54 protein-coding genes and 1 tRNA gene (2 of these 55 only partly in view) are annotated in these 57671 nt (G+C 47.2%); 33 read left to right on the top strand and 22 right to left on the bottom strand.

Going from position 1 to position 57671, the window contains the following annotated elements; all coding sequences use genetic code 11:
• On the top strand, positions 1-239 hold the 3' portion of the coding sequence (locus BM257_RS04955; protein ID WP_092069080.1) for a gliding motility lipoprotein GldH. It extends 229 nt beyond the left edge of the window; 239 of the gene's 468 nt are visible here — the last part of the coding sequence; the start codon falls outside the window, past its left edge; its stop codon occupies positions 237-239.
• Between the two features lie 6 nt (positions 240-245).
• Here the strand turns inward: BM257_RS04955 and rodA are convergent, their stop codons facing one another.
• The 6 genes from rodA to BM257_RS04925 are packed head-to-tail and all read right to left on the bottom strand — an operon-like array spanning position 246 to position 6572.
• Complete coding sequence (rodA, locus tag BM257_RS04950; protein ID WP_092069371.1) at positions 246-1709, bottom strand: rod shape-determining protein RodA; 1464 nt, start codon at positions 1707-1709, stop codon at positions 246-248.
• Positions 1690-3546 carry a penicillin-binding protein 2 gene (gene mrdA, locus BM257_RS04945; protein ID WP_092069077.1) on the bottom strand — a complete coding sequence of 619 codons (1857 nt, stop codon included), beginning with the start codon at positions 3544-3546 and terminating at the stop codon, positions 1690-1692. Before mrdA ends, rodA begins: the two co-directional genes overlap by 20 nt.
• Complete coding sequence (gene mreD, locus BM257_RS04940; protein WP_092069074.1) at positions 3543-4049, bottom strand: rod shape-determining protein MreD; 507 nt, start codon at positions 4047-4049, stop codon at positions 3543-3545. The genes mrdA and mreD overlap by 4 nt, the downstream gene beginning before the upstream one ends.
• Before the next feature lie 3 nt (positions 4050-4052).
• The gene (gene mreC / locus BM257_RS04935; protein WP_092069071.1) at positions 4053-4919 is read right to left on the bottom strand and encodes a rod shape-determining protein MreC; all 867 of its coding nucleotides are present in this window, start codon (positions 4917-4919) and stop codon (positions 4053-4055) included.
• A 7-nt stretch (positions 4920-4926) separates the two neighbouring features.
• Entirely contained in the window at positions 4927-5949 is a 1023-nt protein-coding gene (locus BM257_RS04930; RefSeq protein WP_092069068.1) for a rod shape-determining protein, read from the bottom strand.
• A 29-nt stretch (positions 5950-5978) separates the two neighbouring features.
• A complete protein-coding gene (locus BM257_RS04925; RefSeq protein WP_092069065.1) occupies positions 5979-6572 on the bottom strand; it encodes an IMP cyclohydrolase in 594 nt (197 codons plus the stop codon).
• Positions 6573-6753: 181 nt separating this feature from the next.
• Here BM257_RS04925 and BM257_RS04920 point away from each other — a divergent pair, with 181 nt between their 5' ends.
• Positions 6754-7212: a hypothetical protein gene (locus BM257_RS04920; protein WP_092069062.1), complete on the top strand. Its 459-nt coding sequence runs from the start codon at positions 6754-6756 to the stop codon at positions 7210-7212.
• Between the two features lie 358 nt (positions 7213-7570).
• Here the strand turns inward: BM257_RS04920 and BM257_RS04915 are convergent.
• Positions 7571-7644: transfer RNA gene (locus tag BM257_RS04915), tRNA-Met, on the bottom strand.
• A 136-nt stretch (positions 7645-7780) separates the two neighbouring features.
• Here BM257_RS04915 and BM257_RS04910 point away from each other — a divergent pair.
• The 11 genes from BM257_RS04910 (at position 7781) to BM257_RS04860 (ending at position 20533) form a co-directional block, all read left to right on the top strand.
• A complete protein-coding gene (locus BM257_RS04910; RefSeq protein WP_092069059.1) occupies positions 7781-8188 on the top strand; it encodes an START-like domain-containing protein in 408 nt (135 codons plus the stop codon).
• Between the two features lie 85 nt (positions 8189-8273).
• On the top strand, positions 8274-10241 hold the full coding sequence (locus tag BM257_RS04905) for an LptF/LptG family permease (protein WP_092069369.1): 1968 nt from the start codon (positions 8274-8276) through the stop codon (positions 10239-10241).
• 24 nt (positions 10242-10265) lie between these two features.
• Positions 10266-11477 carry a bifunctional 3,4-dihydroxy-2-butanone-4-phosphate synthase/GTP cyclohydrolase II gene (locus BM257_RS04900; protein ID WP_092069056.1) on the top strand — a complete coding sequence of 404 codons (1212 nt, stop codon included), beginning with the start codon at positions 10266-10268 and terminating at the stop codon, positions 11475-11477.
• A 104-nt stretch (positions 11478-11581) separates the two neighbouring features.
• The gene (locus BM257_RS04895; RefSeq protein WP_092069053.1) at positions 11582-12775 is read left to right on the top strand and encodes a pyridoxal phosphate-dependent aminotransferase; all 1194 of its coding nucleotides are present in this window, start codon (positions 11582-11584) and stop codon (positions 12773-12775) included.
• A 189-nt stretch (positions 12776-12964) separates the two neighbouring features.
• Complete coding sequence (locus tag BM257_RS04890; RefSeq protein WP_092069050.1) at positions 12965-13792, top strand: MotA/TolQ/ExbB proton channel family protein; 828 nt, start codon at positions 12965-12967, stop codon at positions 13790-13792.
• A gap of 36 nt (positions 13793-13828) precedes the next feature.
• Positions 13829-14446 (top strand): ExbD/TolR family protein, encoded by a 618-nt coding sequence (locus BM257_RS04885; protein ID WP_092069047.1) that lies wholly within the window; start codon positions 13829-13831, stop codon positions 14444-14446.
• A 4-nt stretch (positions 14447-14450) separates the two neighbouring features.
• The gene (locus BM257_RS04880; RefSeq protein WP_092069044.1) at positions 14451-15116 is read left to right on the top strand and encodes an ExbD/TolR family protein; all 666 of its coding nucleotides are present in this window, start codon (positions 14451-14453) and stop codon (positions 15114-15116) included.
• 26 nt (positions 15117-15142) lie between these two features.
• The gene (locus BM257_RS04875; protein ID WP_092069041.1) at positions 15143-15976 is read left to right on the top strand and encodes an energy transducer TonB; all 834 of its coding nucleotides are present in this window, start codon (positions 15143-15145) and stop codon (positions 15974-15976) included.
• 3 nt (positions 15977-15979) lie between these two features.
• The gene (locus BM257_RS04870) at positions 15980-16936 is read left to right on the top strand and encodes a PstS family phosphate ABC transporter substrate-binding protein (protein ID WP_092069038.1); all 957 of its coding nucleotides are present in this window, start codon (positions 15980-15982) and stop codon (positions 16934-16936) included.
• 73 nt (positions 16937-17009) lie between these two features.
• Positions 17010-18437: a tetratricopeptide repeat protein gene (locus tag BM257_RS04865; RefSeq protein ID WP_143096752.1), complete on the top strand. Its 1428-nt coding sequence runs from the start codon at positions 17010-17012 to the stop codon at positions 18435-18437.
• Positions 18438-18544: 107 nt separating this feature from the next.
• Entirely contained in the window at positions 18545-20533 is a 1989-nt protein-coding gene (locus BM257_RS04860) for an ATP-binding protein (protein ID WP_177216017.1), read from the top strand.
• Positions 20534-20585: 52 nt separating this feature from the next.
• On the opposite strand, the gene BM257_RS04855 is transcribed toward BM257_RS04860, so the two are convergent.
• On the bottom strand, positions 20586-20756 hold the full coding sequence (locus BM257_RS04855; RefSeq protein WP_092069029.1) for a DUF362 domain-containing protein: 171 nt from the start codon (positions 20754-20756) through the stop codon (positions 20586-20588).
• A gap of 156 nt (positions 20757-20912) precedes the next feature.
• Between BM257_RS04855 and BM257_RS04850 the strand changes: the two genes are divergently transcribed.
• Positions 20913-21662: a type IX secretion/gliding motility protein PorT/SprT gene (locus tag BM257_RS04850; protein ID WP_369821300.1), complete on the top strand. Its 750-nt coding sequence runs from the start codon at positions 20913-20915 to the stop codon at positions 21660-21662.
• Between the two features lie 12 nt (positions 21663-21674).
• Here BM257_RS04850 and BM257_RS04845 read toward each other — a convergent pair whose 3' ends face one another.
• Both BM257_RS04845 and BM257_RS04840 read right to left on the bottom strand, forming a co-directional pair.
• Positions 21675-22523 carry a bifunctional metallophosphatase/5'-nucleotidase gene (locus tag BM257_RS04845; RefSeq protein ID WP_092069023.1) on the bottom strand — a complete coding sequence of 283 codons (849 nt, stop codon included), beginning with the start codon at positions 22521-22523 and terminating at the stop codon, positions 21675-21677.
• A 19-nt stretch (positions 22524-22542) separates the two neighbouring features.
• Positions 22543-23301, bottom strand: a complete 759-nt coding sequence (locus BM257_RS04840; protein ID WP_092069021.1) for a 5'-nucleotidase C-terminal domain-containing protein — start codon at positions 23299-23301, stop codon at positions 22543-22545.
• A 264-nt stretch (positions 23302-23565) separates the two neighbouring features.
• Here BM257_RS04840 and rplS point away from each other — a divergent pair, with 264 nt between their 5' ends.
• Entirely contained in the window at positions 23566-23925 is a 360-nt protein-coding gene (gene rplS, locus BM257_RS04835) for a 50S ribosomal protein L19 (RefSeq protein WP_092069018.1), read from the top strand.
• Positions 23926-23977: 52 nt separating this feature from the next.
• Here rplS and BM257_RS04830 read toward each other — a convergent pair whose 3' ends face one another.
• Positions 23978-24175, bottom strand: a complete 198-nt coding sequence (locus BM257_RS04830; protein WP_143096751.1) for a hypothetical protein — start codon at positions 24173-24175, stop codon at positions 23978-23980.
• Between the two features lie 1039 nt (positions 24176-25214).
• Between BM257_RS04830 and BM257_RS04825 the strand changes: the two genes are divergently transcribed.
• The gene (locus BM257_RS04825) at positions 25215-26798 is read left to right on the top strand and encodes a hypothetical protein (protein WP_143096750.1); all 1584 of its coding nucleotides are present in this window, start codon (positions 25215-25217) and stop codon (positions 26796-26798) included.
• A gap of 29 nt (positions 26799-26827) precedes the next feature.
• Complete coding sequence (locus BM257_RS04820; RefSeq protein ID WP_143096749.1) at positions 26828-27607, top strand: hypothetical protein; 780 nt, start codon at positions 26828-26830, stop codon at positions 27605-27607.
• A gap of 15 nt (positions 27608-27622) precedes the next feature.
• Here the strand turns inward: BM257_RS04820 and BM257_RS04815 are convergent, their stop codons facing one another.
• Positions 27623-28135 (bottom strand): GNAT family acetyltransferase, encoded by a 513-nt coding sequence (locus BM257_RS04815; protein ID WP_092069007.1) that lies wholly within the window; start codon positions 28133-28135, stop codon positions 27623-27625.
• A gap of 184 nt (positions 28136-28319) precedes the next feature.
• Here BM257_RS04815 and BM257_RS04810 point away from each other — a divergent pair, with 184 nt between their 5' ends.
• The 3 genes from BM257_RS04810 to BM257_RS04800 are packed head-to-tail and all read left to right on the top strand — an operon-like array spanning position 28320 to position 31543.
• The gene (locus BM257_RS04810; RefSeq protein ID WP_092069004.1) at positions 28320-29507 is read left to right on the top strand and encodes a phosphoribosylaminoimidazolecarboxamide formyltransferase; all 1188 of its coding nucleotides are present in this window, start codon (positions 28320-28322) and stop codon (positions 29505-29507) included.
• 54 nt (positions 29508-29561) lie between these two features.
• The gene (locus tag BM257_RS04805) at positions 29562-29756 is read left to right on the top strand and encodes a hypothetical protein (protein ID WP_092069001.1); all 195 of its coding nucleotides are present in this window, start codon (positions 29562-29564) and stop codon (positions 29754-29756) included.
• Between the two features lie 29 nt (positions 29757-29785).
• On the top strand, positions 29786-31543 hold the full coding sequence (locus BM257_RS04800) for a glycosyl hydrolase 53 family protein (protein WP_092068998.1): 1758 nt from the start codon (positions 29786-29788) through the stop codon (positions 31541-31543).
• On the opposite strand, the gene BM257_RS04795 is transcribed toward BM257_RS04800, so the two are convergent.
• From BM257_RS04795 to BM257_RS04760, 8 genes are read right to left on the bottom strand one after another with little or no spacing between them, the layout of a single operon-like run.
• On the bottom strand, positions 31540-32877 hold the full coding sequence (locus BM257_RS04795; RefSeq protein WP_092068995.1) for a TolC family protein: 1338 nt from the start codon (positions 32875-32877) through the stop codon (positions 31540-31542). The genes BM257_RS04800 and BM257_RS04795 overlap by 4 nt on opposite strands.
• Before the next feature lie 3 nt (positions 32878-32880).
• On the bottom strand, positions 32881-33993 hold the full coding sequence (locus BM257_RS04790) for an efflux RND transporter periplasmic adaptor subunit (protein ID WP_092068992.1): 1113 nt from the start codon (positions 33991-33993) through the stop codon (positions 32881-32883).
• Positions 33994-34031: 38 nt separating this feature from the next.
• Positions 34032-35285 (bottom strand): ABC transporter permease, encoded by a 1254-nt coding sequence (locus tag BM257_RS04785; protein WP_092069367.1) that lies wholly within the window; start codon positions 35283-35285, stop codon positions 34032-34034.
• A 2-nt stretch (positions 35286-35287) separates the two neighbouring features.
• Positions 35288-36541, bottom strand: a complete 1254-nt coding sequence (locus BM257_RS04780; protein WP_092068989.1) for an ABC transporter permease — start codon at positions 36539-36541, stop codon at positions 35288-35290.
• A complete protein-coding gene (locus BM257_RS04775; protein WP_092068986.1) occupies positions 36498-37184 on the bottom strand; it encodes an ABC transporter ATP-binding protein in 687 nt (228 codons plus the stop codon). The genes BM257_RS04780 and BM257_RS04775 overlap by 44 nt, the downstream gene beginning before the upstream one ends.
• Positions 37185-37193: 9 nt before the next feature.
• Positions 37194-37553, bottom strand: coding sequence for a GntR family transcriptional regulator (locus BM257_RS04770; RefSeq protein WP_092068984.1), 360 nt, complete (start codon positions 37551-37553; stop codon positions 37194-37196).
• A complete protein-coding gene (locus BM257_RS04765) occupies positions 37550-38398 on the bottom strand; it encodes a hypothetical protein (RefSeq protein WP_092068981.1) in 849 nt (282 codons plus the stop codon). The genes BM257_RS04770 and BM257_RS04765 overlap by 4 nt, the downstream gene beginning before the upstream one ends.
• Positions 38395-39210: an ABC transporter ATP-binding protein gene (locus BM257_RS04760; protein WP_092068978.1), complete on the bottom strand. Its 816-nt coding sequence runs from the start codon at positions 39208-39210 to the stop codon at positions 38395-38397. The genes BM257_RS04765 and BM257_RS04760 overlap by 4 nt, the downstream gene beginning before the upstream one ends.
• A gap of 432 nt (positions 39211-39642) precedes the next feature.
• On the opposite strand from BM257_RS04760, the gene BM257_RS04755 reads away from it, so the two are divergent.
• Positions 39643-41451 (top strand): sensor histidine kinase, encoded by a 1809-nt coding sequence (locus BM257_RS04755; protein ID WP_092068975.1) that lies wholly within the window; start codon positions 39643-39645, stop codon positions 41449-41451.
• Positions 41452-41461: 10 nt separating this feature from the next.
• Here the strand turns inward: BM257_RS04755 and BM257_RS04750 are convergent, their stop codons facing one another.
• Positions 41462-42349, bottom strand: coding sequence for an NAD kinase (locus tag BM257_RS04750; protein WP_092068972.1), 888 nt, complete (start codon positions 42347-42349; stop codon positions 41462-41464).
• A gap of 124 nt (positions 42350-42473) precedes the next feature.
• On the opposite strand from BM257_RS04750, the gene BM257_RS04745 reads away from it, so the two are divergent.
• The 8 genes from BM257_RS04745 (at position 42474) to BM257_RS04710 (ending at position 51892) form a co-directional block, all read left to right on the top strand.
• The gene (locus BM257_RS04745; protein WP_092068969.1) at positions 42474-43187 is read left to right on the top strand and encodes a pyridoxine 5'-phosphate synthase; all 714 of its coding nucleotides are present in this window, start codon (positions 42474-42476) and stop codon (positions 43185-43187) included.
• Positions 43188-43190: 3 nt separating this feature from the next.
• On the top strand, positions 43191-43760 hold the full coding sequence (locus tag BM257_RS04740; RefSeq protein WP_092068966.1) for a DJ-1 family glyoxalase III: 570 nt from the start codon (positions 43191-43193) through the stop codon (positions 43758-43760).
• A gap of 5 nt (positions 43761-43765) precedes the next feature.
• Entirely contained in the window at positions 43766-44491 is a 726-nt protein-coding gene (locus BM257_RS04735; protein WP_092068963.1) for a 2-C-methyl-D-erythritol 4-phosphate cytidylyltransferase, read from the top strand.
• Positions 44492-44503: 12 nt separating this feature from the next.
• Positions 44504-46609 (top strand): ATP-dependent DNA helicase RecG, encoded by a 2106-nt coding sequence (gene recG, locus BM257_RS04730; RefSeq protein ID WP_369821304.1) that lies wholly within the window; start codon positions 44504-44506, stop codon positions 46607-46609.
• A 129-nt stretch (positions 46610-46738) separates the two neighbouring features.
• Positions 46739-47695 (top strand): peptidoglycan DD-metalloendopeptidase family protein, encoded by a 957-nt coding sequence (locus BM257_RS04725; protein WP_092068957.1) that lies wholly within the window; start codon positions 46739-46741, stop codon positions 47693-47695.
• Between the two features lie 45 nt (positions 47696-47740).
• Complete coding sequence (locus tag BM257_RS04720; protein ID WP_092068954.1) at positions 47741-48310, top strand: C40 family peptidase; 570 nt, start codon at positions 47741-47743, stop codon at positions 48308-48310.
• A gap of 6 nt (positions 48311-48316) precedes the next feature.
• Positions 48317-49345, top strand: a complete 1029-nt coding sequence (locus BM257_RS04715) for a CapA family protein (RefSeq protein WP_092068951.1) — start codon at positions 48317-48319, stop codon at positions 49343-49345.
• Positions 49346-49429: 84 nt separating this feature from the next.
• Positions 49430-51892 (top strand): glycoside hydrolase family 94 protein, encoded by a 2463-nt coding sequence (locus BM257_RS04710; protein ID WP_092068948.1) that lies wholly within the window; start codon positions 49430-49432, stop codon positions 51890-51892.
• Positions 51893-51957: 65 nt separating this feature from the next.
• Here the strand turns inward: BM257_RS04710 and BM257_RS04705 are convergent, their stop codons facing one another.
• On the bottom strand, positions 51958-52437 hold the full coding sequence (locus BM257_RS04705; RefSeq protein ID WP_092068945.1) for a nucleoside deaminase: 480 nt from the start codon (positions 52435-52437) through the stop codon (positions 51958-51960).
• A gap of 548 nt (positions 52438-52985) precedes the next feature.
• Here BM257_RS04705 and BM257_RS04700 point away from each other — a divergent pair.
• The 4 genes in view from BM257_RS04700 to BM257_RS04685 are tightly spaced (at most 5 nt apart) and all read left to right on the top strand, a layout consistent with a single transcriptional unit that may run on beyond the window.
• On the top strand, positions 52986-55091 hold the full coding sequence (locus tag BM257_RS04700; protein WP_092068942.1) for a M3 family metallopeptidase: 2106 nt from the start codon (positions 52986-52988) through the stop codon (positions 55089-55091).
• A 5-nt stretch (positions 55092-55096) separates the two neighbouring features.
• Positions 55097-55543 carry a dCMP deaminase family protein gene (locus BM257_RS04695; protein WP_092068939.1) on the top strand — a complete coding sequence of 149 codons (447 nt, stop codon included), beginning with the start codon at positions 55097-55099 and terminating at the stop codon, positions 55541-55543.
• Positions 55524-57173, top strand: coding sequence for a S41 family peptidase (locus tag BM257_RS04690; protein ID WP_092068937.1), 1650 nt, complete (start codon positions 55524-55526; stop codon positions 57171-57173). Before BM257_RS04695 ends, BM257_RS04690 begins: the two co-directional genes overlap by 20 nt.
• Positions 57170-57671, top strand: the 5' portion of a protein-coding gene (locus tag BM257_RS04685; RefSeq protein WP_092068934.1) for a 5-formyltetrahydrofolate cyclo-ligase. Its footprint extends 35 nt past the window's final position; the window shows 502 of its 537 coding nt (coding positions 1-502); its start codon is at positions 57170-57172; the stop codon falls past the right edge of the window. The genes BM257_RS04690 and BM257_RS04685 overlap by 4 nt, the downstream gene beginning before the upstream one ends.

The following is a 57671-nucleotide window of genomic DNA, read 5'->3' as shown; positions in this document are numbered from 1 at the left end:
TTGTCGAACAGACTGTCTTTCCCTCGTTAGATACCTATACAGACACACTGAGTTGCAATGTAATTGACAACGACGGAAACGCGGTTGGACAAGGTATCAGCCATTACCAGTATAATTACCCCCTGAACACAGTTACACTACATAAAGGAGACTCACTGAGTATCCATATCCGTCATGACATGAAAAGGGAGATACTCCCTGGGGTGGCGAACATCGGGATGATACTCACCAAGCAATAGTCTTTACTAAGACCTGAGGAAATTACGACTGGCATCAATCCGCAAGAAGATAAACAACAGAATGGTAAAGCCCCACAGTGACGAGCCACCATAACTGAAGAAAGGCAGCGGAATACCTATCACGGGAGTGAGTCCCAACACCATTCCGACATTGATAAAGACATGGAAAAGGAAGATACTCAGTACGCTATAGCCATAGACACGACCAAAGCGGAACGGTTGACGCTCCGACAAGTGAATCAATCGGAGAATTAAGGCAAGGAACAGCAGCAACACGCCAGCAGAGCCTAAGAATCCCTCTTCCTCACCTACCGTACAGAAAATAAAATCGGTATCCTGCTCCGGTACAAACTTCAACTTAGTCTGTGTACCATTCAGGAATCCCTTTCCCTCAAGACCACCGGAGCCGATGGCTATCTCACTCTGATGGACGTTATAGCCGGCACCTCTCAAGTCTTCCTCCAATCCCAGCAACACATTGATACGAGTACGCTGATGGGGTTCCATCATATTGTTCAGGATGAAATCAGCACCATAAGAGAATCCCACGGAACCTAAAGTAAAAAGAGCAATATAGAAATAGTTGTGGATTCGCGAGCTCAGTCCTTCCCAAATCATAAAACCTACCAGCACAACAATCGTAGCAAGTTGTACATAACAGATGTCAAAAGACAGTTTCAACATCAGAAGAGAGACGAAAGTTATACCCAAACAATAAAAACCTATACGCCATGCCAGTCGCTTGTTCGTGCCATACACCCATACCAGTCCTGCCGTGAACAACTGTATCAACAACAGGACAGAGAATTTTCCTATGGAAGTAGGAGTGTCAGCCAGATACACTTCCGCATAACGAATACCTACCACGAAATAGACAACGGCAGCAATTCCCGTGAACAACACGGAACCTGGCATACCCTCCCGATAGAACATCAGGAAGAAGGCTAAATACACCAGTGCTGATCCTGTCTCACGTTGCAGGATGATGAATACCATAGGCAGGAAGATAATCGCCAAAGTCGCCCCAAAATGTTTCCACTGATGAATATTGTACCCATAGGTTGACATGAATTTCGCCAAGGCGAGAGAAGTCGCGAACTTAGCGAATTCCGCCGGTTGGATGCGCAGAGGACCTAATACCAGCCATGACCGGGACCCTTTGATAGTATGCGTGTTGAAAATGGTGAGGAACAACAGGATCAGCAAGAGTCCATAGATGATATAGGCAAAAGTATCGTAAAAGCGGTCGTCAGACATCAAGATGACAAATCCCAGGACGATAGACGTGCCAATCCATACAATCTGCATGCCAGAGCGGGTGTCGAGACTGAAGATATCCGTATTGCCGTATGAGTAACTGGCACCACACACACTGATCCAGCCAAAAGACAACAGGGCGATATAGATAAGTATCGTCCACCAGTCAATAGAACGGAAGATGCTGGTCTGCTTACCTGATTGTGTTACCATACGAGATATGTCTGTTTTGAAACTCCGTCGCCTTTCTCTCCGAGGCTTCTGAGAGTTTTCCGTGAATATACTGTTCCATGATCAAGCCACCAATGGGTACACCATACGTGGCACCCCATCCGCCATTCTCCACATAGACAGCGACGGCGATCTTCGGTTTGTCCATCGGAGCGAATCCCATAAACACCGAGTGGTCATGACCACGGTTCTGTGCCGTACCAGTCTTACCACATGCCATGAAGTCATAACTTGCCAAAGCATGACACGTACCTCCTGTCGCTGAAGCTCTCATTCCAGCCACCACATAATCATAAGCTTCCCTCTTCGCCAAGGTATAGTGTTTTTTGGTAAAGGTCGTGTCAAGTGGCTCTCCTTGTACTTTCTTCACCACATGAGGAGTATAGAAAAAGCCGCGATTGGCTATCGTCGCACCAAGATTAGCAATTTGCAGAGGAGTGGCATTTACCTCACCCTGTCCGATGGAAATGGAGATTACTGTCAATCCGTTCCACGACCCTTTATAGGCACGGTCGTAATAGTCGGCATTAGGTATCAGACCCCGTTTCTCGCCAGGCAAGTCGACTCCAAGTTTATAGCCGAAACCCATACTCACCATATAGTCACGCCATTTATTCATAGCATTCTGGACACTACCATACTTGGAGATATTCTGGTTGATCATATAGTACAATCCCCAACAGAAATAGCCGTTACAGGAAGTAGAGAGTGCTGGTACGAGTGATAAGGGAGAGGCATGACCATGACATCCGACATGCAAACCTCTGAAGTTAAAGCCATGTCCACAAGGATAGGCTGTCTGAGTAGGATGAAGGATACCCTCGCTCATAAAGGTAAGACCCTGTGTGGTCTTGAAGGTAGAGCCTGGAGGGTACTGTCCCATGATACTGCGGTTAAGCAGAGGCTTCCATACGTTCTGACTCAACAGGCGATGATTCTTTGAGCGGGCACGTCCCACCATCATACGAGGGTCGTAAGAGGGAGACGATACCATACAGAGAATTTCCCCTGTAGAGGGCTCTATCGCCACGATACTGCCTATCTTTCCCTCCATCAGCCGTTCACCCAATGCCTGCAGGTCAGCATCCAAGCTAAGTGTCAGATTCTTTCCCGGGACGGGTTTACGGTCGAAGATTCCATTCTGATAGCGTCCCTGTATCCTGCCATGAGCATCACGCAACAATATCTGCATACCTTTCTCGCCACGCAGTTGTTTCTCGTAGCTACGCTCCACTCCTAATTTCCCGATATAGTCGCCAGGGATATAATAGTCATCTGCCTCAATATCAGCAGGAGAGACTTCTGCCACATCACCCAAGACATGGGCGGCAAAGGGGTATTGATATTGTCGGATACTACGACGTTGTATATAGAAACCAGGGAAACGGAACATCTTCTCCTGAAAGACAGAGAAGTCTTTGTCGGATAACTGACTCATGAATATCTGCTGAGTAAAACGGCTGTAACCAGGATTCTTGACGCGGTCTTTGATTTCCGCCATACGCTTGTCAAACTCAGCCTTCGTGATGTTCAGTGCCTCACAGAACTCAAGGGTATCAAGATGATCCTTTGCCTCGTTTATGATTACCATGATATCGTATGACGGCTGGTTATAGACAAGTAGTTTCCCGTTTCTGTCAGTGATGATTCCCCGGGAGGGATACTCAATCTTCTTCAAAAAGGCGTTAGAGTCAGCGTTCTTCTTGTAGTCATCACTCATGATCTGCAAGGTAAACAGGCGAATAATATAAATCACGACAATAGCAACAGCTATCCCGCTAATCACATAACGCCGGTAGTCTATCTCATAGTCCTTCATTCCTGTCTGCCACGAACAGTCTCAAACGTCAATATCATCAACAAAGTAATAGCAGAGCTTCCCACCACACACTTAATCCATTCCAACCAGTTGTAGAAGGTAAAGACATCAAGTGTGAAGAACACCAGACAATAGATGATCACCAACACCAACGAGTAGTAGAAATACTTCACCCATCCGATATTATCCATAGAAGGCTGCAGGTTCTCTGCAGCATCACGGGATATAAACATCTCGAAATAATAGGGTTGGATGGCACCAATCAATGTCATCGAGGCTGCTGCCATTCCTGGAGTATTGTAGAACATATCAACTATGAGTCCCAGTGCGAAACTCCATAACAACACACCCCATTTGGGATAGTTTCGTGGAAAGAGGAGGACGAAATAGACATAGAACAACGGAGTGGCGCATCCAAACAGATGGATACGTCCCAACACCAACGCCTGTGCCAACGCAAAGGCGATGAACAGACCTGCCCGTTTGAAAATATCTGATGACATCCCTTATTCTTTCACATTTAGTTTCAATGAGTCACGTGCAGATTGTAATAATCGGGTACGCTCAACTATCGTGGGGTCGTTGACAACAACAACATCACGCAAATGACCGAAATCCGTCGACAAGCGTACTTTCACGCGGTAAGACAATCCATCGTCAGAGTTATACACCGTCTCTATCTTACCAACTAGCACACCAGGAGGGAAAATCGAGGAGTATCCGTTAGTCTCCACCCAGTCACCCCGTTTGAAACGAGCATGACGGGGGATATCCTCCAGATAAGCGACACCAGCGTCCTTACCATTCCACCGTAGCACGCCGAAATAGTTATGACCACGGATAGCACAACTGATACGTGAGGCTGTGTTCAGCACAGGCATCACCACCGCATAATGATCAGACACCAGATAGGTCACTCCCACCACTCCTTGTCCACAAGCAACACCCATACCCACTTCGACACCATCTTTGGTACCACGGTCAATTGTGAGCAGGTTGTCCTGACGGTTCAACTCATTAGTGACAACCTTCGCAGGAATCATACGGTATTGCTTGAGGAAAGACATCTCTTTCGCCCATAACCCTGCTGTGTCCTCCGTCGCCTCACTATACAGACGGCGCAACTGACTGAGCTGTCGCTCCATATAGAAATTACGCAACGTCAGACCTTCGTTCATCTGCCTCAAGGAGAAGAACGACTCCACTTCTGCCCTCCCCTCGTTCACCTTGCCGGACACCGCATTGGCGGAGGACAGCCACACACTGCCTTGGTAGCTGTTGTACTGGAACAACAGCACCAGACTGATGACTTCCAACAAGACGAAAAGAAACCAGTGATGGTATTTCTGTAGGAACTCCAGCAGGTTCTGCATCGTTCACTTATCGCATCAGGAAATTGAAACGATCCACATTCTTCAAGGCAATACCCGCACCTTTTGCCACAGAGCGCAACGGATCTTCCGCAATATGGAACTGGATATTGATTTTGTCTGTCAGACGCTTGTCAAGACCACGCAGCAAAGCTCCACCACCAGAGAGCCAGATACCGTTCTTCACGATGTCGGCATACAACTCGGGAGGGGTGTTCTCCAATGCGGAGAGAACAGCATTCTCAATCTTTGCCACAGTCTTATCGATACAATGTGCGATCTCCTGGTAGCATACCGGTACCTCCATTGGTAGTGCTGTGATACGGTTAGGTCCATGTACAATGAAATCGTCGGGAGCCTCGTCGCCAAGGTCTGTCAATGCCGAGCCCACATTAATCTTGATACGCTCAGCCATACGCTCACTGACCTTTACGTTATGCTGGCGTGCCATATACTCCTGGATGTCTGCCGTAAGGTCGTCACCAGCCGTACGGATGGAATTGTTGCAGACGATACCACCCAATGAGATGACAGCAATCTCCGTAGAGCCACCACCGATATCGACAATCATATTACCTTCTGGAGCCTCTACATCGATACCTATACCAATAGCTGCTGCCATCGGCTCGAAAATCAGATACACATCACGTCCGTCAGCGTGCTCTGCTGAGTCACGAACGGCACGAAGCTCCACCTCCGTAGAACCAGAGGGCACTCCAATCACCATACGAAGGGATGGTGAAAACAGACGACTACCTGTATGCACCATCTTAATCAATCCACGCATCATCTGCTCACAAGCAGAGAAGTCGGCAATCACACCATCACGCAATGGACGGATTGTACGGATATTATCATGTGTCTTCTCATACATCATCTTCGCCTCGTTACCGACGGCAATCATCTTGTCGGTACGGCGGTCGAGAGCAACAACCGACGGCTCATCCACCACGATCTTATCATCACTGATAATAATCGTGTTAGCCGTTCCAAGATCCATGGCTATCTCCTGGACAAAACTAAAAAATCCCATATCTTTTCTACCTATTTGTTTTGTACTAATTACTTTTCAAACCAATTATGAATAGCTGTATCATAATGACTGCTGACACCAAAGGCACGAGTAGCGAAATCACGACGCTGAGCCTTAGTGGTCTCCGCACCCTGCTTGTTCAGGATGTCCAGCAGAATACCGTATTCTGCCTTGGAGGGGACGATAACGACATCATTGAAATTCTTGGCTCCCGCACGAATCAGTGAGATACCGCCGATATCAATCTTCTCGATGATATCTTCCTCAGAGGCACCACTTGCAACGGTCTGCTCGAAAGGATAGAGGTCGACGATTACCAAGTCTATCTCCGGAATCTCATACTGAGTCATCTGCTCGCGGTCACCCTCGTTCTCACGACGACCCAGAATACCTCCGAACACTTTCGGATGCAAGGTCTTCACACGACCTCCCAAGATAGAGGGATAAGTGGTTACATTCTCCACTTTCTCACACTCGTAGCCCAAACTTTCAATAAAGGTCTGTGTACCACCTGTTGACAAGAACTTCACACCTTCAGCATGCAGCTTCTTCAACAACTCTTCCAGCCCATCCTTATGAAACACGGAGATGAGCGCTGTCTTAATCTTCTTTGTATCTGCCATAAATATAACGTTATATAATTTCTAAACTAGGTTGCAAAGGTACGAAAAAGACCGCACATCACATCACGTTTTAACAAAAAAAAATCCACACCTTAAAATAAATAATGTATATCAAGAAAATGACCTTTCATTTTCCTGTGAAATTTTTGCAACTTTACCATATTTTTCATATCTTTGCAGCATGAAGAAAATTCTATTATTGTTCCTAATCTCCATGATTGTTGGCTGCCAGCGTAAGAACTACGACGAGCAGAAGCAACATTGTATCAGCCTCATCGAACAGGGTGAGAAGTACACAAAAACAGCAGCCTCGGCAAGATACAAGCTCTGGTCGGAAAAGATCAACCCCGTTATTAATGACGAACAGAAACTCAAGGAGACGGAGGAGGCCTATAACGGCAACTGCCAGCATGTCAAGCAATATCTTGATTCTTTAGGTACGGAAGTGAAAGTATTAAAGGAAGCCAGCCCCGAATGGTACAACGACATCATTCACTTGCAGGCATCCCTGGAGGAACACTACAAACTCCTCAACACACAATCCACCTCATTGGACCGTTACTGGGGTAAGCACATGATCCTTCAGTCTGAGATCGGCAACAATATCGCTGCCTTCAAACAGAAATACATGAAGGACTAAGAACATGGGATATCCCAGTATCTCCTAAGGGGCGAGAGAATATCTCTTAAGAGTTATGGCAGTATCTCCTATAAGGGGTAAGTAAATATTACTATGAGGAATAACAGATATTGGAAAGAGGAATGGGTAAATGAATTCGCGAAAACACCTCAACATCTCAACAGAGACAGTTCAAATGCCCTTGCACAAAGGGCTTGAGGGCAGTGAGATGTTTGCCAAACACCTCACTAACACCTCACTAACACCTCATAGGTTTGAACCTGAATGAACGTGAAGAAAACCTGTCACAATGAGCACGAGACAGAATAGCTTAAAAATTTAAATCCCCCTTACGTCTGATGATGTAAGGAGGATTTTGTAGCGGGACCCAGGATTGAACTGGGGACCTCATGATTATGAATCATGCGCTCTAACCAGCTGAGCTATCCCGCCAACACAAGGGATGATTCCTTGAAATCGGGTGCAAAGGTAATATAAACTTTTTAATTCACAAAACTTTTTTCAGAAAAAACATTGTATTTCGAATAATTTTTGTATTTTTGCAAAACAGAAACTAACCTCTTAGGATATGCGTAAACACATTCTAAAGAAAGAATACCCGCTTTCAGCGAAGTCTCCCAAGATTGTTTGGGAAATGATCAGCAACGCCGCAGGATTGCAGAAATGGCTCGCCGACGTAGTGACAGAGAATGGAGATGAGTGGACGTTCACCTGGGGACATCCATGGACTGAGCGTGACACCAAGGTTTCGAAAGTCTTGGAGCTTGAGAAATACGATCATATCAAACTGAAATGGGACTATCAGGAGGATGACCCTGATGCCTACTGGGAGATGCGCATCGAGCAAAGCGAATTGACAGGCAACCTGAACTTGCTGATTACGGACTATGCCGACGCTGAGGATCTTGAAGACCTGAGTGGACTCTGGGATGCCAATATGGAGCGACTGCACCGTGTCAGTGGATTCTTACTATAAGACAATGAATTGATAAAAAAACGAAATATTTGCCGTGCTCTGAATTTTTTATGCTAACTTTGCATGCCCATTAAGCATGTTGCTGATGTTTCGGATCAAGAAATTAGACATATTCATCACGAAGCAGTTTGGACTGCTTTTCATCGGAACGTTCTTCATCTGCCAATTTGTGCTGATGATGCAGTTCCTATGGCGTTATGTCGACGAGTTGATTGGAAAAGGACTCTCACTGGAGGTGATGGCACAATTCTTCTGTTATATGGGACTGATGCTGATGCCCCAGGCTTTCCCTCTCGCCATTCTGCTGAGCTCACTGATCGCTTTCGGAAATTTGGGTGAGAGTTCTGAGTTGACTGCCATCAAAGCGGCTGGGATCTCCTTGCTGCAAGCGATGCGTTCCCTGATAGCTATCGTCATCGTGATCTCGTGCATCTCCTTTTATTTCCAAGAGGTGATCGGTCCGAAATCATTCATCGCCTTCCGCCAATTGTTAATCTCCATGCAACAGAAGAACCCTGAGGTGGAGATACCAGAGGGAATCTTCTACGATGGTATCAGCGGATCGAACATCTATGTCCAGAAGAAAGACATGAATACGGGAGTTCTCTATGGCATCATGATCTACCGTATGAACGGAGGCTATGAAGACGCTGCCGTCATCCTTGCCGACTCAGGAAGGATGCAGACAACTGAGGAGAAAAAGCATTTGTTACTGACCCTCTATAGCGGTGAATGGTTTGAGAACATGCGGTCACAGGATGTGGCAGGATCCGCCAATGTACCCTATCGCCGCGAAACCTTCTCCACCAAACGTATCGTCCTCGATTTTGATGGAGATTTCAACATGGCTGACGCTGACTGGATTTCCGGCGATGCCCGTTCGAAGAGTATGGGGAAAATCCTGCATGACCTCGACTCTATCCGTGAATTCAACGACTCCGTAGGACACCAGTTCTATAAAGAGGCGAAGCAGACAGCGTTCTACCTTCCCAGCATCAGCAAGAAAGACTCCACCAAAATTCTCGCGGAGATACAGAAGGACAGTCTCAACTTTGATTCCCTATATGCCAAACTACCTCCGGAAGCAAAACAGCGTGTGATGAAAGCTGCAGTGAACGAAGCCCAGACAGCTTCTGTCGACTTGGAGTTTAAGGGTGATTATTCCGATGCGCTGAACACTAACGACCGTCTCCATATGATAGAGGCGATTAACAAGGTGACGCTTTCCCTCTCTTGTCTCATTTTCTTTTTCATCGGAGCACCCTTGGGAGCCATTATCCGCAAGGGGGGATTGGGAGTACCCGTGATTATCTCCGTCCTAGTGTTTATCGTCTATTATATCTTAGAGAACACTGGTATGAAGATGGCGCGAGACGACAATTGGACAGTATGGTTCGGGAAAATGCTGGGGACTTGTGTACTGACCCCCATTGCCGTATTCTTCACCTATAAGGCAAACAATGATTCTGTTGTCTTCAACATCGACCTCTACAAGCAGATTTTATTCAATATGCTGGGAATCCGCGGAAAGCGCCATATTAGTAGGAAAGAGGTCATCATTGAGGATCCAATCTATATGGCAGACGCTTATCATCTGCTACGCATCAATCAGGAAATCGAGCAATACAGTATGGAGCATCAACTACTGCACTTGCCCAGCCCTATCAAGGTGTTCTTCCGTCCTGGTGACGACCATACCATCCAGCGTATCAGTGAAGAATTGGAGGAGGTGATAGAGGATCTGTCGAACACCAAGGACAGGGGTGTCCTCACTTACCTCAACCGTTACCCTATCGTAGCAACGCACGCACATACCCGGCCTTTCCGCCAGAAATGGTTGAATGTCATCACGGGACTGGTGATTCCCGTTGGCATATTCTTCTACCTGAGGATGTGCCGCTTCCGACTGCGTCTGCGTAAGGACCTGCATACCATCACACAGACCAACCAGTTGATGGTACAGAGAATTGCGGAGTGCTATCCCGGCACCCCGATAACGCTGGAGGAATTGCAGAAAATGCCATTGATTATAGATCTTATTAATAATAAATAATGTGTAACTGCTATCAATAAAGATATGGAGAATTTCATGCTTAATACCATTGAAGAGGCTTTAGAGGATTTCCGTGAGGGGAAATTCGTTATTGTTGTGGATGACGAGGATCGTGAGAATGAGGGAGACCTCATCTGTGCGGCAGAGAAAATCACACCAGAGATGGTGAACTTCATGCTGAAATACGCAAGAGGGCTACTCTGCGCCCCTATCACCATCAGTCGTAGTCAGGAACTGGACCTACCCCATCAAGTGCAGGACAACACCTCACTATTGGGTACTCCCTTTACCGTCACCATTGACAAGATCGAGGGATGCACTACGGGAGTCTCCGCCCACGACCGTGCTGCAACTATCCGTGCCCTTGCTGATCCCAGTTCGACTCCCAAGACTTTCGGACGACCAGGACATGTGAACCCGCTCTATGCTCAAGATAATGGCGTGCTACGCCGAAGTGGACATACAGAGGCCGCTATTGACCTCTGCAAACTGTCAGGTCTTTACCCTGCTGGTGCTCTCATGGAGATTATGAATGACGACGGTACCATGGCGCGTATGCCCCAGTTGATGGAATTTGCCCAGAAACACAGCATGAAGATCATCACCATCAAGGACATGATCGCCTACCGTTTGAAGAAGGAGTCACTCATTGAGGTGGGAGAAGAAGTTGATATGCCCACTGATTATGGCCATTTCAAATTGATACCCTTCCGACAAGTTAGCAACGGATTAGAGCATATAGCACTTATCAAAGGAGAATGGGAAGAGGAAGAACCTATCCTCGTCCGTGTCCATTCCTCTTGTATGACAGGCGACATCCTCGGGTCGAAGCGCTGTGATTGCGGGGAACAACTCCATAAGGCAATGCAGGCCATCGAGAAAGAAGGTAAGGGAGTGCTCATATATATGCAACAGGAGGGACGCGGTATCGGACTGATGAACAAAATCGCCGCCTATAAGTTACAAGAAGAAGGACTAGACACAGTGGACGCCAATGTACACCTGGGGTTCAAGCCTGACGAGCGCGACTACGGCTGTGGTGCACAGATGCTCCGTCATTTAGGTGTCCATAAAATGCGTTTGTTGACAAACAACCCCGTCAAACGGGTTGGACTGGAAGCTTACGGACTGGAGATTGTCGAAAATGTCCCCATAGAGGTCACTCCCAATCCATATAACCTGCGTTACTTAGAAACCAAAAAAAACCGCATGGGACATATCCTTCACCTGAAATAGTGTCAGTTTTTTGATGGTTTAAGTTAAAAAATGGTATATTTCTTTCTTCAAAAAGAATAAAATGATTACTTTTGCAACTAATTATAAAACACCAACAAACAAATATGGCACAATTATCTGATCGCTTACAGCGCCTGGCACCTTCTGCCACGCTGGCAATGTCACAGAAAAGTTCAGAAATGAAAGCACAGGGCATCGACGTCATTAACATGAGTGTCGGAGAGCCCGACTTCAACACCCCCGATCATATCAAGCAAGCCGCCAAGTTAGCGATTGACGAGAATTACTCGCGCTACTCACCAGTTCCTGGCTATCCTGATCTCCGTCAGGCCATTGCCCGCAAATTGGAACGTGAGAACCATTTGCATTATCAGCCAGCAGAAATTCTGGTATCCAACGGTGCCAAGCAGAGCGTGTGCAATACCGTTATGGCACTGGTCAACCCAGGCGACGAGGTCATCATCCCTGCTCCTTATTGGGTCAGCTACCCCCAGATGGTACTTTTGGCGGGAGGAAAACCCGTCATTGTAGAAGCAGGCTTCGAACAGAACTTCAAAATGACTCCAGAGCAATTGGAGGCTGCCATTACACCTAAGACCCGCCTATTAATCCTCTGTTCACCCAGCAACCCTACTGGCAGTGTATATAACAAAGAAGAACTGGCGGGACTTGCCAATGTTATCAAACGCCATGACGATCTTTTTGTCCTTGCCGACGAAATTTACGAGCATATCAATTACGTAGGGAAACACGAGAGCATCGCCCAGTTTGAGGGAATGAAGGAACGTAGCATCATCGTCAATGGAGTCAGCAAGGCTTATGCCATGACAGGTTGGCGTATCGGCTACATTGCTGCCCCCGAGTGGATTGTCAAAGGATGTAACAAACTGCAAGGACAATACACAAGTGGTCCCTGTTCTGTTAGTCAGAAAGCCGCCGAGTTTGCCTACACCTCCAGTCAGGAATGTGTAGAGGAGATGCGTAAAGCCTTTGAGCGTCGCCGTGACTTGATTGTCAAACTCGCCAAGGAGATTCCTGGCTTGGAAGTCAATGTCCCCGAAGGAGCCTTCTACCTATTCCCTAAATGTAGCAGTTTTTATGGCAAGAGTGATGGCGAGAAAACCATCAATAATTCCACCGATCTAGCACTCTACCTTCTAGAGAAAGGTCACGTGGCAACTGTTGGAGGAGATGCTTTTGGAGATCCCGAGTGTTTCCGTATGAGCTATGCCACAAGTGATGATAACATCATTGAGGCGATGCGTCGTATCAAAGAAGTATTGGAACAACTTCATTGAAAAATTGACGAATATCAAGTTAAAAGTTCTTAAATAGGTCGTTTAACCGAGGTAAATTGTTATCTTTGCCAAATGATAGGCGCATGAAAATGCACTGTCTGCGACCTAAAAAAAGGCAAAACGCAATAAATCAGAAAGATATATTATAATTTAATTCATTTAATAACTAAAATTTAAACTTTCAAAATTATGGCAACTACACAAAAGGCTGCAGCCCCAGCCAAGAAATCGGGCTTCCAAGGTGTTAAAGCTGCGTGGATTATTCTCGCTATTTGCTGCGCTGCAGGTTATGGCGTATGGTATTTCGTAATGGGTAACCCCGACAACTTCGTTGGTGGCGACCGTGCTGGACACCCCGCAAATCTGTTAGGTACAGTTTATAAAGGAGGTTTCGTAGTAGGTCTGATCTTGACACTGCTCTTCACCGTTATCTGCTTGGGCATCGAACGTTTCTTCGCCATCAAGAGTGCTTCTGGTAAGATCAACCTCGCCAAGTTCACAGCTCAGGTTAAGGATCTCATCAAGGCTCAGAAGTTTGCTGAGGCTGACGCTCTCTGCGACAAGATGCAGGGTTCTGTAGCTAACGTTGTAAAGGCTTCCATCAGCATGTACCAGTCAGTTGAAGGCGACACTACTCTGAAGAAGGCCGCTAAGATTGCAAAGATCCAGCAGGCTCACGAGGAGGCTACTCAGCTGGAGATGCCTACTCTTCAGATGAACATGCCTATGGTTGCTACCATCGTATCTCTGGGTACTCTGACCGCTCTGTTCGGAACTGTGCTCGGTATGATCGGATCTTTCCAGGCTCTGTCTGCTGGTGGTGGTGCTGACTCTATGGCTCTGTCTGCCGGTATTTCTGAGGCCCTTGTGAACACAGCATCTGGTATTTTGACCTCTTGGGTTGCTACCGTTGTTTACAACTTCTTCTCTAACAAGATCGACAAGCTGACTTACGCTCTCGACGAGATTGGTTTCACCATCGCAGCTACATACGATTCTAACCACAACGAGGCTTAATTTTTACCATTTAAAACTTAAAAAAACAGTTTTAGTATGGCTAAAATTAAGATACAGAAAAAAGACATCTGGATTGACATGACGCCTATGTCAGACGTGATGACACTGCTTCTGTGTTTCTTCATGTTGACCTCAACATTCCTGACCCCAGAGCCGGTACAGGTTACTGCGCCAAACTCTGTGTCAGAGTTGAAGATTCCCGAGCAGGACGTTCTGAACATTTTGGTAACCCCAGAGGGTCGTGTCTACTGCGGTACAGAAAACAAGAACAACATGCAGGCGATGCTGGACATCATGACCGACAAGTTCGGCGTTCAGCTCAATCCAAATCAGATCAAGCATTTCCGCGAGGATGCTATGGTTGGTGCTAGCATGTCGCAAATGGCAGCGTACCTCAACCTCGAGCCTGAGAAAATGGCAGAGGAAGTCCAGAAGCTCGGTCTTCCACTTGACAGTATCAAGGGAGGTAAGAGCGAGTTCCAGGAGTGGGTCTCTGCGGCCCGCGAAGCAAATCCTGACATCAAACTTGCTATCAAGTGCGACTCAAAGACTCCTTATGCATCTATTAAGAAGTTGATGTCAGAGCTACAAGACATGAACGAGAACCGTTTCCAGCTCATTACGAATCTCGATGTTAAACGTTTAAACGACTAGTATTATGGCAAAAAAGAATCTATCCAAGCAGAAGAAGATGGATACCCGCGTGAACTTCACGCCAATGGTAGACATGATGATGCTTTTGATCACGTTCTTCATGCTGTGTACTACACTGGCTAAGCCGCAGGCTATGCAGTTGACCATGCCGTCAAACGATGACACGAAGAATCTGAATGAAGAACAGAAGCAGGTTACAAAGGCTTCTCACACCATTACTCTTTACCTTGGCTCTAATGACAAGGTATGGTATATTGCCGGTCTGCCCAATTACGATGATCCTTCATGCGTAAAGGAGACCACCTATGGCAAAGATGGTATTGAGAAAGTTCTCAATGAGCATACCACCGAGGAAGGTATCAACCCTATTGCCAAAATAAAGATGGCAAAGAAGGAACTTGATGCCAAGAAGAATGAGTATAACTCAAAGATGACTGACGAGCAATATCAGGAAGCTCTCAAAAAGTTGAAGAAGGGTGAACTCCCCAATGGCGAGAAGGTTCCTACGATGACCGTCATTATCCGTCCTCTGAACACTGCTACCTATGAGAACATGGTAGCAGCCCTCGACGAGATGCTGATAAGCAATGTTGATAAGTATGTCATTGACAATGTCGACAAGATGAGTGACGATGACAAGGCACTCATCCAGAAGGCTGGTGTCAAGTGATTAACCCCTAAAATGCAAAAAGAACTATGGCAAAAATAGATCTTATAGACAATGGCTGGGTTGACCTCGTATTCGAAGGTAAAAACCAAGCATATGGAGCTTATCAACTGCGTAAGAATACTGGTACTCGTAACCTGAAGGCTCTTATCACGATGTTCGTTGGTTTTGCTATCATTGCAGCCATCGTTATCGCTAAAGTCTCTATTGAGAACTACATCGCATCGCAGAATGCTGCTATTGAGGCAGATGTAGAGCTCCAGAGTCTTGCTGAGAAGAAAGAGGCTAAGGTTGAAAAGAAAGACGAGCCGGAAGTTGAGAAAGTTGAGATTGAGCGCGTCAAGAGCTCTGTAGCTTTCACCGTTCCTGAGATTAAGAAGGATAATGAGGTGAAGGAAGAGCAGGAGATGAAGTCACAGGAAGAACTTCAGGAGACCAATACCGCTATCGGTGCCTTCAACGTTGAGGGTAATGACGAAACTGCTGGTGAGGTATTGAAAGCCAAGGAAGTTATTGCAGAGCCAGAGCCGCCAAAGGTGGAGGAGACCAAAGTCTTCGACGTGGTAGAGCAGATGCCATCGTTCCCCGGTGGACAGGGTGCCTTGATGTCATGGCTTGGCAGCAACATCAAGTATCCTGTAGTAGCTGAGGAGAATGGTGTACAGGGTCGCGTCGTTTGTACCTTTGTGGTGGAGCGCGACGGTTCTATCACAGACGTGAAAGTCGTCCGTGGTGTTGACCCCTCTTTGGACAAAGAGGCTGTGCGTGTGCTCAAGGCTATGCCTAAATGGATTCCTGGTAAGCAGAACGGTTCAGCTGTACGTGTTAAGTACACTGTTCCCGTAACCTTCAGACTTCAGTAATCTATGACGAAGAGCGTATTCAACAAACTCGTTGGATTAACACTTATCTTAGGCTTGCTCCCATCATGTGGGAGCAAGCCTAATCCTGAAAAGGAGGAAGCATATCTGAAGGCCGCTGAAAAAATCGTAGCTGATGAGAGTTTCTATCCTATTCTAGACGAAGAGCTCTTCTATTTCAACAGCCAGCGTTTAGACACGATTGGTGTAGAATATATGAACGAGCAGGACGCCGTTGCAAAACTGATGAAACAAGAGACATGGCTTGCTTTCACCACCCGTGACTTCACTGCGAAGGAGAAGAAGAGTCTGCAAGACCAGAAGTTCCTGCCCCGTGCGATTCCCATCGCCTACGACGGTCTCTCTATTATCGTCAACAATTCCAATCCCGACACTTGCATTACCATTAAGGATTTTGCACGTGTACTTCGTGGAGAGGTAACCCAATGGGGCGAAATCTATCCCAGTTCCAAATTGGGAGCTATTGATGTCGTTTTCGACAATCCATTATCCAGTACGGTTCGCTGGTGTGTGGACTCCATCCTTGGAGGGAAAGAGTTCACTAATCCCAACATCGGAGCCGTCAAGACCAGTGCAGCAGTAATCGATTATGTGGAGAACCACAAGAATTCCCTCGGTATTATCGGTTCCAACTGGTTAAATGACAAGCGTGATACCACGAATGTCACCTTTAAAAAGAACATAACAGTGATGGGGGTCTCAAAACTTGACTCAGCCACCAAGGCAAACAGTTGGAAGCCCTATCAATATTATTTATATAATGGCAATTACCCATTACGTCGCACCATCTATGCGTTATTAAATGATACCCGTAATGGTACTCCGTCAGCCTTCGCACATTACTGTCAGCTACCCAAGGGACAAATGATTATCCTCCGTTCAGGTCTCTTGCCTCGTACAGCAAATATGAATGTCCGACAGGTTATTGTCAATAAAGAATAAACCAAATGGGCGTATTCACGTCATAATGATAGAGAAAAGAATTTAGAAGTTTAACTTTAATAAAAAAAGAATTATGAAAGCAATTAAATACCTCGTGATGGGAGCGCTGATGATAGGATTCGGCACTCCAGTGATGGCACAGGACGGTTCCAAGGCCGACGTTGATGCCGTAAAAAAGATTATTAGTAGTAAACCCGCTGATCTCGACAAGCAGATGAAGCCTTTCTACAAGGCAAACAGGAAGAATCCAGAGAACTTGCTCGCCATAGGTCGTGCGTTCTATGAGGCAAAAGATACTGCACGTGCCCATGAATATGCTCAGTTTGCACTGGATGCCTCCAAGAACAAATACGCACCTGCTTATGTGCTGCTGGGAGACATCGCTGCCCTTGCAGACGATGGTGGTGGTGCTGCCGCATATTACGACAATGCCATTTACTATGATAAGAAACTTGCCGAGGCATATCGTAAATATGCCATGGTTTACCGTAAGATTGACCCCAAAGGTGCCGCTCAGAAGCTCGATGAGTTAAAAGCAAATTGTCCTGAGGTGAATGTTGACGCTATCAAGGGACACATTTTCATGGTTGCTGGCGACGAGAAGAATGCCTACAACGAGTTTAAGAAAGTGCCCATCGACCAGTTGGACAAGAGCTATCTGAATGAGTTCGCCCGTGCCAGCTATTTCCAGGGTCACTTTGAGGATGCGTTGGCAGCCTGTGAGCAGGGTCTGAAAGACAAGCCTCGCAATGCCACCTTTACCCGTCTTGCCATGTTCAGCAACTATGAGTTGAAGAACTACGAAGCCGCCAAGGGGTATATCCACAGATATTTCAATGAGACTGATAGTGCCAAGTTCTCTGAGTACGACCACTATTATTCTGCTTTGATTTATGACGCTTTAGGCGAACAGCAGAATGCGTTCAGCGAATATGACAAAGCTCTTGTTCTGGTCAACGACTCTTCTATGATTAAGAAATGGGCTATTCTAAAGACCCTCTCTGACGCCTACCTGAAGAACAAAGACTATACCAAGGCTACCGATTATTACAAGCAGATGCTTGCCGCCAAGAAAGACCTGACCTACGATGATGAAGAAGGACTTGCCAATATTTACACGAAGGAAGGTGATGCCTCTGCAGATCCCGCCAAGAAGATAGAGATGATCAAGAAGGCTGACGAGGTCTATGCTGCACTCATCCAGAAATATCCGACTCAGGAGGTTTATTCCACCTATATGCGTGCCAACCTCAACAACAAGCTCGACAATAATATGGAGAAAGCACTTGCCAAGCCTTATTATGAGAAGCTAGCCTCCTTGCTGAGTGGGCGTAACGACCGTACTAAAGGTCAAGACACCATGCTGAAGACTGCCTATCACTATCTGATGTTCAACGCATACATTAATAAGAATGTGGATGGTGCAAAGGCATTCGCAGAGAAGATCCTCCAGATTGACCCAGAATATAAGGCTGCACTGGAGATTCAGGCATTGAAGTAAACATCACTATAAAAAGGAGCGCAAGTATTGGCTTGCGCCCCTTTTTTCATTCAACAAACATGAATCTGAGGAAACTCACACTATTTGTATTTGGGATTTGGGGTGTAATGAGTATCACATTAACATCCTGTCAATCCCATGACAAGCAAGTTTCCAATAGAAGTACCCTTAAGAGCGAGCAAGACTCCATCATCCAAGCTTTAATTGACAAGGATATGGATAGCGCCCTCCTCTTGATAGACAGTCTCAAGGACCAACATCTCCTACCAGAGTATAAAGCCAACTACTTCCGGGGACAGATTCATTATAGATTAGGACAAGAGCTCACTGCAGAGCTCTATTACAAGAGGGCACTTACCACTAACGAGCTATATAAGGATCGTCCCTCACTCTACTATTTCGTGTCCGACCAACTTTCAACTATCCTCACTGTCAAAGGTGACCAGGATGGTGCCGTCAAGACAGCAACAGAAGCCTATTCCATTGTTCAGAAAGACACCACACAAGAAGGACAATATTGGTCAGCTATCCTACTCCATGACATCGGATATAGTGAGATGCAATTAGGGCATTACCAAGAAGCCAAAAAGAATTTCACACAAGCATGGAAAACCCTTAAAGAGATTGCCAACAAAAGACCCACGTTCGACAATCTCTATACTTGGGCAAGAATCACTTATAATATCATTGATGCCTATACAAGTACCGAACAGTTTGTGGAGGCAAAAGAGTGGTTACCACAAGCCGAGGAAGCCATCAATCATTTGTCCGTCTCTCCAGAGTGTCCTGCGACCACCGCTGAAGAATTCTCAGCAGGTCTTGACACCCACAAAGCCCTTGTATATGTAAAGACAGGGCAGCGCGCTGATGCCAGACAGGCATACCAGCGTTTTATAGGTACCAACTATTCTAAAACCAGTCAAGGACTTATTGAGCATTATGAATACCTCCAACTTGCCGAGCGATGGGACGACTTAGCACTACTGATTCCTAAAGTCGACTCCGTTATCCAGTCGTGGGATATCCCCCTGTCATTATATTATCTGAAGTCCTACCTTACCCCTTACCTGAAAGCTTATATCAAGACCGGACATTCGGAACAAGCTCTCCAAATGGCAGAACGTGTCGTCAACTCCATCGACTCCATCTATACCTATGAGCAACTACATAATGCAGCAGAGTTAGCTATCATGTATGAGACACAAGAGAAGGAAAAACAGATTTCCGAGCAACAGTCAATGCTGAAATATCAACGTTATATCGCGGTATTCATCGCTATTCTGCTCATTCTTATCTCTTTTGTCATCATCACCCTACTCCGTCTCCGCAATGCCAAAAAGTTGTCAGACAAGAATAAGGAGTTGCAACAGAAAAACAAAGAGCTAACCAACGCCAACGCTCGTGCGGAAGAATCATCACGCATGAAGACAGACTTTATCCAACAGATTTCCCATGAGATCCGCACTCCCCTAAACGTCCTCAGTGGTTTCACACAGGTCTTAACTTCGACAGATTCTGAATTGTCACAAGAGGAGCGCAAGGATATCAACGAGCGTATCACCAAGAACACAAACCGGATTATCGAACTGGTCAACAAAATGCTGGAACTCTCTGATATGCACAGCAAGAGTATCATCGAACGTTCCGATAAAATGACCACCGTTCATATTGCCACTCAGGCAGTTGAAAAGTCAGACATCCCCAATGCCAAACATGTCACTTTCCATCTGGAATACAATCCTTCCGTTGAAAAGATCATACGCACCAATTTCCAAGCAGCTTCCCGTGCCCTCGCATTACTATTGAACAATGCTGTCAAGTTTACTAAACAAGGAAGTATTGAGCTAAGTATCACCCTCGACACAAAAAACCATATGGTAGTCTATACGGTCACAGATACGGGTATCGGCATCCCACCATACGAGGCAGAGCATATCTTCGAAGAGTTCTTCCAACTGGATCCCTACTACGAAGGAACGGGTATCGGACTCAGTGTAGCCCGCAGTATTGCCCTTCGTCTGGGTGGTAACATTTACCTTGACACCAGTTATCAAGGAGGTGCGCGCTTCGTTTTCACCATTCCCGACGAAGCATAAAAAAGGCTTTCCTTATGGGAAAGCCCTATGTTCTTACTAACATTGCCTTGCTTTATGCAGGAAGGCTGATAGCCTCTGACGGACAAACGTCAGCACATGTGCCGCACTCTGTGCAAACATCAGGGTTGATAGAATACTTATCGCCCTCAGAGATAGCTCCTGCGGGGCACTCATCGATACATGTTCCACATGCGATGCAGTCGTCACCAATTACGTATGCCATAATTCTTTTCGTTTAAAAAGTTAATACTAAATACTCATTATTTATGATGCAAAGATAGGAATATTTTTCGATATATACCTAACTATGGGTAGAATATTTTCATAATTTATACGACGTCGAAATAATAAAGGGCTTTCTTCCTACGTTATATTTAATGTGAATAAGAAACGGTTTATACTCCTGATGCTGTTGTTTGTCGGTGCTCTTTACGCACAAGCCCAACAGCGTCGTGTACAGCACAAGCCCTACATCGACTTGCGCCCTTTGCATTTTGGTATCGTAGTAGGCACCCACTTGCAAGACATTGAGTTTGAGAACGTTGGTTTACAGACAATTGTCGACGAGGAGGGGAATGTCAACGATTACCTGATTATGACAGATGCAGATAAGTGGAATCCTGGGTTCTCCGTAGGTGTTCTTGCGGAATTACGCCTTCATGAGAACTTCGCTTTACGTTTCTCCCCATCCATGCATTTTGGTGCCAAGCATCTCAGTTTCATCAACATGACCGATTTGGATGAGGAAGGTAATCCCCATAAAGTAACACAAGACCTTAAAAACACATATGTCGGATTACCTGTGAACATTAAGTTCAGTGCTCCCCGCTTCAACAACTACCGTCCTTTCATCTCTGCCGGTATCAGTGGGATGATCAACCTCACAGGTGGTGATGACGACTATATCGCCTTGAAACGTTTCTCGTCGATGATAGAAGTAGGTATTGGTTGTGATTTCTACTTACCTTTTTTCAAACTCATTCCTGAGCTGAAGTTCTGCTATGGTTTGGGAAACAGTCTCAACACCAACCATATCAATGAGTTGCGCGACGCCAACAAACGAGCCTATGCGGGTAGTGTCAGCAGTGCACAATCGAAAATGATTATGCTCTCTTTCTATTTCGAGTAAAGCGTCAAACGCCTACTTTTTTATTAAGTTTAGGATCATCTTTCCCACGAAAATCGCATGTTTCCCGTTCTGGTCGACAGGTACCTGTTTGCCATCCATATCAGTCAGATACTCTAACTTCTTAAAATAAGTATGAGTATGTCCTCCTAAGACAAGGTCAATATAACGACTGCGAGGAACCATATACTGGTCGTCCTCCCCACGGTTACTGTTCCATCCCAGATGAGAGAGACAGATGACCACATCACATTTCTTTTCCTTCTTCAGCATCGTTGCCGTCTTCAAGGCGGTTTCCCCCGGATCCAGATACTTCACACCTACGCAATTCCTGGCAGCAACCAGTCCTTCCAACTTGGGGGACACCCCGAACACCCCGATTCTCAACCCGTTACGTTTTATGATGACATAAGGTTTCACCAATCCCTCACAAGGGGTTCCCGTAAAATCATAATTGGCACAGACGATGGGGAATGTGGCAAGACGGAACACACGAGCCATTTCCTCTACCCCAAAATCGAACTCATGATTACCTATGGTCACAGCATCATACCCCATCCGGTTCATCATTCCGATCTCGACCTCACCTTTGAAAAAGGTATAATAGGAAGACCCCTGAAAGAAATCACCACTGTCAAACAACAAAAGGTCCGGACATTTCTCCCGCTCTTCTTTCAGCATTTCGATACAACGCAAGGCACCTGCCCTACCTGCCTTCATCGTGTCAGGCAGTTGACTGTTGATGGGGACAATCGTACTATGGATGTCGTTGGTATGCAGGACAACCAACTGTTTCTGTTTTTGACCCGAAACCGTTAAAGGTAATAAAAGTAAAAAGAAAAAGAGAATATGTACACGCCTCATACTTGAAATCTTAAGTTATCTATTGTTCTACGACTCTTCCTTCCATTTGCGAATCCACCAGCTTACCCTGTCGGTCCATCTCACGGAAATAGTTCATGATAACAAACCGGCTGTTGTTCTCATCCGACAGAGGAGAATTGACATCCTTCGCCTTGTGGAATGCCGACATCTTGTCCGTTCCATCCAACAGGTAGTCAATGGTGGCAATCCGATAGTCACGTTGAGGATCAACAACTTGTCCGTTGATGGCGGCACTTACCAGTTTGCCGTCCTTTGTGATTACCATCCTGACGGCATGACTGACGCCCTCGCCACCTACGGATGCCATTTCCGAGAACAGCTCCAACACGTCAGCACCAGATAGCGTGGCAAAAGCTATTTTATTCTCAAAGGGAGCTATATCCAACACATCTCCATAGGTTACCGCACCCGCCGGTAAGTCCGCACGGATACCTCCCATGTTATAAACACCGAAGTCGACATGCTCCCCATAGTCCTTTGCCGCCCACACCATGATGTCAGCAAGCAAATTTGACAACTCACTCTCAGGACGCTGGACATGCATATACCTTGCCATATGCCCCACCACCGGACTTGTAATACTGTCAATCACATGTCTATAGGTATCCAAGAACCTCGATGCCTCCATATCGTAATGCGAGTCATAGCGTGCGTCCACCAAGATACGGGAGCGTTCGACGTTAACCACCTGATAGCTGCTCTTGCATGATACCATCACCACAGCTATCACTGTCAAAACACATAAATTCCTAGTCATTGTCTTATCTTATATGGGCAAAGGTACAAAAAAAACATGTTTCAAGCAAATTATTCTCTTTCTACTTCCCACTTTTGTGTACAAACCTGTAACTTCGCTTAAAAGACTCATGTTCGAAAAAAATGCAAATAAATCAAATTTTATTTTGTAGTTTGCTTACTTATTCGTACCTTTGCACCCGCTTTCCGCGTAATCGCTGTCAGGAAGTAACGAGTTGCCTGTTATGTTGCGTAGGAACGATACAACAATTTAATAAGAAAAGAAATGGATCTAATTAAAGTTGCTGAAGAAGCATTTGCAACCGGCAAGAAGTTCCCAGAGTTCAAAGCTGGTGACACCATCACTGTCGCTTACAAAATTATCGAGGGTTCCAAGGAGCGTATCCAGCTCTATCGTGGCGTAGTCATCAAGATCTGCGGTCATGGTGAGAAGAAACGCTTCACTGTTCGCAAGATGTCTGGTACCGTAGGTGTAGAACGTATCTTCCCTATCGAGTCTCCGAACATCGACTCCATTGAGGTGAACAAGGTTGGTAAGGTTCGTCGCGCTAAGCTTTACTATCTGCGCAAGCTCACTGGTAAGGCTGCTCGTATTAAGGAGAAGCGCCACAACGTGGGTGAGTAATCCCATCGACCTGCACAACATAAAAAGAGACATTCCCCGTGGATGTCTCTTTTTATTTCTTGACTTTCTCCCCTACCTCGTAGTTCGACTCTCCATCATCCTCACCATGCAGGGCTTCCTGGAACGACTCCCAGTCCTGAAAGCCAGCCAACAACGAGAGCCTGTCAAGCGTCTTCTTGTTGGGCTTCCTCAACAGTTCGTGCTCCACAGCCTCCAGCAATTTTCGTAATGCGTGTCTCTTTTTCTCCATCGTCATCTGTTCCGTTAGTCCCTGCAAAGGTAGTGCAAAATTTCGATTTAGTGAAGAGAATGCAAATTTATTTGATTCAATCCCTCATTCCGATATCTCCGACCGCCGTTAAAGGTGCCTTACACAGGGGTAACAGATTACGGGTGATGGGGTATTAGGTACGCCCTTCGAGGGAGTTAGAAGCATCCTTTCAACCGTTCGGCTATAGCCAAACGACTGAACGGCTCCAGCCAAACAACTGAACGCCTATAGCCGTTTTCAAACCGCTCAAACAATAGTCGTTGTCTCAAAATGTCATCTGGTAGGGGGATGGTAGCAGGGTTGTAGCACGATTGTAGCAGGATAAATCCTGATTGTGCTACAGGCTCCGCCCTTTATTTATCAGCATTTCAGCCACATTATAGCAGGGATAGCAGGATTATTTTGTTTTTACACATAGAGACAGAAAAACGACTGGCAAAAACGTTGCTCTGCCAGTCGCCATAATTATAGATGAATATTGGCGGTATTCGAGTTACGAGAACAAAGAGCAAAAGCTCAATATCTATGTATAAGTACGAACAGAAACGCTAATCTGTAAGTTAATAATTAAATTAAAATCTCTCTGTGACCTCGAAAGGCTGAGCCTCATCAATAAGGTCGGAAGCGTTGTTCGTCCTGTTTTTATGTCATTGGCAAATCTATTTTAGAATTAGACAATAAAGTTATTACGATTGCAAAGAAACGAAAAATCGAGAGCTGAACAAAAGAATTTATTCTTTTTTTGCCGAGATGGGGTATTTTCGTTATTTATGCCAATCATACGAAAAGGTTGGAAAGAGAATCATTTTCTCAATTATATTTGTGTAATTCAGTAGAAATTATTATCTTTGCCTATGAATAGTAAATAGTTAAGACATGAAAGACTATAGGAACGACTATCAGGAGACCCACAGATGTGACAAGTATTATGTTACCCTGCAAGACGGAAGTATCTATCGTCATGAATCTAAAAAGTATTGAAAGGAGAACTTAAAAGAAATAACCATAGTTAAATGATATGAATAAAACACGCCACATTATTATATTAATGTTTGTAATGATTTACACAGGAGTCTGTGGTCAGACAGTACGCAAGAATACTACCACGACTAAACACACTGTGACACATACAACAACTACTAACAGGCAGTCATCCACCGTTAGCCTTCAATCCTTGGCGGCAACCCAACCGTTTATTTTCCAACAAATAAAAATGCGCGTCACAGCCAAGAGTTTCAAAGAGACCCTTATCCGTCAAGGCTATGAGTTCGATTGCGGTAATCTTAAAGATGACTATCCTTTCCTGACATTCAACCTAAAGCGTGGTGAACACAATATAACGTTGATGGTTCATTCCACATATCAGGGAAAATATGTCTATCGGATCTACTATACAGAAAATGGGTTCAAGTCAAAATCAGAGGCCAATATGCGCATCAAAACCCTGACTAATCAAGCTCGCAACGACAATGGTATAAAGATGGGGAAATGTCCACACAATGATAATATATGGGTCTGGAAGAACGGAGAATTTTCCGCAACAATAACCGAAGGACTTGTAGGCGAATATGGCATTCTGCTCTCTTATCTTGATACATACTCCTTCTTGTTGGTCAATCAGGAAGCCAAAACGCACAAAGGAAATAAAAAACACTATGATCCCATTGATGTGGTTGCATGGGGTGAGGAAATAATGGACATCAATGATAAAGACCGTGTTCAATCTTTCTTGGAGAAGAATGGTTTCCATTACCAATGGGCTGACGAGAATAATGCAAAATTCCAGATGAAAACCGAGTCGTGCGATTTTGTAGATTGCAAAGTTTATCCTTTTGATAAGAAAATACCCAATTCTAACATACGTGCCACCATGTTTACCTTAAACAAAGTTTATGTACAAGATTTTCCTTCACTTCTGAAAAAACATGGATATGTAGCCGTTCCTGGAAAGGACGATGAGTGGCAGAAAGGTAACAGACGGTTACGTAAAGGAAGTGCTCTCTGTTTTTTTGAAGGAGAAAACGACGGTATGATTGTTGAAGAAGGAAGCATTGACTATCTATTTTATTTTCTATCACAAGAAAAGCCACAGCCTAAGGAACAAGAGAAAACAGAGACACCCATCCCAGACAGGAGACCTGTTCCACCAACACCAGGTGGAGTTGTAGAAGATGGTGTTGCCTGGAATCCAACTCTGATACAACTATGTGACTACGTCCTAAGGAACAATGATACAGAACAAATTCAAAGTGAGCTAACAAAGATTGGAGGCTTTAGACTGTCAAAAGAGTTATTTGGGTCAGGTATGGAAGGCTTTAATGGCAAGTATTCCAATTGTGACATATATGTGAAAAGCAAGAATAAAAAGTCAAAGGAACTCAAAATCCTCAAGGTTACTATACGAAAGAGATCGGTTTCCAATATTCAAGAGGAACTGGAGAAATTGGGATATAAGACCGCACCACGGAAAAAGACTGATTTGGAGAGTTTCCACTATTACTATTATGAGCAAGGAAGCAAAAAAGTAGAACTGGAGGAAGTCACCTCTCACGAATATGAGGTAGTACATTGCACTTTTACTATAGAAGAGGAAAGGAAATAAAAAGTATACTAAATATTATATAAATAATTATGAAAAAGATTCTGCTTATGTGTCTGACAATGCTGTTAATTTCACAGACAATTGTTTTAGGACAGACACACCGTACAAAAAAAAGAGTGGTTAAAAAGACAACGACAACATCCTCCCAATTGAACAAAGGGAAGAAGCGTCCGACTTCAATGGATACACTTTTTGAAAGATTTGCGCAAACGGGGCAGAATCCTTTTGGGGCTTTACCCTCATTGATAGCTGACTATCAGATGCCTATTTGGAATGCCTACGAAGGATCCACAGGGCAGAACAAACTATACGCAGGAAGACCTTACGGAGAACTTTGTGCAGAATATATCTCTAAATCAAAGGAACTTCAGAATCATTTCCCTGGTGCTGTTATATCTACTACCACAGATGCTGATTTAGGTTTGAAGTTAGCGGAGGAATTCCATGTTGTCGGGTTCACAGCCAGTGGTACGGCAGGAGCTTATGCAGGTATTTATGAGAAAGTATCTATCAGAGCAAAAGTAGCGTATGACAATCTGCCTCATCGCAGTAATTTAGCGTTGGTAGTTTACTCTGGAGACGAACGTGAGTATTGGGGATTGGAGAATCTGGATGCATATTATTATAATCATTCAGAAGGCTATCTAACTTTTTTTGTAAAAATCAGCGCATGTAACTCTTATATTATGTCACACATCCATCATATTCTTCTTACTAGCACTCAATCAGAGGCCTATAAAAAAGCGAACTCCAAACGTATTTCTATGGAAGCCGATTTTTCTACAAAATACATGCCGAGAATGTTTTAATAAATTCCCGATCTATTACCCTGCCTTGATCATATCATACGCCAATCGTTCATCGCCATTGGCAAGATAGATAATACCACAATAGGAAAAACCATATTTCACTATGTTATGACGCATGATGTGGTTGTCTCTATGGGTGTCGATGCGGATATACCGCTCTTGGGTAAAGCAATAGTCCATGATACTCCTGAATACGCCATGAGTCTCTGGCACACTGGCAATCCTATGGATGACATGATAAGACATCGTGTCATTGGTCCATTTCCCATTATATATATTAAAATAGGTGGGATCTGGAGAGGGAAGGAAAGCAAAATAGGCAACAACCACACCATCATCCTCTATCACGAAACTACCGAGACGCTCCACGTCAGCCTTGACAATCTCCAATGAGGGATATCCTTCACCCCACTGATTCATATTCCCCGAGGCACGCATTATACCCTTAGCGGCAGAGAACACCTTCATGATGCGCTCTGCGTCATCAGGCAGCCTTGTCTCACGTATGATTCGTTTCTTTCGTATCATTATTATCTAAGCTTTGGCTATAACACCTATCCAACGAGTCCGAATGATTCGAGAACTACGATCCCTATTTTTTTCTGATTAAACTGATGCAAAGATAGTCAATTTTCTAGAATTATGCGTATCTTTGCAGATGATTTAAAATAAAGTTGTACCTTTGTACCCAGTAACAAATAGTATTAATAGAATGAAAGAACTACAGCTGAAGTACGGATGTAATCCGAACCAAAAGCCCTCACGCATCTTCATGACAGAGGGAGAGTTACCTATTGAAGTGATTAACGGTCGTCCTGGATATATCAATTTCCTCGATGCCTTCAATGCCTGGCAGCTGGTGAAGGAGCTGAAGGCGGCTACTGGCCTGCCTGCCGCAGCCTCGTTCAAGCACGTATCACCTGCTGGTGCCGCTGTCGGACTACCTTTGAGCGACACCTTGAAACGCATCTATTTCGTGGATGACGTAAAAGGACTCGACGATTCCCCCATTGCCTGTGCCTATGCCAGAGCCCGTGGCGCCGACCGCATGTCATCGTATGGTGATTTCGTGGCACTCTCTGACACTTGTGACGCAACGACAGCATTGTTGTTGAAGCGAGAAGTGAGCGATGGTGTGATTGCTCCTGACTATACTGCCGAAGCTATTGAGATACTGAAAGACAAGCGCAAGGGTACGTATAATGTGATTAAGATTGATCCCACCTACCAGCCTGAGCCTGTAGAGCGCAAGCAAGTATTCGGCATAACCTTCGAGCAGGGACGTAACGAGATCAAACTCGACGACCCCGCCCTGTTTGAGAACATCCCCACACAGAACAAGACATTCACCGCAGAGGCAAAGCGCGACTTGATTATCGCACTGATCACTTTAAAGTATACCCAGTCTAACTCCGTCTGCTATGTGAAGGACGGACAGGCTATCGGCATCGGTGCTGGACAGCAAAGCCGCATCCATTGCACCCGTCTGGCAGGAAACAAAGCAGACATCTGGTGGTTACGACAGCATCCGAAAGTGATGAGCCTGCCTTTCAAGGAGGGAATCCGTCGTGCTGACAGAGACAATACCATTGATGTATATATCTCAGAGGACGAGCACGACGATGTATTGCGCGATGGAGCCTGGCAGCAGTTCTTCACCGAGCAGCCTGAAGTACTCACCCTTGCTGAGAAGAAAGAGTGGATTGCCAAGAACACGAAAGTCGCTTTGGGCTCTGATGCTTTCTTCCCCTTCGGTGATAACATCGAGCGTGCCCATAAGAGTGGCGTGGAGTTCATTGCCCAGGCTGGTGGCTCCGTCCGCGACGACCACGTCATCATGACCTGCGATAAATATGGTATCGCAATGGCATTCACAGGTGTTCGTCTTTTCCATCATTAATAATATAGGTACTATAGATACTATAGGCACTATAGGAACTATAATTAAAAAACTATGAGTAAAGAAGACGATTTCCAGTCAATTCTGGAGAATGGTATCTCGTTTGGTCGCGGCGGTGGTTCTCATAAGGAGGACGACAAAGTCAAGACCAAGGCGAAGAAGAAAAAATACATCACTGGTGCTCACGGTAGCGGCTCTGCAAGGCAGAAAGCCAAATACCGTGAGCAACGGAGAAACAGGCATAAGTAAACTAAAACTATAATACTAATAATGAAATCATGAGAAAACATGTATTTACCTTATTGACCCTCTTTATGGTCACACTGACGGTCTCAGCACAAAAGCTCGTTGGTGGTGACCTTAGTCTTGTCCCTGCCTACGAACAGGCTGGTGACAAATGGCTAGACTCTGAGGGGAATGAGATTAACACCTATTACAACGACGGCATGATAACCTATGTCCATGAAGTTGCCGGATGGAACGCAATACGTGTAAGGTTGTTGGTAGACCCATCTCAGGATGACGCCCCTGCCACTTGTCAGGATCTTGACTATGTAAAGAAGTTGGGTAAACGTATCAAAGATGCGGGAATGAGTTTCCTGCTCGATATCTTCTACAGCGACACTTGGACAGATGTCAGTCAACAGTGGATTCCCACTAGTTGGGGCTATAACAGAAATACTGAGACGGCAACACTGGCAGCCAAAGTGAAGAGCTATACAACAGAGGTTTTGAATGCACTAAACACTTACGGTGCCAAACCCGACTACATCCAAATTGGCAACGAGGTAAGCTATGGCATGCTTTGGGACAATGCCTCTGGAGCAAGTAAGAACAACTGGTTTGTCACTAGCAGTACCTATGAGGCTCAGACTGCCAACATCACCCGTTTTGCAACCCTGCTGAAAGCTGCTGCAGAAGGTGTGAGAGCCTCTGACTGCTCTTCAGCAAAAATCATTCTCCACTGCGAGCGCACTAATAACAACACACATTGCCAGAATTTCTATAGCTGGGTCGAGAAAGCTGGTTTTACCGATTACGATATTATCGGACTAAGCTATTATCCCATCTGGCACGGTGACCTCAGCAAGCTAAAGGCAACACTCAACACACTGATTACGACATTCCCTGCTAAGGAGATACATATCGTGGAGGCTGGCTATCATCATACAGATTTCACACCAGGATCAGGCGAAATAGACACCCGCAGCATATGGCCATACTCTCCTGCCGGACAAGCTGCTTTTCTAAAGGATCTTATCGCTGCACTGAATACCTACGAAAAGGTAACAGGTCTCTACTACTGGCAACCCGAAGAGTGTGGAAACGGAGCTGATAAAGAAGGAAACAACCGTGTGATGGGCAACTGGGACAACCGAGGATTCTGGCAGATTACGTGGAAAAGCGGAACACACACCTTGAACAGTTCCACCGCTTTGATGACACTGAAGACTTTCCTCAGTGGTGGTGATGAGCCACAAGAGCAAGATGTCACCGACGATTTTATCGTCAATGCTTCATTCGACAGTAATATCAGCGGATGGACCAATACTGGAGGTACAGCGCAATGGAAACAAAACACATGGGCACCCCTTTCCAATTACTGCGAATTTGCATGGACTGGCAATGCTATTGTAAATCAGGAAGTAGTTCAGACACCTACTCTGCCAGCGGGTACTTACAAACTTACTGTCAACTGTGCCTCAAATAATGGTTCAAAGGGTATCTTCCTCATTGCAGGAGATCAAAGTAAGGAAATGACAGGAACAGGAAATGTTGAGACTTTCTCCGTTGAATTTACTGTTTCTTCTGAATCATCTGTCAAGATAGGGCTTAAACTTCTAAATACAACTGCCACATGGGTCAACTTTGACAATTTCAAGTTAGTCAAGAAGACTACAACTGGTATCATCAATACCAAATGGCAACCTGCCATCAACGACAATGCCTGGTATACGCTAGGTGGACAGAGGTTGACAAGTAAACCCACCAAGAGAGGTATCTATATCCACCAAGGGAAAAAGGTAGTGAACTAAAAGTTCAACTCCTTTCCCCGGTAGAAATCCAAGAGAGTGATCTGATAAAGGTGTTCATAACGTGCCTGCACCAGATCGCTCTCCGCTTTTAGGTAACGGTTCTTCGCCTCATTGAACTCCGTGATCGTTGCCTTGCCATTCTCGTATTTTGCCTGTGCTAACACAAAAGCATCCTGACTCGACTGGCGGGCTGCCATACTACTCTCGTATTTCGCCTTGGCAGCTACCGCATTATAATAGACCTGCTGGATCTCCTTGTAGAGGGTCTTCTTCACATTGTCCAGTTTCAGCTGCTGGTTCTCACGGTCGAGACGTGCCAAGCTGATTTTGTTACGTGTCGAGAAACGGTTGAAGAGCGGAACACTCAGGTTCAGACCGATATACTGGGAGAAATTATTCTTGATTTGAGTTCCAAAGTTATCCGACTGCATTCCGCTGGTCTTATAGTAGTTGGTCTGCAGACCACCATTGAGTGCGAGTTGCGGATAACGGGCTGCCTGTTCTATCTTGATACTCCTTGCAGTGGCATCCAGACGGATTTGCTCAGCCTTGATCTCTGGTTTGAACAGGAGTGCCTCTTCGAAGACCACCTCAGGACTGGGCAGTACAACGGCATTAAAAGGAGCACTGGGACGCACAATCTCAAAGCCCTCAGGAGTAGGCAGCTCCAACAACTGTGTCAGAGTGAGCAGTGCCAACTGGAGATTATTGTCTGCCTGTGTGGCGGTAAGGACACTCTGGGCGTGGGTAGCCTTCTGTTGTGACACCTCTGCTCCACTCGCCTTTCCATTATGAAAGAACGCCTCCAGACGTGCCACCTGCATCGAGTCGATAGCTACTTGTCGCCAAGCGACATCAGCCATCTCCATATCATAGAGTATCTGCACATAAGCCTTCGCCACCTGCATGCGGATATCATTCTTTGCCTTCTCCAGATCCTCAGTAGCTGCCTCTAAGTTCAACTGGTTGAGCTGGATGTTATTGGGAATGCGGAAACCAGTAAACAAGGGTACACTGGTGTTAATACTGAAGGATGTGGAACTGGTGCTGCGATTGGTATAGGTATTGTCCATGGTGAGACCACGTCCGAAAGAGAAGGTCTCTCCCACCGCTCCTGTCAGATCGGGCAACCGGCTGTTCTTAGCCGTAGACAGGTGTAACTGCATCTGCTGGCGTACCAGGTTCTTCTGCTGGATACCGATATTATGACTGATGGCATAGTCGGCACACTGCCGGAGCGTCCACTGCTGTTGGGCAGAGACGGGCTGGGATATAGTAATTATAGTAACTATAGTGACTATAGGAACTATGGTATTTGATAAAATATTCCTCATCGTTTATTCCTCCTTCGTTTCAGCTACAATCTGCGGACCACGTACCTTATCCTTAGTAGTCAGTCCTTTCTTCACCTCAATATTCACCCCATCACTCAAACCTGTCGTTATCTGATGCCGCTCATACGTCTTCTGGGCTCCCTCTCCCTTTATCAGATAAACAAAGGTGGAGTCACCAGAGAACTCGATGGCACTCTCAGGAATTGTCAATGCTTTATTGACTTGCGCAAGCACAATCTCCGCATTGGCAGAATAGCCAGAGCGAATCTTATCGTCTTTCGCGACCTTGACAGCCGCTTTTATCTCAAACTGGTTGGCACCATTGTTCTCTACCGCTTTGGGGGAGATATACTCCAGAGAGGCGTCGAACTTCAAGTCCTGCAAGGCACCAATGGTAATCTTCATAGGTATACCGCTATAGAGTTGTCCCACCTCTGTCTCATCAATATTCCCTCGGAAAATAAGGTCGTTCATATTTGCCACAGAGGCGATAGTGGTACCCTCATTAAACGTATTGGTATTGATCACAGAGTTACCAACCTTCACCGGGACATCAAGGATAACACCACTAATAGTTGAACGGACGAGGGTACTTGACGCATTAGCGTTCGATTTCGAAACACCATCACGCACTACCTGAAGCGCATCCTCAGAAGCGAGCAACTCTTCTTTCGCCTGCTTCAATTTCTGAGCCACCTTGTCATACTCATCCGCAGAAACGAGTTTCTGTTCGTAAAGGTTCTTCTCACGCTCATAGTCTATCTTCGCCTGCCGGAGATTCAAGTCGGCAAGACGCACACGACTCTCAGCAGAGGAAAGTTGCGCCATATCAGGAATCACCTTCACCTTGGCAATGACTTCACCAGCCTGCACATAGTCACCAGGCTCTTTCATCAACTGTGTGATAATACCACCAATCTGAGGTTTGATATTCACCTCATTACGAGGCTCTATCTTACCAGTGATGATGGTCGTCTTCTTCACTTCATTCATCTCTGGAGTGAACTCGTTATACACTACCTCTTTAGGTTGTGACTTCTGCCACAGGAACACGAAGGTTCCTATGAAAATCAAAGCAATGATTGTTGCGATAATCAGTTTTTTGTACTTTTTCATATTGTTATGTTTTATTGTTGTTTCGATATTTCGATGCTTTACTCATCTCGCATGGCATCAACAGGTTTGATGCTCATCGCACGTGCCGCTGGGGCTAGTCCTGCCAGTACTCCCATCAGGCTAACCATCAATGCCGCTACGATGGCAGTCCAGAAGCCTACCTGGAAATGCGCCGTTAAAATACCGTCCTCCGTATTACCCAGTTCAAGCATCTGTAAGATCAGCACGGCAAAGAGGATACCACTCATACCTGCCACCAAGGTCAGCACGATACTCTCTGAGATAATCTGCGAGAGGATCATCCTTGGTGTAGCACCGATAGCACGACGAATACCTATCTCTGTCGTCCGCTCACGCACTGTCACCATCATGATGTTCGACACACCGATAGCACCTGCGAGAAGTGTTCCCAGTCCTACCAGCCAGATGAGGAAGTTGACACCTTTAAAGAGGTTATCAAGCATCTGGAAGAGCACCTCTGTATTAAACACCATTGCCCCCTGCTCATCAGTAGGATCCACAAAATGGGCTCTGGCGATGGTTTCACGGATACGAGGTGACAACTTACTCATCACGACACCAGGACGACCCGTTGCTGCGATGAGATCCACCTGGGAGCCTCGGTTGTAGGTCTGTTGCACCAGTGTCAGTGGCAATGTGATCTTCTCTTCCGCACGACCGTTGAAATTGATGCCTGCAGCACTATAATCCACACCAATGACCTCATAATAGGTAGAGTCCACACGGATACTCTTGCCACAGGGGTCACCCCCCTCTTTGAAGAGATCTTTGTATATCTTCTTACCCAACACACACACCTTCCGATGCTCCAGGACATCCATCTCATTGATGAATCGTCCATAATACATCTTTGGAGCAACCACTTCAGCATATTCCGGAGTTACGCCCTGTACACGTGGGATGGTCTTCTGCTCTCCATAATAAGCGGTATTGGAGGTACCCCAAGGAGTAAACAGGATGGGAGCCACCACATCCAGTTCCGGCACCCGTTGACGCAAGCGGTTGATATCCTTCTCGTCCATAGTCCACCAGCGTCCCTTACGGAAACCCTTATAAGGCTTCGTTGTCTGTTGTGACCATATCATGACCGTATTCGTGGCGAAGCCCTCGAAATTCCTTTCCAGCATCTCCTTCAGTCCTTGTCCACCACCTATCAGGGCGATGAGCATGAAGACACCCCAGAACACGCCAAAGCCTGTAAGGAACGAACGTGACTTATTACGAGTCAACGTGTCCAGTATCTCTCTGTAACTATCTAAATCTACTCTCATCATCAATCAGCTCTTAATGCCTCAATAGGGCGGATTCGACTTGCTTTAAAGGCAGGTATAAGTCCTGCGACAGTTCCCGCGACAACCATCACCATAGTAGCCTCGAAACACACATCAAGTCCCACTGTGGGGTTCAGGAACATGGTCGCTTTAAAAAGTCCCGTGTCAATGGTGTCATGCCCCACTGTCGCATCCATATACTCGTTGGCAAGGACACCCAGCACCATACCCACATACCCAAAGAAAGTAGTGATGATCACACTCTCTGTGATAATCAGCTTAAGGATGCTCCATGGTTTGGCACCTATTGCCTTACGGATACCGAACTCATGGGTTCGTTCCTTGACCGTGATCAACATGATATTCGAGACACCTACGATACCACTCAGCAAAGTAAACAGTCCCACGATCCATAGGGCAGTACGGATAATACCGATACCCTGTTGCATCTGCAGGTTCTGCGTATAACGGTTCCACAACCAGACCGCACTCTCATCCTCAGGATGAGCCTGATGGTTGGCATTGATACGATGACGGTATTCCTCCTCGAAGTCCTCATTCTCCTTCTCCGTACTCAGCCCATGGAAGGTGAACTCGATATTGCCGGCATCATCCGTATTAGCTCCGAAGATACTCTTGATGGCAGAATAGGTGGAGAAGGCAGAAGCCTGGCTGTCCTCCTCGTCCTTATAGATACCTACTACCTGGAACATGAAATTATTCACTTTCACGTGACGACCTAATAGTGACTTATAGTCTTTGGGCTCCAGTTCCTTTGCCTGCTTGTTGCTCAATACCAAGACCTTACGTTTCTGCTGTTGGTCGATATCATTGATAAAACGACCATACAGCATCTCCATCTTGTCAATCTTCGGATGGTTAGGATAGACACCAAGGACGGTTGTGCTGAGATACTCCTGGTTATTAGTTATCGTTGCCGAGATACTGTAACGTGCTCCCACCTCATCGACATGCTCCTTGAAGTCATCAGACGTGGCATCCAAGTCCCTTGTCTGCAAACTGATATTACGGCCCTCTTTCATTCCCTGATAGGGCTTTGACGTCTGACCGCCGAAGACCACCATAGAATTGGAGAGGAAACGCTCGCTCTGTTGCATATTGGCATTGATGAGTCCGTTACCAGCACCCAACAGGACGATGAGCATGAAGATACCCCATGCCACAGCGAAGCCTGTCAAGCCCGTTCGCAACTTATTGCGTTGCGCCGTCTGCCATATTTCCTTCAATAACTCCATCTTTGATTCTGATAATACGGTTAGTCTGCGCACCCACATTAGGATCGTGGGTCACGATAATCTGTGTCATTCCCTCGTCAGCATTCAGTTGTTTGAGCAACTGCATCACCTCCACGCTCGTCTTCGAGTCAAGTGCTCCTGTCGGCTCGTCGGCAAGGATGATCTGTGGTTTGGTAATCAAGGCACGGGCAATGGCGACACGCTGTTTCTGTCCACCAGAGAGCTCGTTGGGGTAATGCTCCGCCCAGTCCAATAGACCCAGACGGTCCAGGTATTCCAGCGCAAGGGTGTGTCGCTTTTTACGCGACACCCCTTGATAGAAGAGCGGCAACTCCACATTCTCTACTGCTGTCTTGAAAGAGATCAGGTTAAATGACTGGAAGATGAATCCAATCATATGGTTACGATACTCAGCCGCTTTCGACTCGGAGAGGTTCCAGATGGGTACCCCATTGAGCAGATACTCCCCAGAGTCGTAGTTGTCAAGAATACCTAATATATTCAATAAGGTAGACTTGCCAGAGCCTGATGCTCCCATGATGCTGACGAACTCCCCCTTCTTGATATCGAGTGAGATACCTTTCAGCACATGGAGCGGCTGGGCTCCCTGATAGGTTTTGTTGATGTCTTTTAAATGTATCATATCTGTCTCTTAGACGTTATACTTATCGAAAAGGTTGCAGACCTCCTCCTTATTTATTCCCAAAAGTCTCATCTGTCGGAAGAGCTCTGGCAGTTTGTCGTCCATGAACTCCTTCTTGCGAGCCTGGAGGATCTGCTCCTTCGCACCAGGGGTCACGAAATAGCCGAGTCCCCTTTTATTATATATAATGTTCGCGCGTGCCAGCTCGTCGTAAGCCTTGACAGCGGTATTGGTATTCACCTCCAGCATCACAGCATACTCTCTGACAGATGGGATACGGTCGTCATCCTTATAGGTGCCGGCAAGGATCTCATCACAGAGGCGGTCCGCCATCTGGATGTATATCGCTTTCTCGTTATTAAATGTCATACGTTCAACCATTTATTGTTAATCGCCTGTACACGGCAGAAGATACGGTAACTCAACCAGTAGTTGAAACAAGTCAAGAGATACAGACACACCATGATGACATACGTTGCCGGATGTACCTGGAGACCGTTCTGCTCATCGTAGCTCAAGAGGTTAATATTACCTTCAAAGTCGATGTGATGAAGTACGTTCACGATGATGATAAAGCACAACACTATGAACAATGTAGTCATCAAGAACTGTTGACGACGGAATGCCGTCCCTCCCAGCATATACAGGGAATGGAAAAAGAGAACGCACCCAGTCACTAAGAAGAATACATCCCACCAGTGACAGACTTGATCGGTATTGGTAGTTGTCACCAGTCCATGGATGTCTGGTGTTATCTGACTTAGGAAAGAGGGGACTCCCCAAATCATCTCACGTCCGAATGCTGGTGCCATCAACGTGCGGATGGTATCAGCACAGAAGAAAGCGACAAAGGTCACGATAGCGACGACAACGGTCGACATGACCCAGCAACTGATATACTTCTCCAAGTTGGAGGCTGGGAACATCAGATAGGCAATACGCTTGCGAGTGTCTTTCAATACGGAGAAGATGCCTGTGGCACCAAAGAGCATGGAGAAGACGAAGAAGGTTATACTGAAATTGACGGCATTATCAACTCGCATCTTATAAATATCCTGACCATTGTAAATGACTTCCCCCACTTCTGTCATGAGCATCTCCATGAAGAACAACACGAGGAAGAAGATAAGGAACAGTCTCAACCAGAAGTTGCGTCCCATCAGCAACTGACTCTTAAAGGTCAAAGCGAATCTATGGAAATCGAAGTTTTTCATTTTGTCTGCGTTTTGAAGTTAAACAATAGTTCGAGGTTGATCTGTGTCTCAGCATCACCAGCCTTGCGTTCTGCGATGACGGCATTACCCTGTAGGGTAGGCTCGGCATAGAGCACGGTGTCGTCCATCTCCTGAGGGGCACGATACTCGAAGGTGTACTTGTCGGTAATCTCCTGCACTGACGCATTGAGCAGCATACTACGCTGGTCGAGGATGAGGATGTGGTCGAGCAACTGCTCCACGTCATGCACCTGATGGGTAGAGATGATAATGGTACGGTCCTCTGTCATGTGCTGGGCAATGACCTTGCGGAACTGCGACTTCGAGGGGATATCCAAGCCATTGGTAGGCTCGTCCATGAAGAGGTACTTGGTATTCGTGGCAAGGGCGAATGACATATACGCCTTCTTCTTTTGTCCCATCGACAACTCATTGAGTTTCACATGACGGTCTAACTCAAAGTCCTTCAAGCAACTATCCAGTACCTCGTCAGAGAACTTGGGATAGAACGGACGGTTGAGGTCGGCAAACTCTGACAGACGGATAGGTGGCAGGTCGAACTCCTCCGTGACGAGGTACATGTCACGCAGCAACTCCGGCTGTCGCTTGCAGGTAGCAATACCATCGCAACATACTGAACCCTTCGTAGGACGCAGCAGTCCCGTAAGCAGATAAAGCAGTGTCGACTTACCCGTTCCGTTCTTGCCGAGCAGTCCATAGATACGATTCTCCTCCAACTGGAGAGAGAAACCATCGAATACAAGTGCCTTCTGACCCTTGTACTTGTAACTGATGTTCTCAACGTTAATCATACGTTATTTCCTTTTATTATTAGTACCTATTCTTTAGTGTATCGGTGTACTACTTTAATAGTACACTGCAAAAGTAGTAATTAAAATGTTTCCCACCAAACTTTTCCGTCACTTTTTTCACGATTAGGAGATATTTAACATTTCCACCTTATTTAATAATACATGCATGCGAGATAAGGAGAATATGGGAAAGAGATAAGAAGAATCTGCAAAATGAATATCCGCTGGCAGAGTAAACACACTGAGACGAAAAAGTAAATTCAGTGTATTTACTGAGTAAATTCAGTGAATTTGGTAAGTAAATTCAGTGTATTTGGTGAGTAAATTCAGTGAATTTACTTTGTTAACACTTATTGGGAAATTTCATGACACCAATTTGTATGGATTATCCAGATTTTTAATTATCTTTGCACAACCATAGACTAAGTTTATATGAAGCCAACTATTATCAATTATCGGTTCCTGGCAACTACCCTTTTGGTGCTTGTCTGTATGACGATGACCACATCGGCACAGACATCAGGCGACGACACCACCGGCAATGATGTACTCCAAGAGGTACGCAAGTATTTCAACTCCGACAATGAGGGAGCGTTTTACATCGCAGCGGAGAGGTATCGCGACTATCACCTCAAGACAGGGAACCTCCATCTCTACTACAAGGGATGGGAACACGAGATCCTGTATGATGTCAACCACAACCACTTCTATCGTGCCATGCGGAAGACGACCACGATGCATAACGACATGAAGAGACGCAAGGCGGAGGACGAGTACTATAGTGCGACACACCTGCGGGGCATCATCTACTCCCTGAAGGGCAACATCACCCTCGCCCACCAGTATTTTGAGCGGGCATTGGAGGAGGTGGACCACTCCCAGCCTATCAACCTCATCAACATCTATCTCGACCTCGCTAATATCGAGATGGACACACAGCCACAGGAAGCCATGAAGCACCTGGACTGTGCCATTGACATCATCAAGGCAAATAATGGGAGGTATGAGTATAGCGACGCCATCGGCTTCAAGGTGATCGTCGCCTTTGCCATGCGTGACTGGGACACCCTCCACAAAGCCTACCAGGAGTATATGAGACTCCAGAAAACATTAGGAGACGACTTCAGTGTCACCTATTACCATTATGTGCAGATCTGCAAACACGCCGCAGACCACCGTTATGACGAGGCTATCCGACTCACCAACCTGTTGACCAACACCACCGACCAGTATAAGTTCCAGACAGATATCTACGAGCTTGCCGGCGACACGGCGAACGCCTTCCTCGCCCAAAAGCACTACCTGGCTGTCAAAGACTCTGTCAATAATGTCATTATGAGTGAGGAGATGGTGGGCTCGGCAAGCGACCTCGCATCCATAGAACGCAAGAACGAGGAGTGCAGCGAGCGTTCCGAGCGCATGAAATGGAGCATGATGGCACTGGTGCCCATCGCTTGTCTGATGCCTATTGCCGCCTGCCAGTGCCATAAGAGGAAATACACGAGGAAGCTACAACAGCAGAACGAGGAGTTGAAAATCGCACGTGACAAGGCACAGGAGGCAGAGCGCATGAAGATCAGTTTCATCCAGAACATGACACATGAGATACGCACCCCCTTGAATATCATCAGCGGCTTCGCACAGGTCATCAGCGACCCGGACACCGATATCAGCAAAGAGGAGCGTACGGAGATTGCCACCCGCATCACCAACAGCACGAATAATATCGTGAATATCATCGACGAGATCCTGGACATCTCTGGAAAGGAGAGCATCCACTATATCGACAAGAGTGACCTAGTCCATTGTAATGAGATTGCCCAAAAGGTACTGAGGGATTTTGATGATGACGACAAAGACTACCAGATTCGCTTTGAAAGCAGTCTGAAAGACAGTTACAAGCTGATGACCAATGCGAAGGAAGTGGAGAAAATCCTCCATAACCTGCTGAACAACGCCTGCAAGTTCACAGAGAAAGGACTCATCACCTTGTCGTGCTATCATGACGAGATGGAAAAGGATATTGTCTGTTTCAGTGTGACAGACACAGGAAAAGGTATCAAGGAAGGAGAAGAGGAGAAAATCTTCGAGCACTTCTACAAAGTGGACGCCTATAAGGAAGGCGTGGGACTTGGTCTTCCTCTGTCACGACGGGTCGCCAGACAGATGGGTGGTGATGTCGTGTTGGACACATCCTACAAAGACGGCAGCCGCTTCATCCTGAAACTACCGGTCGCATGACCGTGTGTCATCAGCCACGCTGGTCGGCTCCCCACATCATCTTGTCACGTAAGGTGTGGAAATACTTCTGTCCTGCACGCTTGACGACCTTCACCTTATAGGGAGCCTTGCGTAAGGTCAGGCGCGTCCCCTCCACGCATTTCTCCGAGCGACCGTCGAGTGCCACTAGGAAATTATGGGAGCGGCTCTCTACCGTCAAACATATTTCCGCATTATCGGGAATCACAATAGGACGGATATTCAGGGAGTGTGGGGCAACGGCTGTCATCGAGAACACACTCGTTCCCGGTACGATGATCGGACCGCCCACAGAGAGGGAATAGGCGGTAGAGCCTGTAGGAGTGCTAACAACCAGTCCGTCAGCCTGATAGGTCGTCAGGTAATCCCCGTTGATCGTCGCACGGATGGAGATCATAGAAGCATTGTCACGCTTCAGGATCGCCACATCATTCAAGGCACAATGATAACCCTTCAGAGGTGTCCCGTCCGTCTCCACAGCAATGGCGGCACGGGTCTCAATGGTATAGTCTCCCTCATAGATCGACTCCACGATGTGCTCTATCTCCCCCGCACCGATATCAGCAAGGAATCCCAGGCGTCCCATGTTCACACCTAAGATGGGGATCTGCTTATCACCGACCATACTCGCCGCACGAAGGAAGGTACCGTCACCACCCATCGAGATGACGAAATCCGCCTCAAAGTCGGAACCCTCGAACACGGTGTCCGCTGTCACATTCAACTGATTGCCACGCACCAGGAAGTCATAGAACTCCTTTTCTATACAGACTTCGGCATGACGTTCAGAGAGACACGCCAGTATCTTCGTGATAGACGCCGACTTCTTCGGCTGGTATGTATTGCCGAAAATGGCAAACCGTAGTTTTCGTGAGATCATAAAAAATCTGTCTTTTTTAGCCGTTATTTGACAAACATTTTGTATCTTTGCCGTGTATTATGTGCGCAAAGATACCACTTTTTAGTGAAAAAGCGCATAACTGAAGAACAAAATTACTTAGAAAATGACAAAACTGAGTGTAAATATCAACAAAGTAGCCACCTTACGCAATGCCAGAGGTGGTAACAACCCTGACGTGTTAGCTGTCGCTCACGACGTGGAAATGTTTGGTGCCCAGGGCATTACCGTCCACCCCCGTCCCGACGAGCGTCATATCCGCTATCAGGATGTCCGTGACCTGAAACCACTGATCACCACTGAGTTCAATATCGAGGGAAACCCCATCGATTCTTTCGTGGATCTGGTATTGGAAGTCATCCCCAAACAGGTGACACTGGTACCTGACGGACACGACCAGATCACCAGTAATCATGGATGGGACACTATCGAGAACAAAGGTTTCCTCACGGATATCTGTAAGACGTTCCGGGATGCCGGCATCCGCACCAGCATCTTTGTTGACCCAGACCCGAAGATGGTTGAAGGTGCCAAGGCGTGTGGCGCCGACCGCGTGGAGCTCTATACCGAGCCCTATGCGTCACAATATGCCGCTGACCGCGCTGCCGCCATCGCGCCGTTTATTGCCGCAGCGGAAGAGGCACGTCGTGTAGGACTGGGACTGAACGCCGGACATGACCTCTCCTTGGAGAACCTGCAGTATTTCCATGAGATGATTCCATGGACAGACGAGGTGAGCATCGGGCATGCCCTGATATGCGACGCCCTCTACTTGGGATTACAAGAGACTATCAAGCAGTATTTACTAGCACTAAAATAGACTATGGCAAAGGTATATGTATTTTTAGCAGACGGCTTCGAGGATGTCGAGGCGCTGATTCCCATTGATGTATGGCGTCGTGGTGGAATGGATGTAACGACAGTAAGTATCATGGGGGATCCCGTCGTAGAGACAGCTCATGGTGTGCGTATTATCGCCGACACCCTTTTCGAGGATATTGATGTCAGTGATGCCGACTTGTTATTCCTTCCGGGAGGAATGCCAGGCGCACAGAACCTCTACAACCACGAGGGGGTCCGCAAGGCTGTATTGGCTCAGGCGGAGAAAGGTAAGAGGGTCGCAGCCATCTGCGCTGCCCCAGCTGTTGTCCTTGCCCAACTGGGAATCCTTGACGGCAAACTGGCAACCTGCTATCCTGGTTTTGAAAAGATGCTCACCAAGGCGACTTACACAGGAAGACTCATCACGGTAGATAAGAATATCACGACGGGAGAAGGCCCTGCTGCCGCTTTTCCTTTCGCCTATGACCTGCTGGGGCAGCTCACCAGTCCTCCCATAGCCCACCAGATTGCTGAGGGCATGCGTTTCAAACATTTGATGAGTGAGAAGTAACATTCATGGACTATATCATCATTGTTGCAGGAGGAAAAGGATTACGCATGGGGGGAGAGATTCCCAAACAGTTCCTGCCCATTGACGGGAAACCCATCCTGATGCGTACACTGGAGCGTTTCCATACCTATAGCGAGACGTTGCGGATTATCTTGGTATTACCCAAAGACCAGCAGGCATATTGGCTACAACTCTGTGAGCAATACCATTTCCCCCTCCCTCAACAGGAAGGGGAATGGGGTGAGTCATACCAAATGACCGATGGTGGGGAGACACGTTTCCATAGTGTGCAGCATGGACTTGCCCTCATCCCTGATGATGCGGAAGGAGTCGTGGGTGTCCACGATGGTGTACGTCCCTTCCCCAGTATTAAGGTCATCCGCGACTGTTATGAGACGGCACGGACGGCAAAGGCTGTCATCCCCGTCATCCCCGTAGTCGAGACCGTCCGCCAGTTATGCGGTGTCAACTCTAAACTCTCAACTATCAACTCTCTACTGTCAAAAACCGTCCCCCGCAATGACTACCGACTGGTACAGACCCCTCAGTGCTTCGACATCCAACTGCTGAAGGCAGCAAACAAACAACCTTATAACGACAACTTTACCGATGATGCCTCTGTCGTAGAGAGCTATGGTCAGCCCATCACCCTCGTAGAAGGCAACAGAGAGAATATCAAGATCACAACCCCTTACGACCTGAAAATTGCGGAAGTATTAGTTCATGACTAATTATGAAGAATGATGAACTATGAACTATTAGAGCAAGACATACAGTTCCTGCCAGGGGTAGGTCCCAACAGGAAGAAGATGCTCAGTCAGGAACTGGGTATCGAGACCTTTGGTGACCTGTTGCAGTATTACCCTTATAAACACGTGGACCGCAGTCGTCTCTATTCCATCAGGGAACTGACTGGCGATATGCCTTTCGTTCAGGTGAAAGGACATATTCTGAGTTTCGAGACCTTCAAGATGAGTGCCCGTAAAGAACGAGTCGTCGCTCATTTCACAGACGGCAGTGGTAAGGTGATGGACCTGACGTGGTTCAATGGTGGGAAATATGCCAAACAGAGTTATAAGATAGGTACGGAGTATATCATCTTCGGACGACCGAATGTCTTTAACGGACGTATCAACGTCACCCACCCCGATATCGATGCCGCTGACAAACTGGAGCTCTCCACGATGGGTATGCAACCTTATTACAATACCACGGAGAAGATGAAGAAGAGCGGACTGAACTCCCGTTGTGTAGAGCGTTTTATCAAGACGCTCCTCGATGTCATCAAGGAGCCCTTGCCAGAGACACTCCCCGACTTCATCACCAACCGTCTGCACCTCATGAGCCGGGACGAGGCACTGCGTAAAATCCATTATCCACAGAACAGCAGCGAATTGGAGAAAGCGCGTGTCCGACTGAAATTCGAGGAGCTCTTCTATGTCCAACTGAATATACTTAGGTATGCCAGCGACCATCGTCGCAAATATCGTGGCTATATCTTCTCAAAGGTAGGCGACTGTTTTAATTCGTTCTATCATGACCACCTGCCCTTCCAACTGACAGAGGCACAAAAAAGAGTCATCCGCGAGATCCGCAAGGATACCGGGTCCGGACGACAGATGAACCGACTGTTACAAGGGGATGTAGGCAGCGGCAAGACCTTGGTGGCACTGATGTCGATGCTCATCGCCCTCGACAACGGCTACCAGGCATGTATCATGGCACCGACAGAGATCCTCGCCGAGCAACACCTGCAGACCATCCAAGACTTTCTTCATGGAATGGACATCCGGGTGGAACTGCTGACAGGTATCGTGAAAGGTAAGAAACGACAGGAGGTGCTGGAAGGACTGCAGGACGGTCGGGTACAGATTCTCGTAGGTACCCATGCCGTCATCGAGGATACAGTACAGTTTGCCAACCTCGGCATGGTGGTAGTCGACGAGCAACATCGTTTCGGTGTCGCCCAGCGTGCCAAGCTATGGAGTAAGAACACCAACCCTCCCCATGTGTTGGTGATGACGGCGACGCCCATCCCACGCACCCTCGCCATGACCCTTTACGGTGATTTGGACGTGAGTGTCATCGACGAGCTGCCGCCAGGACGCAAACCCGTTGTCACCACCCACGTTCTCGACCGTAGCATGCCCTCGCTCTATGACGGGCTACGGAAACAGATCAACCAAGGCAGACAGGTGTATATCGTATTCCCACTCATCGAGGAAAGCGAGAAAATCGACCTCAAGAACCTGGAAGACGGCTTCGAGGTGTTACGACAGGTGTTCCCAGAGTTCCGGCTGAGTAAGGTTCATGGCAAGATGAAACCCAAGGACAAGGAAGAGGAGATGCAGCGTTTCGTCAAGGGAGAGACACAGATGCTCGTCGCCACCACCGTCATCGAGGTGGGTGTCAACGTACCTAATGCCTCCGTGATGGTGATCCTGGAGGCACAACGCTTTGGACTTAGCCAGTTGCACCAGCTCCGCGGACGTGTCGGACGAGGTGCCGACCAGAGTTATTGCATCCTTGTCACCAACCCTCAGTTAAGTGAGGATACCCGTAAGCGAATCGATATCATGTGCGAGACGAACGACGGTTTCCGTATCGCCGAGGCAGACCTGAAACTAAGAGGTCCCGGCGACTTGGAGGGGACACAGCAGAGCGGTATGGCGTTCGACCTGAAAATCGCTGATATCGCCAGAGACGGACAACTCGTACAGATGGCTCGTAACGAGGCACAGATGATTATCGAAGACGATCCGGCATGTGTGTCGAACAAATATTTGATGCTTTGGAACAGGCTTCGTCAATTACGTAAAACAAACGTTAATTGGGCAGCTATTTCTTAAGGGAAGTGTTAAAACACACACAAATATTGTTAACGCACACCACATTTACACCTAATATATAAATATTTTTATTACCTTTGCAGCGACATTTTTCCTTCAGGGAACTATTTCGAACATAAAAAAGTTATTATGCTGACTAAAAAAGTAATTAAAAAATTTGCATTTTCAACCGTTTTAACTATATTAGCAGTCCCCGCCATGGGACAGGATTTGTTGGCAAAACAAGCCCCCATAGACCGCAAGATGAAAGCCGTCGACAGCATGGCACTCCACAGACTTATCCAGGCTGAGAGCTATGAATCTCCCGCAGCCGATCTCTATAACGACTGGAACAACCGTTATGCTCACAAGGCTTCTGTTCTTCCAGACACCTTCCGTATTGACCTCCGTGGTTTCTGCATGCCGACTACTAGCCGTGTACTGACCAGTAACTTCGGTGCCCGTTGGGGACGTCAGCACAAAGGACTCGATATCAAAGTATATATCGGCGATACCATCCGCGCTGCCTTCAGCGGTAAGGTTCGTATCGTGAGATATGAGGGAAAAGGCTACGGTAAGTATGTCGTTATCCGCCACTATAACGGACTCGAGACAATCTATGGTCACATGTCCAAGCAACTGGTGACTGAGGAGCAGGAAGTTCGCGCCGGTAATCCTATCGGTCTGGGTGGTAACACAGGTCGTAGTACTGGTTCTCACCTCCATTTCGAGACCCGCCTGTGTGGTATCGCACTGAATCCCGCCTTGATGTTCGACTTCAAGAATCAGGATGTGGTAAGTGACTTTTACGTATTCCGCAAGTCTACTTACAACCATGAGTCAGCTGAGGCAACCCGTTTGCGTGGCGTAGGTGGCAAAGCAGTTAATGGCGACCTCGACATCCCACAGCAGAGTTATGCTTCCGCACAACCCGCAAGCTCCAAGAAAGTCAGGGCTCATGCCACCCGTTTCCACAAAGTGGCAAAGGGTGAGACACTGTCCTCCATTGCCCGCAAGCGTGGTATGACGGTCAGTGCTATCTGTAAGTTGAACCATATCAAAGCAAATACCCGTATCAGAGCAGGTCAGATCCTCAGATACAATTAACCAACAACCCTTCACGGCGTGAAGCCGTTGACCAAAGAAATCTAAATGAAACAGAAAATCATGTTATGCATCTTACTGATGCTGCTGTCTTCTATGGATGTAGCATTAGCAAAGGGCAAGAAAAAGAAAGCAAAGAAAATCCAACGTACAGAGGCGGTATATGAAGAAATCGACAATTTCGATTTCCTCTATGCTGATGACTATAATGTCAATATGAGTTTTGCCTCGACAGATGATATCCTCAGGCAAGCAACCTCCTTTATCGGTACCCGTTACCGCTTAGGCAGCAAAGGTCCCAATGCCTTCGACTGCTCTGGTTTCACCAGTTATGTCTACAGACAGAACAACATCGCGATTGGAGGTTCCTCCCGTGACCAGTATGCCCGTAACATCCCCATCCGTCGTGAGGAGATGCAGCCTGGCGACCTTGTATTCTTCACCAGTCCTAACTCTGGTCGCAACGTAGGACATGTGGGAATCATTCTCGACTACGACCCCATTGAGAATACTTTCACGTTTATCCATGCCAGTACCAAGAACGGAGTGAAGATCAGTTCTTCCACGGACGGCAACTACAGCCGCCGTTATATCGGGGTTCGTCGTGTAGCAAGATAAGACACTATGAGAATAAGACTTTTCCTATTAACAATATTAGCAGGTTACACAGTAGCCTGCTTTTCTGATGATATCACCGTTGCGATGACAGGTGATATCATGATGGGTACGACCTACCCCGGTATCTCACTGCCTCCAAAGAATGGGGAGGAGGTCTTTAAAGATGTGAAACCCATCCTGCAACGCGCCACTATTACTGTCGGCAACTTGGAGGGCACCCTGCTGGACGGAGGTAAGAGCACGAAGAGCGGTGGTCCAAACAGCTACTCCTTCCGTACACCAACCAGTTACTCACATTTACTGAAAGAGGCTGGCTACGACTTCCTGAGTATGGCAAACAACCACGCCAACGACTTCGGTGCCGAGGGCATTGCCAGCACAGAGAAGCAACTGAACCTGCAGGATATCAAGTATGCCGGTATCAAAGGACATGTGGAGTCCGCCATCGTCGTACGAAATGGTATCAAGTTTGGCTTATGCGCCTTCGGGCATAACCAATACACCCTCAAGCATCGTGACCTACAGACCGTCAAGCGTATCATCGACGACCTGAAGAAGAAGTCGGACATCATTATCGTCTCCTTCCATGGTGGTGCCGAGGGACGTTCCAAGAGTCATCTCCCACAAGGTGCGGAGAGTTTCTTGGGAGAGGACCGCGGCTCCCTTCGTGAGTTTGCCCATTTCTGTATTGACAACGGTGCTGACATCGTCTATGGTCACGGTCCTCATGTGGTACGTGCCACAGAGGTCTATAAAGGTCGCTTCATCGCCTACAGCCTTGGTAATTTCTGCACACCCTACGGCATGAGTCTTGCCGGTATCTCCGCCTACTCTCCCGTAGTCGAGATCAAAATCGACAAGCAAGGACGTTTCCTCAGTGGTAAGATTCATTCTTTCCTCCAACAGAAGGGCATTGGTCCCCGTAAGGATGCCAATCAGCATGTGGCACATGAGATGATGAACCTCACCAACAGTGATGTACCCCACAGCGAAGCCACTATCGACCGCAACGGCAACATCACATTGAAGAAATAACAAAAATTCATACATTTTATTTTGTAATTCGCCCGCTTCTTCGTATCTTTGTAGCTCATTAATAACTATTAATCTCTACATGATATGGACAATAAGCGCTATGGTCACTTTGACGACCAACACCGTGAGTATGTGATCACCGACCCGAAGACACCGTGGCCGTGGATTAATTACTTAGGCAATGAGGATTTCTTCTCACTGATCTCTAACACCGCTGGCGGCTACTCCTTCTATAAGGACGCGAAGTTCCGCCGTATCACCCGTTATCGTTATAATAACGTACCCATGGACAATGGTGGACGCTATTTCTATATCAACGACAACGGTACCGTATGGAATCCTGGTTGGAAACCATGCAAGACTCCCCTCGACTTCTATGAGTGCCGTCATGGCATGAGCTATACCCGTATCACAGGACGTAAGAACGGCGTGGAGGCATCTGTACTCTTCTTCGTACCCCTGAAGACATGGGCGGAGGTGCAGAAACTAACCCTCACTAACCAGAGTAAAGAGGTGAAGAAGCTGAAGCTCTTCTCCTTCGAGGAGTGGTGCTTGTGGAATGCCGCTACCGACATGGAGAACTTCCAGCGTAACTTCTCAACGGGTGAGGTGGAGATAGAGGGTTCTACCATCTACCATAAGACGGAGTATCGTGAGCGTCGCAACCACTATGCGTACTATCATGTGAACACAGAGATACAGGGTTACGATACCGATCGCGAGACCTTCGTGGGACTCTATAATGAGTTTGCCAATCCTGATGCTGTCATGGAGGGTAAGCCCCGCAACAGCCACGCTCATGGCTGGAGCCCTATCGCCTCACATTATATCGAGGTGGAGCTGCAGCCAGGTGAGTCCCGTGACTTGATCTTCCTGTTGGGCTATGTGGAGAACGAGCAGGACAAGAAGTTCGCTGCCCCACAGGTCATCAACAAGGACAAGGCGCATGCCACTATCGAGAAGCTGAACACTACTGAGAAGGTTGACAAGGCGTTCACAGAACTCTGTCAGTACTGGGATGCCCTTCTTAATATATATAAGGTGCACACAGGTAACGACAAACTCGACCGTATGGTGAATATCTGGAACCAGTACCAGTGTATGGTGACCTTTAACTTCTCACGAAGCGCCTCCTTCTTCGAGAGCGGTGTGGGACGTGGCATGGGTTTCCGCGACTCCAACCAGGACCTCGTGGGCTTCGTTCATCAGATACCGCCACGTGCCCGTCAGCGTATCATCGATATCGCATCGACACAATTCCCGGACGGTGGCTGCTACCACCAGTACCAGCCACTCACCAAGCGTGGAAACAACGACATCGGCGGTGGTTTCAACGACGACCCATGCTGGCTCATCTTCGGTACCGTTGCCTATATCAAGGAGACGGGCGACTTCTCGATTCTCGATGAAATGGTGCCTTTTGACAACCAGCCAGGCTCTGAGGTCACCCTCTTCGAGCACCTGAAGGTATCCATGGACCATGTCATCAAGAACCTTGGTCCTCACATGCTGCCACTCATCGGACGTGCCGACTGGAACGACTGTCTGAACCTCAACTGCTTCTCATGGGATCCTAACGAGAGTTTCCAGACCACAGAGAACAAGAGCGAGGGCTCCAAGGCAGAGTCACTGATGATCGCCGGTCTCTTCGTAGTGACAGCAAAAGAGTATGTCGAGCTGTGTAAGAAACTCTCCGAGAACTCAAAGAACTCTGAGTACTCCGAGGAAGCGAAGCGTATGCAAGCCGCTATCGACGCCATGATTGCCGCCGTGAAGAAAGACGGATGGGATGGTGAGTGGTATCTACGTGCCTACGACTTCTTCGGCAATAAGATCGGCTCCCACGAGTGTGAGGAGGCGAAGATCTTCATTGAGAGCCAGGGCTGGTGTACGATGGCACAGATCGGTGCCGAGGACGGTATGGTGGCTAAGGCTCTCGACTCCTGTAAGAAATACCTGGAGTGCGAGCATGGTATGGTACTCAACAACCCCGCCTTCACTAAGTATATCTATGAATATGGTGAGATCTCCAGCTACCCAGAGGGCTACAAGGAGAATGCCGGTATCTTCTGCCATAACAATCCTTGGGTCATCATTGGCGAGTGCATCGCCGGACGTGGTAACGACGCATGGAGCCACTATGCCAAGATCCTTCCCTCTTACGTGGAGGAGAAATACCAGACACTGCACAAGGTAGAGCCTTACGTCAACTGCCAGATGGTAGCCGGCAAGGATGCCGCCAAGCCTGGTGAGGGTAAGAACTCATGGCTCACAGGTACTGCTGCCTGGATGTGGCTGACCGTCAGTCAATATATCCTGGGTGTGAAACCTCAGTACGACGGTTTACAGATAGACCCCTGTCTGCCGACGACTGCCAAGGAGTACACCATCCAGCGTAAGTTCCGTGATGCCGAATACACCATCACCGTCAAGAACCCTGACGGCAAGGAGTCTGGTGTCAAGCAGATGATCGTTGACGGCAAGCCCATCGATGGCAACATCATCCCCTACTCTACAGGCAAACATGCCGTAGAGGTAACGATGTAAGCCAATACAACCTATCCATTCAAAAATTCCCTCTGTTATTACGACAGAGGGAATTATTGTTTTAATTAATACTCGATCTTGTCCGTCTTCTCACGCCACAGACGGAAGGTCTCGAGGGCTTCATCACGCATCATGGGAATGATGGGCACGGTGCGCTCATCCAAAGATTTATCCAATTCCTCATAGATGAAATCGTCGGCAAAATCGATATCACGGGCATCCTTGCGCGTATTACCATAATAGATACGCTCAATATGTGACCAGTAGATAGCACCCAGACACATCGGACAAGGCTCGCACGAGGTATATATCCTGCAACCTGTGAGGTCGAATGTGCCGAGTTTTCGACATGCCTCACGAATCGCATTCACCTCCGCATGAGCCGTCGGGTCGTTATCAATAGTCACACTATTGCTACTGCCTGCGATTATCTTTCCATCCTTCACGATGACAGCACCAAACGGACCGCCACCATGGCGGACACTCTCATTGGCAAGCCGAATCGCCTCGCCCATGAACTTACAATCTTCTTTCGTCGTCTTCATTGTTAGGACAAAGATACATCTTTTTTCTCAAATATACGAAGATACCAATAAAAAAAACATCGTAATTCGAAAAAAACATAGTAACCTTCCAAACCCCTAACCTCCAACTGTTTTCTTCTGAAACGCCGATGTACAGGGCGTTTGCGGGCAGTTGGAGGTTGCTCTAACCTCTAACTGACCTCTCACTAACCTCTAACATAGTGGGAGGTGGGTTGGACGTTAGTGGGAGGTTGTCAGAACCTCCAACTGGTCTTGCGCCCTTTATTTATCGATGTTTGCGGCATTTTTAGTGGGAGGTTAGGGGATTCTGGAAAAAATTTTATAACTTAAAAGTCAACCAAGGTACCATCATCATAGGTCATGGCAATGCTTCCCAATAGTTATGGCAGTATCTGTTATACCCCTATAGTGATGTCTGGTATCACTCATAGGAGATATCGGAACAAGTGATGCAAGACTGCCGGCACCGTATTTTTACTTTCTAGTAAAAAAACTTGTGGTATTCAAGAAAAAGATGTACCTTTGTCGGTCAAAATGAGAGCGTTAGTATGAGTGAGCATAGAAATCCCTTTTTAGAACCTTATGGGACACTGCATGACACAGTGCCATTCGACCGCATACGTCTGGAAGACTATGAGGAGGCTTTCATGGAGGGTATCCGACGAGACAACGAGTATCTGGAGAAGACCATCAACAACCCTGAGAAGCCTACTTTCGACAATACCATTCTGAACCCCTTTGACGAGGGCGATGGCTATTATGACCTGTTGGACAGGGTATCTACCGTGTTCTTCAACCTGCTGAGTGCGGAGACCAATGATGAGATGGACGCCCTCGCCCAGAAGATGCAGCCCATCCTGACCCAGCATGCCAACGACATGCGGTTGAACCCACAGTTGTTTGAGCGCATCCGTCAGGTACATCTGCACCATCGTCGTCTGACAGCCGAGGAGAAGATGCTGTTAGACAACTGCTACGAGGGATTCGTACGCAGTGGTGCCCTGCTGGATGAGGAGGGAAAGACAAAGCTGCGCCAGTTGACGGAGGAGGCTTCCATGCTCTCACTGCAGTTCTCGCAGAACCTGCTGAAAGAGAACAAGGCATTCACGCTCCGCATCACTGACGAGGCACAGCTGGACGGACTTCCCGACACCGCCCGTGAGGCTGCCGCACAAGCATGGAAGGAAGCCAGGAGCCAGGAGCCGGAAGCCTATGGTGACAAAGGATGGCTCTTCACCCTCGACATGCCCAGTTACTCGCCCTTTATGACCTACTCCACACAGCGTGAGCTACGCAAACAGATGTATATGGCTCGCAATACGGAGTGTACCCACGACAATAGTGAGAACAATATCGAGATCTGTAAGCGACTCATCAACCTACGCAGGGAGATAGCCCAGTTGCTGGGATACAAGACCTATGCCGACTATGTGCTGAAGCATCGTATGGCATCGAACGTACGGAATGTCTACCGACTGCTTGACGACCTTATCGACGCTTATAAGCCCACCGCTATCAAAGAGCGTGAGGAGCTGATAAGACTGTTTAAGAAAAACAACTCTCAACTCTCAACTCTCAACTCTCAACTAAAAATGATGCCCTGGGACACCGGTTTCTACTCCCATCAGCTTCAGATGAAGAAATACAACCTCGACGCAGAGATGCTGCGACCCTACTTCGAGCTGTCGAAGGTCATCGAGGGTGTCTTCGGACTCGCCAACCGGCTCTATGGCATCACCTTCAAGGAGAACAAAGACATCCCTGTATACCATCCCGACGTGAAGGCATACGAGGTGTTCGACAAGGACGGCTCCTATCTTGCCGTCTTCTATGCCGACTTCCATCCCCGCAAGGGAAAACAAGGTGGTGCCTGGATGACAGAATACCAAGGACAGTGGATTACCAAGAAAGGAGAGAATATCCGTCCCCACGTCTCTGTGGTGATGAACCTGACGAAACCTACTGACGAGAAGCCCGCCCTGTTGACACTCGGTGAGGTGGAGACCTTCCTGCATGAGTTCGGACACTCGCTGCACGGGATGTTCGCCAATACCCGTTTCGAGAGCCTCAGCGGTACCAATGTCTGGTGGGACTTCGTGGAACTGCCCTCGCAGTTTATGGAGAACTTCGCTATCGAGAAAGACTTCCTCCGTACCTTCGCCTTCCACTACCAGACAGGAGAGCCACTGCCCGACGAGCTGATCCACCGTATCGTGAAAAGCCGTAACTTCATGGCAGCGACGGCATGTCTCCGACAGGTCAGTTTCGGACTGCTCGACCTTGCCTATTATACCAAGAAGGAAGCGTTTACCGATGATATCATCTCCTTCGAGAAGAAAGCGTGGAAGAAGGCGATATTGGGGGAGCAACTACCAGACACCTGTATGACCGTGCAGTTCTCACATATCATGGCAGGCGGCTATGCGGCAGGCTACTACAGCTATAAATGGGCGGAGGTGCTGGACGCTGATGCCTTCAGCGTGTTCAAACGCCACGGCATCTTCGACCAGAAGACGGCGCAGAGCTTCAGGGACAACATCCTCTCCCGTGGTGGCACAGAGCATCCGATGACGCTCTACAAGCGCTTCCGTGGCGGAGAGCCGACAATAGACGCGTTACTCAAGCGAAACGGTATTAAAAGAGGTAAGAAGTAAGAGGTATGAATAACGAGAAACAACACAAATTTGACATGCGCTACCTGAAGATGGCAAGGATATGGGCGCAGAACTCCTACTGTCAGCGCAGACAGGTGGGGGCACTGGTCGTGAAGAACGGTATGATTATCAGTGACGGCTATAATGGTACCCCCAGCGGTTTCGAGAATATCTGCGAGGACGAGAATAACGTGACGAAGCCCTATGTGCTGCATGCCGAGGCTAACGCCATCACCAAACTCGCCCGCTCCAACAACAATAGTGACGGGGCAACCATCTATATCACAGCCTCCCCCTGTATCGAATGTGCCAAGCTGATTATCCAGGCAGGCATCAAACGGGTGGTCTACGGCGAGCAGTATCGCCTGACAGACGGTGTCGACCTGTTGAAGCGTGCCGGCATAGAAACTATCTACCTTAATCCTGACGAAGATGAACGAGAAGAAGAATAACCGTTTTATGCCTTTTTTGATGGCGGTGAGTGTCGTGGTGGGTATCCTGATCGGTACCTTCTACGCCAACCATTTCTCTGGCAACCGGCTGAGTATCATCAATTCCGGCAGTAACAAACTGAACAACCTGCTGCGACTGGTCGACGACCAGTATGTGGATACTGTCAATGTGAATGACCTCGTGGAGAAGGCGATGCCTCAGATCCTCTCTGAGCTCGATCCCCACTCCGTCTATATCGGAGCCAAGGACATGCAGATTGCCAACGACGACCTGAAAGGATCCTTCTCGGGAGTCGGTATCGAGTTTACCATCCGTCATGACACCCTCCATGTGCAGAACGTCATCAAGAATGGTCCCTCGGAGCGTGCCGGTCTTATCGCCGGTGACAAGATCGTGATGGTGGACGATCAGCCGTTCACAGGAAAGACTTTGACCAACGAGGAGGCGATGCACAGGTTGAAAGGTCCTAAGGACACGAAAGTGAAACTGGGTATCATACGTAATAAGGAGAAAACTATCCGTAACTTTGTGGTGACCCGTGGTGACATCCCTACAAGGAGTGTCACAGCAACCTATATGCTGGACAACAAGACAGGGTATATCCGTATCAGGAACTTTGGTGAGAATACCTATCCTGAGTTGTTGATAGCCCTTGCCAAACTCTCCCAGGAAGGCTTTGAGAACCTTGCCATCGACCTGCGCGGCAACACTGGTGGCTACCTGGAGTCGGCAGTACAGATTGCCAATGAGTTCCTGCCTAAAGGACAACTGATCGTCTATACACAAGGACGTAAACAGTCCAGACAGGACTATCGCAGTGACGGACGCGGCTCCTACCAGCAGATACCACTCGTCATCCTTATCGACGAAGGCTCTGCCTCTGCCAGTGAGATCCTGGCAGGTGCCATCCAGGATAACGACCGTGGTACCATTATCGGACGACGCTCGTTTGGAAAGGGACTGGTGCAGAAGCCTATGGCTTTCAATGACGGGTCGATGATCCGTCTGACCATCGCCCGCTATTACACACCCTCCGGTCGTTGTATCCAGAAGCCCTATGTATCCGGTGACAACAAGGACTATGAGGAAGACCTGATGGCACGTTACCAGCATGGGGAGTTCTTCTCGCAAGACAGTATCAAGCATACCGGTCCCGCCTATAAGACACGTATCGGACGTGAGGTGTTCGGTGGCGGCGGTATCACTCCTGACATCTTCGTAGGTGAGGACACCACTGATGTGACCTCCTACTACAAACAGGCATCCATGAGCGGACTCATCCTGCAGTTCGCCTTCGACTATACGGACAATAACAGGCAGAAACTGAGTGAGTACCATTCCTGGAAAGAGTTGGAGAAATACCTTACCAAACAGAATATGGTCGAGAAGTTCGCTTCTTATGCCGAGAAGAACGGACTGAAACGCCGTAACCTCATGATACAACGCTCCCATCTGCTCCTGGAGCGTTATATCAACAGCCGCGTCATCTATAACATGATGAGTGAAGAGGCGTGGGTAGAGTATATCAATACTGATGACCCTGCCATCAAGGAGACGGAGAAGGTCTTCAAGGATCAGAAAGCCTTCCCTGCAGCCCCACGGAAACAGGAGAACAAGAAAGCTGCATGACCAGCAAAGAAGATATGCGTAGGATGCTTCGGCAAAGGGGAACTACAGGTACCTCTGCCGAGGCATCATCTATTATCGACCAGTTGAGGAATCATCCACGAGTGATGCTGTCACATACCTTATTAATATATTATAGTATGCCCGATGAAGTCCCCACACAAGGATTACTCGACGAACTGGTCAATAAGGGAAAGACTGTCCTGCTACCCCGTGTCATCAGTGACACAGAGATGGAGGTGCGCCGATATACGGGAAAGGAGGACCTGCGGAAAGGAGCTTTTGGCATCATGGAGCCGACAGGGACGTTGTTTACTGATTATGAGAGAATTGATGTTGCCATTGTGCCAGGTGTTGCCTTCGACAGAGACGGGCACCGCTTAGGAAGGGGTAAAGGCTATTACGACCGTTTCCTGTCAAAAGTCCCGCTTGTCTATAAGATAGGGGTGTGTTTTCCTTCCCGTTTAATGGACGAGGTACCTGCTGACGAGTATGACATCC

The sequence above is a fragment of the Prevotella sp. tf2-5 genome (assembly GCF_900115435.1).
Classification (GTDB): Bacteria; Bacteroidota; Bacteroidia; order Bacteroidales; family Bacteroidaceae; genus Prevotella.
Note: the sequence above shows the minus strand (reverse complement) of the source record. Positions and strands in the feature narration are given on the sequence as shown.

Coding starts and splice junctions, on each gene's coding strand:
- rodA (WP_092069371.1), bottom strand. CDS start 1,709: ATGGTAACACAATCAGGTAAGCAGACCAGCATCTTCCGTTCTATTGAC.
- mrdA (WP_092069077.1), bottom strand. CDS start 3,546: ATGAAGGACTATGAGATAGACTACCGGCGTTATGTGATTAGCGGGATA.
- mreD (WP_092069074.1), bottom strand. CDS start 4,049: ATGTCATCAGATATTTTCAAACGGGCAGGTCTGTTCATCGCCTTTGCG.
- mreC (WP_092069071.1), bottom strand. CDS start 4,919: ATGCAGAACCTGCTGGAGTTCCTACAGAAATACCATCACTGGTTTCTT.
- BM257_RS04930 (WP_092069068.1), bottom strand. CDS start 5,949: ATGGGATTTTTTAGTTTTGTCCAGGAGATAGCCATGGATCTTGGAACG.
- BM257_RS04925 (WP_092069065.1), bottom strand. CDS start 6,572: ATGGCAGATACAAAGAAGATTAAGACAGCGCTCATCTCCGTGTTTCAT.
- BM257_RS04920 (WP_092069062.1), top strand. CDS start 6,754: ATGAAGAAAATTCTATTATTGTTCCTAATCTCCATGATTGTTGGCTGC.
- BM257_RS04910 (WP_092069059.1), top strand. CDS start 7,781: ATGCGTAAACACATTCTAAAGAAAGAATACCCGCTTTCAGCGAAGTCT.
- BM257_RS04905 (WP_092069369.1), top strand. CDS start 8,274: ATGTTTCGGATCAAGAAATTAGACATATTCATCACGAAGCAGTTTGGA.
- BM257_RS04900 (WP_092069056.1), top strand. CDS start 10,266: ATGGAGAATTTCATGCTTAATACCATTGAAGAGGCTTTAGAGGATTTC.
- BM257_RS04895 (WP_092069053.1), top strand. CDS start 11,582: ATGGCACAATTATCTGATCGCTTACAGCGCCTGGCACCTTCTGCCACG.
- BM257_RS04890 (WP_092069050.1), top strand. CDS start 12,965: ATGGCAACTACACAAAAGGCTGCAGCCCCAGCCAAGAAATCGGGCTTC.
- BM257_RS04885 (WP_092069047.1), top strand. CDS start 13,829: ATGGCTAAAATTAAGATACAGAAAAAAGACATCTGGATTGACATGACG.
- BM257_RS04880 (WP_092069044.1), top strand. CDS start 14,451: ATGGCAAAAAAGAATCTATCCAAGCAGAAGAAGATGGATACCCGCGTG.
- BM257_RS04875 (WP_092069041.1), top strand. CDS start 15,143: ATGGCAAAAATAGATCTTATAGACAATGGCTGGGTTGACCTCGTATTC.
- BM257_RS04870 (WP_092069038.1), top strand. CDS start 15,980: ATGACGAAGAGCGTATTCAACAAACTCGTTGGATTAACACTTATCTTA.
- BM257_RS04865 (WP_143096752.1), top strand. CDS start 17,010: ATGAAAGCAATTAAATACCTCGTGATGGGAGCGCTGATGATAGGATTC.
- BM257_RS04860 (WP_177216017.1), top strand. CDS start 18,545: ATGAGTATCACATTAACATCCTGTCAATCCCATGACAAGCAAGTTTCC.
- BM257_RS04855 (WP_092069029.1), bottom strand. CDS start 20,756: ATGGCATACGTAATTGGTGACGACTGCATCGCATGTGGAACATGTATC.
- BM257_RS04845 (WP_092069023.1), bottom strand. CDS start 22,523: ATGAGGCGTGTACATATTCTCTTTTTCTTTTTACTTTTATTACCTTTA.
- BM257_RS04840 (WP_092069021.1), bottom strand. CDS start 23,301: ATGACTAGGAATTTATGTGTTTTGACAGTGATAGCTGTGGTGATGGTA.
- rplS (WP_092069018.1), top strand. CDS start 23,566: ATGGATCTAATTAAAGTTGCTGAAGAAGCATTTGCAACCGGCAAGAAG.
- BM257_RS04830 (WP_143096751.1), bottom strand. CDS start 24,175: ATGGAGAAAAAGAGACACGCATTACGAAAATTGCTGGAGGCTGTGGAG.
- BM257_RS04825 (WP_143096750.1), top strand. CDS start 25,215: ATGAATAAAACACGCCACATTATTATATTAATGTTTGTAATGATTTAC.
- BM257_RS04820 (WP_143096749.1), top strand. CDS start 26,828: ATGAAAAAGATTCTGCTTATGTGTCTGACAATGCTGTTAATTTCACAG.
- BM257_RS04815 (WP_092069007.1), bottom strand. CDS start 28,135: ATGATACGAAAGAAACGAATCATACGTGAGACAAGGCTGCCTGATGAC.
- BM257_RS04810 (WP_092069004.1), top strand. CDS start 28,320: ATGAAAGAACTACAGCTGAAGTACGGATGTAATCCGAACCAAAAGCCC.
- BM257_RS04805 (WP_092069001.1), top strand. CDS start 29,562: ATGAGTAAAGAAGACGATTTCCAGTCAATTCTGGAGAATGGTATCTCG.
- BM257_RS04800 (WP_092068998.1), top strand. CDS start 29,786: ATGAGAAAACATGTATTTACCTTATTGACCCTCTTTATGGTCACACTG.
- BM257_RS04795 (WP_092068995.1), bottom strand. CDS start 32,877: ATGAGGAATATTTTATCAAATACCATAGTTCCTATAGTCACTATAGTT.
- BM257_RS04790 (WP_092068992.1), bottom strand. CDS start 33,993: ATGAAAAAGTACAAAAAACTGATTATCGCAACAATCATTGCTTTGATT.
- BM257_RS04785 (WP_092069367.1), bottom strand. CDS start 35,285: ATGAGAGTAGATTTAGATAGTTACAGAGAGATACTGGACACGTTGACT.
- BM257_RS04780 (WP_092068989.1), bottom strand. CDS start 36,541: ATGGAGTTATTGAAGGAAATATGGCAGACGGCGCAACGCAATAAGTTG.
- BM257_RS04775 (WP_092068986.1), bottom strand. CDS start 37,184: ATGATACATTTAAAAGACATCAACAAAACCTATCAGGGAGCCCAGCCG.
- BM257_RS04770 (WP_092068984.1), bottom strand. CDS start 37,553: ATGACATTTAATAACGAGAAAGCGATATACATCCAGATGGCGGACCGC.
- BM257_RS04765 (WP_092068981.1), bottom strand. CDS start 38,398: ATGAAAAACTTCGATTTCCATAGATTCGCTTTGACCTTTAAGAGTCAG.
- BM257_RS04760 (WP_092068978.1), bottom strand. CDS start 39,210: ATGATTAACGTTGAGAACATCAGTTACAAGTACAAGGGTCAGAAGGCA.
- BM257_RS04755 (WP_092068975.1), top strand. CDS start 39,643: ATGAAGCCAACTATTATCAATTATCGGTTCCTGGCAACTACCCTTTTG.
- BM257_RS04750 (WP_092068972.1), bottom strand. CDS start 42,349: ATGATCTCACGAAAACTACGGTTTGCCATTTTCGGCAATACATACCAG.
- BM257_RS04745 (WP_092068969.1), top strand. CDS start 42,474: ATGACAAAACTGAGTGTAAATATCAACAAAGTAGCCACCTTACGCAAT.
- BM257_RS04740 (WP_092068966.1), top strand. CDS start 43,191: ATGGCAAAGGTATATGTATTTTTAGCAGACGGCTTCGAGGATGTCGAG.
- BM257_RS04735 (WP_092068963.1), top strand. CDS start 43,766: ATGGACTATATCATCATTGTTGCAGGAGGAAAAGGATTACGCATGGGG.
- recG (WP_369821304.1), top strand. CDS start 44,504: ATGAACTATGAACTATTAGAGCAAGACATACAGTTCCTGCCAGGGGTA.
- BM257_RS04725 (WP_092068957.1), top strand. CDS start 46,739: ATGCTGACTAAAAAAGTAATTAAAAAATTTGCATTTTCAACCGTTTTA.
- BM257_RS04720 (WP_092068954.1), top strand. CDS start 47,741: ATGAAACAGAAAATCATGTTATGCATCTTACTGATGCTGCTGTCTTCT.
- BM257_RS04715 (WP_092068951.1), top strand. CDS start 48,317: ATGAGAATAAGACTTTTCCTATTAACAATATTAGCAGGTTACACAGTA.
- BM257_RS04710 (WP_092068948.1), top strand. CDS start 49,430: ATGGACAATAAGCGCTATGGTCACTTTGACGACCAACACCGTGAGTAT.
- BM257_RS04705 (WP_092068945.1), bottom strand. CDS start 52,437: ATGAAGACGACGAAAGAAGATTGTAAGTTCATGGGCGAGGCGATTCGG.
- BM257_RS04700 (WP_092068942.1), top strand. CDS start 52,986: ATGAGTGAGCATAGAAATCCCTTTTTAGAACCTTATGGGACACTGCAT.
- BM257_RS04695 (WP_092068939.1), top strand. CDS start 55,097: ATGAATAACGAGAAACAACACAAATTTGACATGCGCTACCTGAAGATG.
- BM257_RS04690 (WP_092068937.1), top strand. CDS start 55,524: ATGAACGAGAAGAAGAATAACCGTTTTATGCCTTTTTTGATGGCGGTG.